Raw genomic sequence first — 57,671 nt, forward strand, 5'->3', positions numbered from 1 at the left:
GCATAGATGATCACCGGGCACTGGCGGATCAGGCGCTGGCCCTTCACCGTGATCAGTTCCGGGTCGCCGGGGCCGGCGCCGATGAAGTAGACCGTCATGGGAATTCCTTGCAGGTGGGAGGGCGGATTATCCGCCGATGGCCAGGGCCAGGGTGGCGCCAGCCAGGGTCTGTTTCGGGATGTGCAGGCGTGGCGGCGTGAATGCCTGGCCGGCCAGGGCCAGTGCCGCGCTTTCGGCTACGCCCCAGCAGCCGGTCTGGGCGTAGGCGACGGCGGAGCGCTGGGTGAGCTGCGCTTCGAAACCGAGCAGATGTGGGGCATCGAAGCAGATGAACGGCAACCCCAGGCGCTCAGCCAGCGCCAGCAAGCCGGGCTCACGCGCCTTGGGCGTGATGCTGGCGATGCCGCGCAGGCAGGAAAGGGGCAAGGCGTGAAGGGTCAGGGTCTGGCGCAGCAGCACCGAGAGTGTCTCGACCGGGCAGCCGCGACGGCAGCCAAAGCCGGCGTACAACGCCGGCTGAGCGGGATGCAGGGACATCAAGCGTGGCTGGAGCGACGGTAGAGCCAGGCGCTGAGCAGGCCCAGCGCCAGCCAGAAGGCGGCGTTGGTCAGCCAGGAGGCGATCTTGAACTGCGCTTCGAGGGCTTCCGGCGCCAGGCTCTCATGCACGGGCGGTTGCGGCGCGCCGATGACATGGGGGATGACCAGCAGGGCGACGCCGATCACCTTGAGCAGCCAGTGACGGGCGAACACCAGCAATGCCAAACCTGCTGCGGTTGCAGCGGCGGTAGCGACCCACCAGGTCTGGCGTTGGCCAAGGTCGGCGGCGGCAGTGCCAGGTAGTTCGGGTGGCAGGCCCAGGGTCGGGGCCAGGCAGAACACGGCGAAACCGGCCAGGCCCCAGAGCGCGCCGGTGCTGACACGGCCAGGCTCGCGCAGGCTGTACAGCGCGGCAAGGATCAGGGCGAAGCCTACCGCCACTACCAGGTTGCCGCCGGTGGTGGACAGCACACGCTGCCAGCCATCCTCCGGCGCCCAGGCTTCGGCGCTGTGCTCATGTTCGTGGGGCGCGGCGGCCTCGCCATGCGCGTGGTGTTCGGCGGCGGGGGCGGCGTTCTCGTAGGTTTCCGCCTGGAGAATCAGCGGAGCGACCCAGAAGCTTTGCAGCAGGGTCAACAGCAGGGCGGCCAGCAGCCCGCTGAAGCCCGCGGTACGGGCGATGCGCGTGATCATGCGGGCGTACTCAGTGGCAGGGGAAGGCGGCGCTGTGGCGGGTATCATGAGCGGCGTTGTGCACCGCCTCGATGTGCGAGAAACCGGCGAAGTAGACCAGGCACAGGCCGAGCAGGCTGGCACCGATGGCGATGATCATGCGCTGGCTGAGGCTGACGGGGGTGGCGATGCTGTGTTTCGTGCTGGTGATGGGCATGACGCGTTCCTCTGCTGTTGCTTTTGTCGGGCATTGGGGCAACGGGCAAGCGCGGCGACCCCGGGCGAAGCTCGCCCAGGTATGCGACAGCGCCCGCCCACCGCGGGGTGTTCATGTGGCGTCAGGCCGGTCTCCGGGCTGGCGAGGTGGAGCGGGGCTCCGTTGTTGGCGTCACCTTCCCATGCCGTGTCGACGGGCACAGTGGTCAAGACGCTTCACTCGCTTACCGTTGCGGGGGCAGCACCGGCATTGTCCGGCCTCTTGCAAAGAGACGCGTGACGCACCGGTTTCCCGTTTCACCCCAAGGGGGCACCTGAACGCAGTGCGCTAGCAAATCATGGGGCGAACCTTGCGTCAATGGCGGCGGCGGTTGACCGCAAGGCAGGCTCTGCGTAGCCTTGCCGCTTCGAGGTTCTCCGGCGTTGGCCGGAGCTAAGACGGGAACGCGGTCGATGCCGCGGCTGCCCCCGCAACTGTAGGCACTGGAACGGATCGGCACAGCCACTGCGCACGCGCGGGAAGGCGCCATCCAGCTGGCATTCTTGTCGGCGCAGTGCGAGCCAGGAGACCTGCCTCGTGACGTTTTCGACTTTCAACCGGGCGGGGTGATCCGGTGGCGAACCAGCCAGGCCGGCACGGCCCGTGGCTATCGTCCTGCATGCCCGCGCCACAGCCGCCAAGGGCACCGCGACATGAAAACACTGGCCAAGCTCCCCGTCACCATCGTTACCGGCTTCCTCGGCTCGGGCAAGACCACCTTGCTCCGCCATATGCTCGACAACGCCCAGGGCCGCCGCATCGCGGTGATCGTCAACGAGTTCGGCGAGCTGGGCATCGATGGCGAAATTCTCAAACAGTGCAGCATCGGTTGCAGCGAAGAAGAGGCCAATGGCCGCGTCTATGAGCTGGCCAACGGTTGCCTGTGCTGCACGGTGCAGGAAGAGTTCTTCCCGGTGATGCGCGAACTGGTGGCCCGTCGCGGCGACCTGGACCACATCCTCATCGAAACCAGCGGCCTGGCGCTGCCCAAGCCTCTGGTCCAGGCCTTCCAGTGGCCGGAAATCCGCAACGCCTGCACCGTCGACGCGGTGATCACCGTGGTCGACAGCCCGGCCGTGGCAGCGGGCACCTTCGCCGCCTACCCGGACCAGGTCGACGCCCAGCGCAAGCTCGACCCCAACCTCGACCATGAGTCGCCCCTGCACGAACTGTTCGCCGACCAACTGGCCAGCGCCGACCTGGTGGTGTTGAACAAGGCCGACCTGATTGATTCAGAAGGCTTGGCCAAGGTCCGCGCCGAAGTGGCCGAAGAGCTGCCGCCGGCGGTCAAGGTGATCGAGGCCAGCAGCGGTCGCCTGCCGCTGGAGGTGTTGCTGGGCGTGGGTGCCGAGTCCGAGGCGCATATCGATGGCCGGCGCACCCACCACGATTCGCACCACGATGGCGATGACCATGACGACCATGACCACGACGCCTTCGACTCCATTTCCCTCGACCTGCCCGAAGCCGACGAAAGCCTGTTGCTCGACGCCCTCACGCAACTGGTCACCGAGTTCGGCATCCTGCGCGCCAAGGGCTTCGCCGCCATCCCCGGCAAGCCGATGCGCCTGCTGATCCAGGGCGTGGGCACCCGCTTCGACAAGCACTTCGACCGCGCCTGGCGCAACGAAGAGCCGCGCATCACCCGCCTGGTGCTGATCGGCCAGGACCTCGATGCCGCGCAACTGGAAGCGCGCCTGCGCCAGGCCCTGGGCGCCTGACCCATGCACCTGCTGCGGACCCAGCCCGGCGGCTTCGTGCCGGACGACAGCATCGCCGATCTCGGCCAGACTCCCGCCGAGTTGGTGATCCTCTGCAGCGGTGATTCGCACCTGGCACTGCTGGCCGAAACCGCCGAGCAGTTGCCGGAGGACTTTCCCAGCCTGCGCCTGGCCAACCCCATGCAGGTGCAGAACCATGCCTCGGTCGATCTCTATGTCGACGAGGTGCTGCGCCACGCCAAGGTGATTCTGGTCTCGCTGCACGGCGGCGTCGGCTACTGGCGCTATGGTGTCGAGCAACTGGTGGAACTGGCCAACCGAGGCGTGCAACTGATCTTGGTGCCGGGCGATGATCGCCCCGATCCGCAACTGACCGACCTGGGCACGGTGCGTGGCGAGCAGGCCGAGCGGCTCTGGCACTACCTGCGCCAGGGCGGCAAGGCCAACGCCGTCAACCTGTTCAACTGCCTGGCCAACCTGTGGCTCGGGCGTGACTATCCGTGGCAGGAGCCGCAACCGTTGCCGCGCACCGCGGTCTACCACCCGAACAAGGCCAGCGCGGTGCCCGAGGACTGGTACGCAGAATGGAACCCGACGTTCCCGGTGGCGCCGTTGCTGTTCTACCGCTCGCACCTGCAAGCGGCCAACACCGCGTTCATTGACGTGTTCTGCCAGCGTCTGCAGGCCTGCGGCCTGAATCCGCTGCCGATCGCCGTGGCCAGCCTCAAGGAGCGCGCTTGCCTCGATCAGGTTGAAGACTGGCTCGACGCGGTCGAGGCCGAAGTGGTGATCAACACCACCGGCTTCGCCCTGTCCAGCCCCGAACAGCCCAACCTGCGCCCGCTGCGCCGCGACGTGCCGGTGTTGCAGGCGATCTGCGCCCAGGACAACCAGCCTGCCTGGGAACAGAGCGAGCAGGGACTGGGTGCCCGCGACCTGGCCATGCACATCGCCTTGCCGGAACTGGACGGGCGCATCATCACCCGGCCGGTCAGCTTCAAGGACCTGGCCTGGCGCAGCGAGCGCAGCCAGGCCGACGTGGTCTGCTACCGGGCCCACCCTGAACGCATGGACTTCGTCGCCGAGCTGGCGCGGCGCTGGGTGGAGCTGGCGCGCCTGGACAACCAGGAGAAGCGCATCGCCCTGGTGCTGGCCAACTACCCGACCCGCGATGGGCGCATCGGCAATGGCGTCGGCCTGGACACGCCGGGCGCCGCCCTGAACATCCTCCAGGCCCTGCAGGCGAATGACTATCCGGTGGCGGGTCTGCCGGGCAGCGGTACCGAGCTGATCCACCAGTTGCTCGGTGGGGTGACCAACGACCTCGACCACCTGGACCACCGCCCCTGCGCCCAGAGCCTGAGCCTGGCGGACTACCAGAGTGCCTTCGCCGCTTTGCCCGAGGCGAACCAGCGCGCCGTGCTCGAGCGCTGGGGGCCGCCCGAGCAGGACCCGATGTTCCGCTCCGGGCGCATGATGGTCGCCGGGCTGCGCTACGGCCTGACCTTCGTTGGCATCCAGCCGGCCAGGGGCTACCAGGTCGACCACAGTGCGGTGTACCACGACCCGGACCTGGTCCCGCCCCACGGTTACCTGGCGTTCCACTTCTGGCTGCGCAACGGCTACGCCGCCGACGCGGTGATCCATGTCGGCAAGCACGGTAACCTGGAGTGGCTGCCGGGCAAGGGCGTGGGCCTATCCAATGAATGCTGGCCGGATGCGTTGCTCGGCCCGCTGCCGAACATCTACCCGTTCATCGTCAATGACCCGGGCGAGGGCGCCCAGGCCAAGCGGCGTACCCAGGCGGTGATCATCGACCACCTGATGCCGCCGCTGACCCGCGCCGAAACCTACGGCCCGCTGCGCCACTTGGAGCAACTGGCCGATGAGTACTACGAAGCCCAACTGCTCGATCCACGCCGCGCCCGCGAGCTGCAGCGCGACATCCTCGAACTGGTCAAGGCCAACCATATCGACCGCGAGTTGCAACTCGAAGGGCAACTGGACGACGCGGCGGTGTGGCTGCCGCGCCTGGACACCTACCTGTGCGACCTGAAGGAATCGCAGATCCGCGATGGCCTGCATGTGTTCGGTCAGTCGCCCCAGGGGCGCTTGCGCAGCGACACCTTGCTGGCGCTGCTGCGGGTCGAGCGGGGAGACGGCAAGGGCGGTAATGCCAGCCTGATCCGCGCCCTGGCCAAGGCGCTGGAGTTGGGCTTCGATCCGCTCGATTGCGACTTGGGCCAGGCCTGGGCAGGGCCACGTCCGGCATTGTTGCAGGCCTGTGACCCAGGGCTTTGGCGCACTCAGGGTGATACCCGCGAGCGCCTTGAGCTGCTGGCGATCAGCTTGATCGAGCAGGCACTGGTGGGCGACGTCTGCCTGCCAGACACACCCTGCTGGCAGCCTGTGCGCGAAGTGCTGCGCGCTTTGTGTCAAGAGGTCGCGCCCAACCTGGACGCGTGCGGCGGCGCCGAGCTCGATGGCTTGCTGGCCGCCCTGGCCGGGCGTTTCGTGCCCGCAGGCCCCAGTGGCGCGCCCAGCCGTGGGCGGCTTGACGTACTGCCGACCGGGCGCAACTTCTATACCGTCGATGTGCGCAACCTGCCAACCACCACGGCCTGGCGCCTGGGCTTCGCCTCGGCCAACCTGATCCTCGAACGCCACCTGCAGGATCACGGCGACCACTTGCGCCAGCTGGGGCTGTCGGTGTGGGGCACGGCGACCATGCGCACCGGCGGCGACGACATCGCCCAGGCGATGGCGCTGATGGGCGTGCGCCCGGTGTGGGCGACTGGCAGCCAGCGGGTGGACGACTTCGAGATCCTGCCGCTGAGCTTGCTCGACCGCCCGCGGGTCGACGTGACCTTGCGGGTTTCGGGCTTCTTCCGCGATGCCTTCGGCAACCTGATCCGCCTGTTCGACGCGGCGGTGCAGGCGGTGGCTGCGCTGGACGAGCCGGACGACCTCAACCCGCTGGCCGCCCGTGTGCGAACAGAACGAGAGAAATTGTTGGGTGACGGCATGGATGCCGAGCAGGCCGGCCGTCAGGCCGGCTGGCGGGTGTTCGGCGCCAAGCCCGGTGCCTACGGCGCAGGCGTGCAGAACGCCATTGACGGGCGCCTGTGGCATAGCCGCGACGACCTGGCCGAGGTCTACCTCAACCACGGTGGCTACGCCTATGGCGCCAGCGACGAGGGCACCCCGGCCCGCGCCCAGTTCGCCCAGCGCCTCAGCCAGGTGCAGGCGGTGCTGCAGAACCAGGACAACCACGAGCACGACCTGCTCGACTCCAACGACTACTACCAGTTCCAGGGCGGCATGCTGGCTGCCGCCGAAACCCTGGCGGGCAGCGCCCGGGCCAGTTACCACGGCGACCACAGCCAGGCCGACCGCCCACGCATCCGCACCTTGAAGGAAGAGCTGAACCGGGTGATCCGCGCCCGTGCCCTGAACCCCAAGTGGATCGACGGCGCCAAGCGTCATGGCTATAAAGGTGCGTTCGAGCTGGCCGCGACGGTGGACAACCTGTTCGCCTTCGATGCCACCACCCACCTGATCGACGACCATCATTACCAAGGCCTGGCCGACGCTTATGTGCTCGACCCGGCCACCCGTGATTTCATGCGCGAGCACAACCCCGAGGCGCTGCGTGACCTCACCGAACGCTTGCTGGAAGCCCAGCAGCGGGGGCTGTGGCAGGAACCGGGCAACTACCGCGACAGCCTCGAGCAGCAGTTGCTCGACGGCGAGGAAGACAGCTGAACATGAGCGAACCCGTGCAATTTCCCCTGGCGGCCGTGGTCGGCGCCGACGATCTCAAGCTGGCCCTGTGCCTGACGGCCATCGACCCGAAGATCGGCGGCGTGCTGATCGAAGGCCCGCGTGGCATGGCCAAGAGCACCCTGGCCCGTGGCCTGGCCGACTTGCTTGGTGATGGGCCGTTCGTGACCTTGCCGCTGGGCGCGACCGAGGAGCGCCTGGTCGGCACCCTCGACCTGGATGCCGCCCTGGGCCAAGGCCAGGCGCGCTTCTCGCCGGGGGTGCTGGCCCATGCCGACGGTGGCGTGCTGTACGTCGACGAGGTCAACCTGCTGCCCGACCCGCTGGTGGACCTACTGCTGGACGTGGCCGCCAGCGGCACCAACCGTGTCGAACGCGATGGCATCTCCCATCGCCATGCCGCCCGCTTCGTGCTGATCGGCACCATGAACCCGGAAGAAGGCGAGCTGCGCCCGCAACTGCTTGACCGTTTCGGCCTCAATGTCGCCCTCGAGGGCTTGCCGGCGCCAGAGGCGCGGCAGCAGATCATCCGCCGACGTCTGGCGTTCGACAGCGACCCTGAGGCGTTCTGCGCCGAGTGGGCGCAAGCGCAGGCGCAACTGCGTGAGCGCTGTCACCAGGCGCGCGGGCAACTGGCTTCGATTGCCCTGGACGACCAGGCCCTGGCCTGGATTACCGAACGCTGTTTTGCTGCTGGCGTCGATGGCCTGCGTGCCGACCTGGTTTGGCTGCGCGCCGCCCGGGCCCATGCCGCCTGGCGTGGCGGTGCGGCTATCGAGGAGGGTGATGTGGAGGCGGTGGCCGAGTTTGCCTTGCGCCACCGACGGCGCGCCGATGCGCAACAACCGGCGCCGGCCGGCGCGGCTGAGCCGTCGCCGGGGCGTGAGCGTGAGCAAGCGCAGGGCGACTGGGGGGCATTGCCGCCGCAGCCGGTGGCCGGGGGTGCGCGGCGCGAGGTGCCGAACTGGGCAAAAAAGCCCTGAGCATCCGCCCGCGCGACACCCAGGCGGCGGATGCCAGGCCCCGCGCAGGTCAGCTGAAGGGGGTATCCCGTGGCCGTCCGCGCGTGGCCGATGGCGGGCGAATTGCCTGGTTGCCCACGTTGCTCAAGGGCCGGCCTCGTCAGCGCCAAGATCTATGCTGGCAGCAACGTCAGGCCGACGGGCCTGCGTTGTGGCTGGTGGTCGTCGACGCGTCGGCCTCGACTCGCCGCCATCAGGCCCTGGCCCAGGCCAAAGGGCTGCTGGCCGAGCTGTTCGACCAGGCCTACCGACAACGGGCGCGCCTGGCGCTGCTCACCGCCAGCGGCAACCGGCCACACTGGCAGCGCCACGGGCTCAAGGCCTCGGCGGCGTTGCAACCTTGGTTGCAGGGGCTAGGGGCCGGTGGTGGCACACCATTGTTCGCCGCGCTGGAGGAGGCGCGCCACTGGTTACTGGCGCGGCGCAAACGCCTCCCTCAGGAAGTGCAACGCTGCCTGATACTGACCGACGGTCGGTTGCGTCAGTGGGCCACGCCACAGCCATTGCCGTGCGCCACTTTATTGGTGGACATGGAACTGGCGGCTGTACGCGTGGGGCGGGCACGACAACTTGCCGAACAACTACACGCCGAATATCGGCATATAGAGACGTTCACGCTAATCCATTAAGTGGATTGCATGCGACAACATGTCGCGCTCCAAAAAAGGTAGGCCGCGGTAAAAGCGGGAGTTACACAAGTGCGCGAACTGCGCGCACCTGTGTTTTACTTCGGCATCGACCAGGGTTGCAGGTCATAACCCTTCTGGCACAGTTCCGCGCGTACTTCCTCGATCAGGCAAGCCCATTGCGCCGGGTCGGAGTAGACCCGCGAGGAGACTTGCTTGGCACCGATACGGGTGCTGGTCCGGTCGATCACCGCCAGGCTCAGCTCGCCCGTGCCGTTGGGGGCATCCCAGGCGACGCACTGGAAGGGTTCGAAGGCGTGGTCGGCAATCAGCAGTGCTTCGTTGACACGGAGCGGGGCGTTCATGGTTCGGTCTCTCTATGGTCCCAAACAGCGAAATACAGGTTCCGCGGTGTTATGCCAAGCAAGGGTACAGCGCGGGGTTATTCGTACTGATGCTCCAGATCAGGGGTGGAGTCACACCGGGTTTGAAATTTTTTATTAACGTGTATTTGTCTGTCCCTGCGCATTGCCGCATGTGACGTCATTAATTAGCGATAACTTCAAGGTGTGGCGCAGCGCTACGCATGGGCTGACCAACGGTAGTGGGGGCTGTCAAGTTCGTTGCTACTGTTAAGTCGGGCGTCGCAAAGTACTGTTTCTTCGGAAAAAACCATTATGTGGCGCCAAGGAATGGTCATGCCTGAATCTGCATCCCAGCGCCGTCTGCTGATCGTCGACCCGTGCGACGAGTGTCACCAGTTGCTTCCGGGCCTGCGCGACATCGGCTGGGAGGTGCGCAGCAGTGTCCTGGACAGCGCTCTGGAGCACCCGTGCGATGTGGGCGTACTGCGCTTGCAGGCACAACACCTGCGCCACCCCGACGCAGTCAAGGACATGATCAAGCGTAGCAACACCGAGTGGATTGCCGTGCTCAGCGCCGAGGAACTGCGCATGCAGAACGTCGGCGATTTCGTCTGTGAATGGTTTTTCGACTTCCACACGTTGCCGTTCGACGTGTCGCGGGTCCAGGTCACCCTCGGGCGGGCCTTTGGCATGGCGCGTTTGCGCGGCAAGGGCGCCATGCACATCGACGAGCCCCAGCATGAGTTGCTGGGTGAAAGCCGGCCCATCCGCGAGTTGCGCAAATTGCTCGGCAAGCTCGCGCCGACCGAGTCCCCGGTATTGATCCGTGGCGAGAGCGGTACGGGCAAGGAGCTGGTGGCGCGCACCCTGCACCGGCAGTCGCAGCGCTGCGACCAGCCCTTCATCGCGATCAATTGCGGTGCGATCCCCGAGCACTTGATCCAGTCCGAGCTGTTCGGCCATGAGAAAGGTGCGTTCACCGGGGCCCACCAGCGCAAGGTGGGGCGCATCGAGGCGGCCAATGGCGGCACGCTGTTCCTCGACGAAATCGGCGACCTGCCCTTGGAGCTCCAGGCCAATTTGCTGCGCTTTCTGCAGGAGAAGCACATCGAGCGGGTGGGCTCGAACCAGCCGATCCCGGTGGATGTGCGGGTCCTGGCGGCGACCCATGTGGACCTGGAGAAAGCCATCGAGCAGGGGCGTTTTCGTGAAGACCTGTACTACCGGCTCAACGTCCTGCAGGTGGTGACCGCGCCGCTGCGTGACCGGCACGGCGACATGCCGATGCTCGCCAGCCATTTCGCGGACTTCTACAGCCTGGAAACCGGCCGGCGCCCGCGCTCGTTCAGTGACAGCGCGCTGGCCGCCATGGGTCGGCATGAGTGGCCGGGCAACGTGCGCGAGCTGGCCAATCGGGTGCGGCGTGGCCTGGTGCTGGCCGAGGGACGGCAGATCGAGGCGAAGGACCTGGGGTTGCATGAGGTGCGGGAGTTGGAGCAACCGTTGGGGACGCTGGAGGATTACAAGCAACGCGCGGAGCGCCAGGCATTGTGTGATGTGCTCAACCGCCACAGCAACAACCTGAGCGTGGCGGCCAGGGTGCTGGGGGTTTCCCGGCCGACCTTTTACCGGTTGCTGCACAAGCACCAGATTCGCTGACGAAGACGGGCGCTCACAGATTTGACGCGACCTCTATAGGGGCGGCTTTAGCCGCGATCACCCGCGAAGCGGGTGTTGGATATCGTGTTGCCTGCATCGCGGCTAAAGCCGCTCCTGCAAAGGACGACAGTGCAGCCCAGTATGCTCCATCGGTTCAACGCCACGGATACTTCAACTCCCACCGCCAGGCATGGGCCACGATCTGTTCCAGTGAACCAAACTGCGGGGCCCAACCGAGCACCTGGCGTGCCTTGCCGGCATCGGCCACCAGCCGGGGTGGGTCGCCAGGACGGCGGGGTGCATCGCTGCTGTCAATCGGCCGGCCCGTCACGTGACGCGCGGCATCTATCACCTGCTGCACCGAGAAACCCAAGCCATTGCCCAGGTTGAACGCCGTGCTCGCGCCACCCGCGATCAGGTAGTCCACTGCAAGGGCATGGGCTGATGCCAGGTCGGCAACATGCACATAGTCGCGAATGCAGGTGCCATCCGGGGTGTCGTAGTCACGGCCGTACACCGTGATGGCCGGGCGCCTGCCTGTGGCGGCCTGCAGAATCAGTGGGATCAGGTGGGTTTCGGGGTCGTGGCATTCCCCCAGTTGCCCCTCCGGGTCCGCGCCGGCGGCGTTGAAGTAGCGCAGGCACACCGACCTCAAGCCATAGGCACGGTCGAAATCCGCGAGCAGTTGCTCGACCATCCATTTGCTGCGCCCGTAGGGGTTGATCGGTGCCTTCGGGTGTTCTTCGTCGATCGGCGTTTCCAGCGGGTCGCCATAGACGGCCGCCGTCGAGGAAAACACCAGTTTGCTGATCCCCGCCCGCACCATGGCCTGCAACAGCGTCAGGGTCGCCGCGACATTGTTCTGATAGTACTTGCCGGGGTCGACGACGGACTCACCCACCTGGATGTACGAGGCAAAGTGGAACACGGCGTCGAAACGGTACTCGGCCAGCAGCGTGTCCAGTGCATGGACATTGGCGATGTCCAGTTGCACCCAGTTGATGCCTGGGCGCGTGGGGGCAGTGTCGGCCACCACCACCTGATGCTTGGCGCACAGCAGGTGCTTGACCATGTGCGAGCCGATATAGCCTGCACCCCCGACAACCAGAAAATTCATGCAAACCTCCTGGATTCCTTTGCCTGTGCAACCTTCCCTGACGCGCGGTGGGAGCGGTGGCTTGTCGGCAGGCCTGGTCGCAGGCTGCCAGAACAGGTCTTTTGTGACTCTAGATGGCTATTTGAGGAACAGCCAATTGGCCATCCATTGGCCGTCGAATCGCAGGATGTAGCGGCCATTCTTGTAGGTAACGGGGCGTTCGCTTTGCTTGCCGGAGGCGTCGCGGCTGTAGAGTTTCAGGCCTTGGGTGGCCTTGATCACCAGCGTGCCTTCAAGGGGTTCGACATAGAACGGCGTCTTGTCGTCCGCCCTGGGCTGCGCCCGGCTACCCAGCGAAATCAGCAGGCTGCGGGACTGGTCGAGCGGCTTGGCGTCCAGGCTTTGCACCACGACGCTGGCATAGGGGGTTTTCATCTGTACCTGGATACCCCCCAGGCTGACCGACTGGCCGCCGAGCCAGCCGGTGGCCGCCTGGGTCAAGGGCGTGTCGATGGTGTAGAGCCCTTGTTGCCAGTTGCGCTTGAGCTCGCCGGTGTCGGTGGTCGCCTCGGTGGCGTTGGCGTCGAGCAGTGACTGGTCGGGGTCATGCAGCACCTTGGCATCGGCAGGTATCGCGCTGGCTTGCAGCCATGGCAACACCGGTGTGGCGGGCATGGCAATCTGCAGCCTGCCCTGGGTCATGGCGGTGCGCAGCAACGCCGAGTTGGCGGGCGTTATCGCCTGGCCGAACAACATGCTCGACGGTGGCGCGAAGACATAACGGGTGCGTGCCGCTTGCACGTCACCTCGGCGATAGAGCAATGCCGCAGCGGGGAGGGTGGCGAGCAGCGCCGGGTCGTTGTAGGCGTGCCAGTTGTCTGCCGTGCGCCAGCCTTCGGTCAGCGCCTGCTGGCTGTAGGCGTACTGCATCAGCGCATCCCAGCCCTGGTGCCGGGCGGTTGCTGCCACATACAGTGGCAACGAGTGACGATCGGGCGTGGGGAAGGGCTCGGCGTTCCATTCGGTGACCGTCAGTGGCATGCCCACCACCTGGGCGGCGGCGATCCAGTTGATCATGCCGTCGCTGGTCAGCGGGTTGCGGTCGAGCTGGCCGGCACCGCCATAGCTGTGCGCATCGATCATGTCGCCGGCGGTCAGCGCCGGCAGGGCGCTCAGGCCATTGCCGCCCCAGGTGCTGGTGGTGACGATCGGCACCTTCACCCCCAGGCCGCGCAGGTGCTTGATCATGTCGACGTTGAAACGGTGCTCCAGGTCGTTGAGGAACAGTTTCGACGGACCGTGTTCCCAGGCCTGCCAGATAGTCTCCGTGGGCAACTGGTTGCGCAGCGCGAACACCTTGGCCGCGTCCATGTAGAGCTTGCTGTGCTGGGGGACGTTCTTGTCCTCGAGCAAGGCATTGCCGAAGTGCTGGGTGATGTCGTTCTCGTTGGTGATCAGCATCGCGGCGATCGCCGGGTCATCCTTGTAGGCGAGGCCGGTGTAGGTGTTCACGTGGGTCAGGTACTGTTCGGCGAAGCGTTTCATCGCCTGCTGAATAGTCGTGTTCACATAGGCGTAGCCTTTGAGGTCGATCGCCCGGTCGCCCCTGGCCACTTCGTCGAAGCCGTAGATCCGGTCGGCGGCGGCAAGGGGGCGCTGTACATGAAGGTCGAGCCAGACGTAGACCCCTTCCTCTTTCAGGCACTTGATCCACCAGTCGATCTTGCGCAGCGACTCGGCGCTCAGCGTCTGGGTGTCGCGCAGGGTGTTGACGTCTCCGAAAATGTTCGGGCTGACCCACGGCGAGTCGTGGTGGTGGATGCGCACGAGGTTGAAGCCCAGGGCCGAGAGGCGCTTGGCTTGTTGCCTGATCTCGTCGTCGGGTGTCTTGAAGATCGCGTAGGCCGACAGGTTGGTGCCCCAGAAGCGGGCCGGGGTATTGTCCGCGAAGAGCAACTGCTCGCCCGCCGCCTTGACGAAGCCGCGCTTTCCGGCCGGCTTTTGCGCCTCGTTGAGGAACGACAGGTCGACCGGCGAGGTGCGCCAGTCGAGCTGGTCATCCGGCCAGCGCGTGGGCTCGGCCAGGCCGAAGCGTTCAGTAGGTGTTGGCCCAAGGGTGATGTCGCCGCTGACTTCGAGCACGGCCTTGACCTGTTGCTTGCCGGGCAGGATCGGGTCCTGGTAGAAAAATGCCCGCACTTCGTTGGTGTTGCCGCGTTCGAAATACACCTTGGCCAGCGGTGGTTCGAAACGCATCTCGATACGCCGCGCCCGGCCATTGCCGCCCCAGGCCCAGCCGCGGTTGTCGGGCAGCAGCACCGGGGCGCCCATTTCCCCGTCGATCAGCGCCTGGTCGAACTGGAAGGTGATACCGCCGCCCATCACGTTCGCCTGCCGGCTGCGGGCGTTCAGGATGAAATTCCAGGCCAGGGTTTGCGGGGCGGTTTTGCGGATGTCGGCCGCGAGGTCGAAATCGAGCTCCTGGTTCTTACCCTGAAGGCGATAGTCATACGGGCCGTTGACCTTGAAGGCTGTGTAGAAGCCTGTCCAGCTCCACTTTGCCCCCCAGAAGTCGAACCTGGAGATCATGGTCGGGCCACCACCCCGGGTCAGGGTCGGCAGGCCATTGCGTTCGTCGACACTGACGTTCCAGGCTGCCGCCCAGCCCGCCAATGGCAGCAACACCAGGCCAGCGCATACCGATATCCCTATGAAGCGGCGCAGAAAACCTCGTGTCATGGCTTTTACCTGGGTTGAAGGCCTGCATTGGAAAGTTGGATGTCGTGGGCGTAGCGCTGCTGACGGACCATCTGGATATAGGCCACGGCCAGCCCACCCACCGACCAGTACACGGTGGGGATGACGGTAATGCTGCTGACGGTGAAGATGATCACCATGATCCCAATCAGCGTCGCCAGCAGCGCCCGCCCGAGCTGGCGTTGCGGGTCATCCTTGTCGGGGAAGGCGAGCATCGCTTTGCGGACCCCCACCAGGATGACCACGAAGAAGGCCACGAACAGCCCCAGGCCCACCAGGCCAACCCTGAGCGCCAGGTTCACGTAGGTGTTGACGATGTCGATGATGCCATCGCCCTGGATCATCGACTGCATTTCCGGGGTGTTGCGAAAATCGAACGAACCAAACAGCGGGTTGCGCTGGATGACGATCCACGAGTTGTCCAGCAGGCGTTCCCGGTAGGTGATGTTTTCTTTTTCGATATTGCCGATGAACGGTAGCAGGTCGAGCACTTTCTGCCCGCCGGGCACCACTGTGAGCAGCGGCAGGGCCAGCACGCCGGCCATGGCCAGCAGCATCAGGCGCTTGATGGCGTTCCTGCCGGTGGCGATGAAGACGACCAGGATGATTCCCGCGCCGATCCAGGGGCCGCGCGACAGAGGCGCGACCAGGCCGGCCGCCAGCAGCAGGGCACCCAGGGCGCGCTGGAGCCCGCTGCGCACGAACCCTTGCACGAACAGGTAGAGGCCGGCGGCCACGCTGATGACATAGCCCAGGGCAATGGCCTGGCCGGTGGTGGCGCTGGCCCGCAGCGAGCCGCCACGGCTGAGGTAGCTGGACATCTCCCAACGCACGCCCATGGCGTCGAGCAAGGCGTCGTAGAGCAGCCAGTGACGCAGGAACTCGGCCACCCCGATCAGCGCCAGGACGAACGAGGCAAGCACGAAGGCCAGCAAGGCGTCCTTGAAGTCCTGGAGGGTCTTGAGCGCGCGGCTGGCCACGTAGTACGGCAGGATCACGTCGACATACAGGTAGAACGCCTGGCGCAGGGTGTCGGTGAGGGTAGTGTCGCGCAGGTACAGCAAGGCCAGGAGCACGACGCCGGCCACCAGCAGCTTGTCTGGCCACAGCCGCCCCAGGCGCACGGTGTCGCCCTGGCGGCTGAGGCTCAGCGCCGCCGGCAGCAGGATGCACAGGCTCAGCAGGCGCAGGTGGTTGAGGTCGAGCAGGTAGTTGATCACGCCGAACCCGGGGATCTGCACCGAGGCGGGCGGAATGAGAAACAACAGCATGAAGAACAGCGCCATGGTGTTGCGTTCGCGCCGACCGGCCAGGTACATGACCAGTGCGGCAGCGGCGGCGTATACCCAGAAGCTGAACGAGAAGAATGCAACCAGCGTCAGAGCGAACCACAGGTTGCGCCGCCGCTTGAAATCGCTGTAGGGGATCAGGTCTGTCGCCGGGCGGCGGGCGAGCGTGAAAACGACGCCGGCGGCAAACAGAATGACGATCAACGCACGAATATGTTCAGGCATTGGCGGTGTTCACCTATCCGGTGGTGGACGACGGCTAGCATCATGGCTGATTGAAACTATAGTGACTTCTAGCCATCCAGTCAGGGATCGAACTCATGCCGTCAGTTGAAGCGTCTGCATCGGGGAGCCTTCGTCGGCGGGCGATAGGGGCCGGGGCCTGGAACGTGTTCTCCCTCGTCGCCTCACAGGTGATGCGCCTGGGTGGCAACCTGATCATGGCCCGGCTGCTGCTGCCGGAAATGTTCGGGATCATGGTCATCGCCACCACCGTCTCGGTGTTGTTGCACCTGCTTTCGGACGTGGGCTTGCGCCAGAACATCATCCAGAGCCCGCGTGGCGACGACCCGACGTTCCTCAACACGGCCTGGACGGTGCAGATCATCCGCGGCTTCATCCTGTTCGCCCTGACCTTGCTGCTGGCGCTGGGCGCCTGGCTATCCCAACTGGCCAACCTGTGGCCGGCGGGTTCCACCTACGCGGCGCCGGAGTTGCCCATGATCCTGGCGGTCACCGGCCTGTCGGCGATCATCTACGGGCTGCAGGCGACCAATATCGACGTCGCCTTGCGCACGTTCCAGCAGAAGCGCGTGGTGCTGGTGGAACTGGGCTCGCAGCTCGTCGGCTTGATCACGATGCTGGTCCTGGGCTACTTCACCCGATCCATCTGGTCGCTGGTGATCGCCGGCCTGGCCGGCGCCCTGGCGGGCACCTTGCTCGGGCACTTGGCGATCAAGGGACCGGTCCACCGCCTGCAATGGGACCGCGAGGCGCTGGCCGAGCTGGTGGTGTTCGGGCGCTGGATCCTGTTGTCGTCGATCGTCGGTGTGCTGGCGATGTATGGCGACCGTATGTGGTTCGGCGCCAGCATGACCACCGCGGAACTGGGTGTGTACTCCATCGCGGTGTTGATCCTCGGCTCGCTGCAGACCGGCTTGCTGAAAGTGGTCGGCACGGTGGCGCTGCCGGCCTTCAGCGAGGCCACCCGGTCGGGCGACAGTGAGCGCCTGAAGGCGTTGTACCACCGCTCGCGCCTGCTGGTGGACCTGGTCATGTTGTTCACCTGCGGCGTGTTCCTGACCGCGAGCCCCATGCTGATCGGCTGGTTGTACGACGAGCGCTATGCCGCTGCCGGGCCAATGCTGGCAATTCTGTCGTGGTCGTTCTTCACCTTGCGCTACACCCTGGCACATCAGGTCTGGATTGCCCTGGGGCATACCAAGTACCAGGCCATGGACAACATCATCCGCATGGTTGCGCTGTGGGTCGGGTTACCGCTGTTGCTGGCCATCGGTGGCGTGAAGTACGCGATCTGGGGCGTTGCCTTGCACTCCTTCCCGACCCTGGCGCTGATCGTCTATGTCAATTGCAAGCTGGGCATGTTCAATCTCAAGCGCGAACTCGTGGTGCTGCCGATGATTGCGGTCGGCGCAGCCTGCGGCGCGTTGGCGACGAGCTTCTTCAACTGGCTCTGAGGCCATTTCGAGTGGTTTGGCGCAGGGTCGCCAGGGGGTAGTGCCGCGCAAACAGGGATCGAGGCGCGATTCGGGCACTGAAGTTCACGCAATCTATGACATGGGTCTTGGATCATGGGGAAGTTTCAGTTCTGTACGCTGTCTTCTGGTCGTAGGGGCTTTGTTCGTGGCTGTGTCTTGCTGGGCGCGGGGGTGGCGGTGTTCGGTACCGGGACAGTCGTCGAGCGCAGGCCCGCTGAAAAAGGTGGGTTTGTCATCATCAACGGCTGGGTGTTGCCTTCTCAGTATTTTCGGGACGGGCAGGCATGATCAGGGACTATCAGACCGAGAAGGCGCTGCGCGGCGCCTATGATTTCTGCATCGTCGGCGGCGGACCGGCCGGTATCACGCTGGCCTTGCGCCTGGCCAAGGCCGGGTGGAGCGTGGTGCTGCTGGAAGCCGGCGGGCAAACCTACGCGGACAGTTCGCAGACCTTCTACGACTGTTCATCGACGGGCCTTGAACTCTACCCCCATGACACGCGCCTGCGCTTTCTTGGCGGAACCTCCAACCACTGGGCGGGCCGCTGTCGCCCGTTCGATGCGACTGACTTCAGCACCCCACCCCAGGGGGGGCTGCCCGGCTGGCCTATCGCCTATGCCGAGGTCGAACGCTACCTGCCCGCTGCGATGGACATCGTCGACATCGGGCAAGGCGCGGACTTCCGGGCAGTGAATGCTGATCTCGGTGGCGGTGAGTTCAACGCCGACCGTTTCCTGCTCAGCCCGCCCACACGGTTTGCCCAGAAATACGACACCGAGCTCAAGGAGACTGCCGGGCTGGATGTCTTCATCAACTGCAACTGTGTCGACCTGCAGTTCGACAAGGCCTCCGGTGGCCTGGCTTCGGTGGTGGTGTCCGACTACGACCGGCACCGCGAACGGGTGTCGGCCAAGCATTATGTACTGGCGATGGGTGCCATCGAGAACGCCCGGCAACTGCTCAACAGCGGTTCGCTGTCGGCGGCCGGCGTCGTCAACAAGGATGGGATGGTCGGGCGCTGCCTGATGGACCATCTGAACATCGAGATCGGCACCTTCATCCTCAAGGAAGGGCAGGATACCGGCCTGCGTTCGTACTACACCACCGATGTCTTCGCCGACAAATACCGCTCAGGCAAGGGCAATGTGACCGCCGCGGTGATGTCCGAGGTCAGGACTTATGGCAGAACCGCCGAGGTCAAGGACTTCCTGGAAAACCTGGCCTGCGAATGGGGCGTGGCCGGCAAGATCGACTTCATCGCCAAGTTCAGCTGCCCGGGCGATGGCATCTTCGGCACCATGATCGAACAGTTCCCCAACCCGCAGAGCCGTATCACCCTGCGCGACGAGAAAGACGCCCTGGGGGTGGCCAAGGTCAATGTCAACTGGGCGTTGGCGCCCGAGGACCGGCACACCATCAAGTGCATCGGCACCGAGCTGGCCAAGCAGTTCGCCGATAGCGGCATGGGCTTCGTCAAGCTCAACGATTTCGTCTACGACACCAGCGTCCCGCTCAAGCTCGAGCCCCATGCCCACCACATGGGCACCACGCGCATGGCCGCCAGTGCCGAGCATGGTGTGGTCGACAGCAACTGCAAGGTGTTCGGGGTCAACAACCTGTACGTCGCCGGCAGCAGCATTTTCGCCCGCGGCGCCGCAGCCAACCCGACCATGCCCCTGCTGCAGTTCGCCGTGCGCCTGGCGGATCACCTGAATGAACGGATGAGGTCGATGAGCGGCGTGGTCGTCGCCAAGTGAGGGCAAGGGCGGGGCAGTAACCGTAACACCGTGGTTGAAACGGTTCGTGGGCGGGAAGGTCGACATCGGTAGTAACAGGCCCCATTCGCCTCAGGAACACTCCAGGATCGAAAGACGCGTGAGGTGCGCATTATGTTCGGATGGATACGCAGGGCGGTGGCCTACTACGCCAACAAGACCGGCCGGGCGGGCGGAACCTACAAGAAACTGTGCAACCCCAATGCCCAGGACTGGGGGGCGTACCAGACCCGCTGGGGCAAGTTCTATTCGGTGGGGCACAACGTCCATATCAACCCCGGTTGCAACGTCACCGACCCGACGCTGGTGCGCCTGGGCAGCAATGTCGGTTTGTCGGATTGCACGCTGATCGGCCACGACAGCGTCGTCGCGCTGATCGAGTACGCCCGCGGCAAGCACCTGGACTCGGTGGGCTACATCGACATCAAGGATAACTGCTACATCGGCCATGGCGCGATCATCATGCCCCGGGTCACCATCGGCCCCGACGCCATCGTGGCCGCAGGGTCCGTGGTCACCAAGGATGTGCCGCCCAATAGCGTGGTCGGTGGCAACCCGGCCAAGTTCATCTGCACCATGGACCAGTTGATCGAGCGGGTGGAGGCGCGTTGCGCCGCCTACCCCTGGATCCACCTGGTCAGCGAGCGCAAGGGCGGCTATGACCCGGAGCTGGAACCTCTGCTGGCGGCGGCCAGGCGCGAGTACTTCTTCGGGGAGGGCAGCAATGGATAGCAAGCCCGTCGATGTGATGGTGGTCAATTTCAACACCGCATCGCTGCTGCAACCGATGTTCGATGCGTTGCGCCAGGCCGGTGGCGAGACGCTGGCCAAGTACCTGGTAGTGGACAACGCCTCGGTGGACGACTCGGTGGAACGCATGAAGCGGGTCTGCCCCGAGGCGGTGTTGCTGAGCAATACGCAGAACGTCGGTTTCGGCCGGGCCAACAATCAATTGCTCGATCATCTGCAAGGTCGTTATGCGTTGTTGCTCAATACCGATGCTTTCGTGGCAGCCGACTCACTCGCGAAAACCCTCGAGTACATGGATGAGCATCCGGACTGCGGCGTACTGGGCGTGCGCCTGGTCGGGCGCGAGGGCGAGCTGCAACCGTGCTGCCGCTACTTTCCGACACCCTTGAATGTGTTCGTCGCGCGCACCGGGCTCGGGCGTTTTTTCCCCGGCCTGAAGATGGTCGACGAGATGGCCTGGGACCATGACGCGGTGCGCGAGTGCGACTGGTTGCCTGGCTGCTTCTACCTGGTGCGGCGGGAAGTGCTCGACCAAGTGGGGTTGTTCGACCCGCGCTATTTCCTCTACTACGAAGAAGTCGACCACTGCAAACGGGTCAAGGAAGCGGGCTGGAAGGTGGTGTTCTACCCATACACCACCGTCGTGCACATCGGCGGGGAAAGCTCCAAGTCGGTGGCCGAGCTGGAAGCGGCCAGTCGGCAGATCAGTGCCTACCAGATCGAGAGCGAGCTGCTGTACTTTCGCAAGCACCACGGTGTGTCGGGGCTGATCCTGCACATGGCGCTGGTGTGCCTGGGGGACCTGGTGCTGGCCCTCAAGGCCTTGCTCAAGGGGCGCGGCTGGGCCGCGATGCAGGCCTGCTGGCGGCACAACCAGGCCACCTGGTCGTTGTTGCGCAAGACCCGTTACGCCACTCAACCCACCCGCTAGGTGAAGCCATGTTCGAGAACATTCGCGCGGACTTGCGAGCATATGGGGGCGACTGGGGCGCCCAAGGGTTCTGGGTGATGCTGGTCTACCGCTTCGGGCGCTGGCGCTACGGCGTGCGCCCGGCGTTGCTGCGCAAGCTACTGTCGTTCGTCTACAAGGTGCTGTTCAAACTGGTGCAGATCCTCACCGGCATCGAGCTGCCGTGTGAAGTGGAGATTGGCCGCAACTTCGTCATCGACCATTTTGGTGGCATCGTCATCAGCGGCTACGCCCGTTTCGGCGACGACTGCCGGATTCGCAACGGCGTGGTGGTGGGCCTGAAGAATGTCGAGCGCCCCATCGCGCCGGTGTTCGGCAACAACGTCGACATCGGCACCGGGGCCAAGGTGCTGGGTGAAATCCGCATTGGTAACAACGTGGTGATCGGCGCCAACGCCGTGGTGCTGACCGATGTGCCGGACAACTCGATCGCCGTCGGTGTGCCAGCGACCATCAAGACGCGGGCGCGCCACGAAGCCGTGCAATGCCCGTGAGTGTGCCGACGGGGCGTGGTGATAAAGGGAATTTTCCATTCAAGGCAATTGAGTGAGGCCCAGGGTGACAGGCATTGGAGTGGTGGTGATCGGCCGCAACGAAGGCCCGCGTCTTGAACGCTGCCTGGCGTCGTTGCGCGAGGCGGCGGACCAGATCGTCTACGTCGATTCCGGCTCCACGGATGGCTCGGTGGCGATGGCTCGTCGGCAAGGGGTCGAAGTGCTGGCGCTGGACATGGCCACCCCCTTCACCGCGGCGCGTGCGCGCAACGAAGGCTTCACCCTGTTGCAACGCCTGTTGCCGGGCATGCGCCATGTGCAGTTTGTCGATGGCGACTGCGAGGTGGTGGCCGGCTGGCTGCCTGAAGCGCAACGTTTTCTCGATGCACACCCCCAGGTTGCGGTGGTGTGTGGCCGGCGTCGCGAGCGCTACCCGCAGCATTCGGTTTACAACCTGTTGTGCGACTTGGAGTGGGACACACCGCTGGGGGAGACCAAGGCTTGTGGTGGCGACGCACTGATGCGGGTGGACGCCTTCAGCGCGGTTCACGGCTATCGTCCGGCGCTGATCGCCGGCGAAGAGCCCGAATTGTGCATTCGCCTGCGTGCCCATGGCTGGAAGATCTGGCGGCTCGACCAGGAAATGACCCTGCACGATGCCGCCATGACCCGCTTTGGCCAGTGGTGGCGGCGCAGCTTGCGTGCAGGGTATGCATTCGCCGAGGGGGCCTCGCTGCATGGCGGGCCACCCGAGCGGCACTGGCGGCGCGAAGCGCGGCGTGCCTGGCTCTGGGGCCTGGGGCTGCCATTGGCGATCGGGGTGGCGAGCCTGGCGCTGGGGGGCTGGGGCCTGGTGTTGCTGCTGGCCTACCCGCTGCAAGCTGCGCGCCTGGCGCGCCGTGGTGGCAGGTCCGCGCGCGAGAACTGGTTGCAGGCCGTGTTCCTGGTGCTGGGGAAGTTTCCGGAGATGCTCGGGCAGGTCAAGTTCATGATGAACAGGTTCACTACCGGCAAGCCGGTACTGATCGAGTACAAGTGAGAGGCCTATGTACGTCAGAGCGATCGTGAAGAGTGTGCTCACCGTGCAACCTGGGTTTGCGCTGCGGGCGCTGAAGAACAAACTCAAGTTGCTGGTGCTGATGGTCAGGGAGTGGCCGGCCTTGCGCGCGTTCCTGCAGCGCATGTCCGGCGCCCTGGGGGCCGAGCGTTTCGCCAGGCTCGGCCTTGACTGCGTCGGTGTCGTGCAATGGCCCTACATCAGCAAGGACTGGAACGCCCAGGAGCGCTTCGACGCCCTGGCCTCGCACTATGAAGTGGTCACTCGGCACTTCCCCGCGCTGGTGCTGCTGGGGCGCGATGAGCGGCTGGCGCTGTGCGACCTGTCCCGCTATTCCCCGGCCTGCTCGTTGCTGCTGGACCGGGCGATCTGGTTCAAGCGCGAAGGGGAGCTGGTGCTGAACCTGTTCCAGGGCGACCTGCGCGTGGCCTCGCTGGCGTTCACCCTGCGCCGCACGGACAGCGTGTTGAACCTGTTCATCGGCGCGGTGCAGGGCATCCACAAGGGCATCGACAGCGAAACCTCGCTGAACATCTACCGCGACCTGACCAAGGACTTCGAGGGGCTGCGGCCGCGAAGCCTGCTGATCGAGGTCGTCAAGTGCATCGCCAGAGCCCTGGGCGCCACGCACATCTACGCCGTCGGCGACGCCCACCGGCATCATCGTCATGCTTATTTCGGTGCCGAGAAGGCCCAGGACCTGGCGGCCAACTACGACGTCATCTGGGAAGAGCATGGCGCGACACCCTCGGCGCGCGTGGACTTCTTCAGCATCCCGCTGGCCGCGGCGCAACGTTCGCCCGACGATATCCCGCCGAAGAAACGGGCGATGTATCGCCGGCGCCAGGCCTTGCTGGACGACATCTTCGTGCATGTGGAGGCAGCGCTTTCGGTGAACCGGATGGACCCGCACCGGCAGCGCCTGGGGCAGGCCCTGGCCGCGCAGGAGGAGGCGGCCGCGCCGCAGCCGGGGCCGCTCAGGGTGAGGTTGGCGGCACTGGCCCGGCAGTTTCGCACCGTGCCACGGCCTGACCAGCGATTGATCGCCTACCTGCGCAAGGCAGGGCTGATTCCCACCCTGAGAAAAGCCTGGCGCGAGCTGCTCAAGCAAGGCCCGGCCGTGTTGTGGAAACCGCCGGACGTCAAGCGCAACAACCTGGCGCTGGGCACGCCGCGGGTAGCGGCGCGTGAACTGTTTCCCCGAGAGGTGCTGCTGCTGGTCGAAGTCGAACCGGTGGCGCTCGCAAAGTCGCGGCCCGGGCAGATCCGGCAACTGCTCGAAGGGCTTGGTTACCGGTGCCGGGTGCTCGACTGGCGCAACCACGTGCATTGCCTGAATGCCCTGCAGACCTGTGGTGCGGTGATCCTCCATCGAGTGCCCGCCAGCCCGCAGGTGCTGCTGCTGCTCGATGAAGCACGGCGGCTCGAGGTGATGTCCTGCTGGGACAGTGACGAACTGATTTTCGACGCGCAGGCCTATCGACGGGCGCATGACATGGCCGGCCTGAGCGCGGAGGCCGTCGATCGGCTCATGGCGGCCGTGGCGCTGCACCGGCAAGCGCTGCTGTCCTGTGACCACGCGCTGGCCTCGACAGCGGCGCTTGCGTTGGCCATGAAAGAGGCGGGTGCCCGCCAGGTCACAGTGGTCGAGGCAGGTACCCGCGACCGGGAAACGGAGCAAGTCAGGCGCCTGTTCCCGATACCTGCGGCCGTGCCTGGCAGGCGCGTGCTGGCCGCCAATATCTTCTTCGCCCCCCGCAGTTTCGGCGGCGCCACCGTCGTCGCCGAACAGATGGTGCGGCTGATGGGCGAAATGTCCGCCTGGCAGTCGTTCATTTTCACCTCGTTGCCGGTGTCCGAGGTCGCGCCTTACGGGCTGCTCAGGTATGAGGCGCACGGGGCCCCGGTCATCGGTGTGGGGTTGCCCGAGATGCGCTCGGCCCACGAGGACTTCGAGAACCCCGGGACCGTCGCGGTGTTCGAGCAGGTGCTTGCCACCGTGGCGCCGGATATCGTCCACCTGCATTCCATCCAGGGGCTGGGCGCACTGCTGGCCGCCAGTTGCCGCAAGGCCGGCGTGCCGTTCGTGGTGACCCTGCATGACGCCTGGTGGATCTGCGGCCGCCAGTTCATGATCGACAATCACGGACAGTACTGCGGGCAGACCACCATCCAGGGCGAGGTATGTGCGCGCTGCGTCGACGACCCGCCCCTGAACGTCTACCGCCAACGCATGCTCGCCGATACGCTGAAAACGGCCACCCTGCTGTTGGCGCCGAGCACGTTCGCCAGGAACCTGTACATTGCCAATGGTTTCGATGCCGGGAAGATCCGCATCAACCGCAATGGCATCCTCGCGCCAGCGGCCGACTACCTGAAACATCCGGGGCAGACGTTGCGCTTCGGTTTTGTCGGCGGCAATTCCTCGATCAAGGGGATCAACCTGATCACCCGGGCATTTGCCTCGCTGGCACGGTCCGACTATGAATTGAAGGTGGTCGACAACCTGCTGCACCTGGGTTTTCGCTCGTTCAACCGGCACAGCGTGAAGATTCCGGGCACTGTCAGCATCATTCCCGGCTACACCCAGGCGGATATCGATGCGTTCTTTTCCGGCATCGATGTGCTGCTGTTCCCGACCCAGTGGAAAGAGACCTTCGGCCTGGCGGTACGCGAGGCGCTGGTGCGGGATGTCTGGGTGGTCAGCACCGACGCGGGGGGCACGGTGGAGGATATCGTCGATGGCGTGAACGGCACCATCATTCCCTTGAGTTCGGATGAACGCTACCTGCGCGAGGTGCTCGACGACATCCTCGACCACCCGCAGCGCTATGTGCAGCATCGCAACCGTTTCAAGGACGGCATCACCTTGTGCAGCGACCAGGCCCTGGAGCTCCAGGGTATCTACCAGGATGTCGTCCATGTGAGTGAACCGGCCGGCCAGCCATCGTCGGCCATCGACAGCCTGAAGTAGAAAAGGCCTGTCATTCCAGGACGCAGGGATCGTTTCGGGGGCTTATGCGCATCGCTTACTTCATCAACCAGTACCCCAAGGTCAGCCACAGTTTCATTCGCCGGGAAATCCTGGCGCTGGAGCGCCAGGGCTTCGAGATCCAGCGCATCGCGTTGCGCGGCTGGGACGCTGAACTGCAGGACGAAGAAGACCTGCTGGAGCGGGACAGGACCCGTTACATCCTGCAAGACGGCCTGCGCGGGTTGCTGGCACCGACATGGCAATTGCTGCGGGCGCAACCCCGGCGCTTTCTTGCAGCGCTGCGCCTGGCCTTGCGCACGGGGCGCCGGGCCGACCGGCCCTGGCCCTACCATCTGGTGTACCTGGCCGAGGCGTGCCGCCTGGTGCAGTGGCTGCAGGCCGCTGGCGCCGAGCATGTGCACGCGCATTTCGGCACCAATTCGGCCGAGGTGGTGATGCTGGCCAACGCCCTTGGTGGCCCGGGCTACAGCTTTACCGTGCATGGCCCGGAAGAGTTCGACAAGCCGCAGTTCCTGCACATGGGGGAAAAGGTCAGGCGCGCGGCCTTCGTCGCGGCGGTCAGCTCCTACGGGCGCAGCCAGCTGTATCGTTGGGTGGCCCATGAGCACTGGGCCAAGGTGAAAGTGGTGCACTGTGGCCTGGAGCGCAGTTTCCACGAGGTCGACGCCGTTGCCGTGCCTGTGGCCCCACGCCTGGTTTGCGTGGGGCGGTTGTGTGAGCAGAAAGGCCAGTTGCTATTGCTCGAAGCCGCCCGGATCCTGGCGGGCCAGGCGGTAGCGTTCGAGCTGGTACTGGCGGGCGACGGTGAGATGCGCGCCGAGATCGAAGCGCTGATTCTTCGCTACGGGCTGCAGGGCAAGGTGCGTATCACCGGCTGGATCAGCAGCGCCCAGGTTCGCGAAGAGATCCTCGCGGCCCGTGCCCTGGTGCTGCCGAGTTTCGCCGAGGGCCTGCCGGTGGTGATCATGGAGGCCATGGCCTTGCGCCGCCCGGTGCTGACCACCTATGTGGCGGGCATCCCCGAGCTGGTATGCCAAGGTGACAACGGCTGGTTGTTTCCCGCCGGCGCCGTGCAGGAGCTGGCCGTGGCCATGGCGGACTGCCTGGCGCAACCCGAGGCGGTGCTGCGGCGCATGGGCGAGGCAGCCTACCAGCGCGTGCTGCAACGCCACGATATCGACACCGAGGCGGCCAGGTTGGCCGGCCATTTCAGGGCGCCGGCATGATGACCTTGTTGGCGTGGTTGCTGGTGGTGGTCACGCTGGCACTGCTCGTGCCCGTGCTGGTGCTGCTCGCCCAGGTGCTGCTGGCCTGTTTGCCTGCACGCACGCTGCCGACGACGACCGGGGCACGCGGGCCGGTGGCCGTGTTGGTACCGGCCCACGACGAGTCGACGATCATCCGCTCGACCCTGGCGAGTATCCAGCCGCAATTGCAGGCGGGCGATCGGCTGTTGGTGGTGGCCGACAACTGCACCGACGATACCGCGCAACTGGCGCGCGCCGCCGGCGCGCAGGTGGTGGAGCGCCAGGACGCGCAGCGGCGTGGCAAGGGCTACGCGCTGGACTTCGGTGTCCGTCACCTGGCGCAGGATCCGCCTGGGGTGGTGATCGTCATCGACGCCGATTGCCAGGTGGGCCACGGCGCCATCGACCGGTTGGCTCGCTGCTGCCTGGCCAGCGCACGACCGGTGCAGGCCCTCTACCGGATGCGTGCGCCGGCCGGCGCGGGGCTCAAGGTGCAGATCGCCGCGTTCGCCTGGCGGGTGAAGAACCTGGTGCGCCCGCGTGGCTGGGCGCGGTTGGGGCTGCCCTGCCAGCTGATGGGCTCGGGCATGGCCTTCACCTGGCGGGATCTGGCCGCGATCGATCTCGCCAGCGGGCACCTCGTCGAGGACCTGAAGCTGGGCCTGGACCTGTGTCGCGCTGGCAAGCCGCCGCTGTTCTGCCAGGCGGCCGAGGTCGACAGCCAGTTCCCCGGCAGTGACGAAGGCCTGGCCAACCAGCGCAAGCGCTGGGAGCACGGTCACCTGGGCGTGCTGTTCGGCGAAGCTCCTGGATTGCTGGCCGGCGCGCTGGGGCAGCGCAATGTTGGTTTGCTGGCATTGGCCCTGGACCTGCTGGTGCCGCCGCTGGCGCTGCTGGTGCTGGTATTGATCGCCTGTTGCTGCCTCACCTGGCTGGTCTTCGCGTTGTCTGGCCTGTTGCTGCCCGCGCTGATCTGCAGTGGTGCCCTGGTATTGCTGGGCGTGGCGGTGCTGCTGGCCTGGGGGCGATTCGCCCGTGAGCTGATCGCGTTTTCGACGCTGATGTACGCGCCGTTCTATGCGTTGAGGAAAATTCCCCTGTACCTGGGTTTCCTGGTCAGGCGCCAGGTCGATTGGGTGCGTTCGAAACGGGATGACGGCTGATGGATGGACATGCGTGGCGCTGCCGCTGGAAGCGGCTCGTGGAAAAGTTGCATGTGGTCGGCGACCCGGCGGCCGAACAACAGCTGATCGAGCGGCTGTCCAGGCCCGACAAGACAACCGTGCTGGCGTTCGTCAATGCCCATGCCATGAACCTGGCGGCGCGCAACGCCGAGTTCGGCCAGGCGCTGACGATGGCCGACGTGGTGCTGCGCGACGGCTCCGGCATGGCGATCCTGCTTCGCCAGCTGGGCCTGGCACCCGGTCTGAACATGAATGGCACCGACTTCATCCCCAAGCTCCTGGCAGCTTATAAGGGGCGGCGGGTGGCCTTCTGGGGCACGCGTGAGCCCTACCTCGGGCAGGCGGTGAGCCGCAGTGTGGAATGCTTCGGCGTTCTGCCGGTATCGGTCCAGGATGGTTTTACTGATCTTGACGACTACCAGCGGCTCGCCCGTGAACACCAGCCAGAGCTGATCGTGCTGGGGATGGGCATGCCCAAGCAGGAGGCGCTGGCCGCCGCGTTGGCCGCCAATGGGCCACGGTGCGTGGTGGTGTGCGGCGGGGCGATTCTGGATTTTCTCGGTGGCAAGGTAGAGCGGGCGCCGCAATGGCTGCGAAAGCTGGGCGGGGAGTGGGTGTTCCGCCTGGCGAGGGAGCCCAGGCGCCTGTTCATGCGCTATGTGGTGGGCAACCCGTTGTTTTTGCTGCGTACCGTGTTGCTGCGCAAAGCCGTTGCAAAGGGCGCATGAAGGACCTCTGTAGGAGCGGCTTCAGCCGCGATCACCCGCGATGCGGATACCAGGCGTTGTCTGCATCGCGGCTAAAGCCGCTCTTACCGGGTTGTGGATGATGTCGGATGTGCTGCACCACACTGATGGCTTGGCGCTGCTACAGTGATATCAGTCCTGCACCCGTGAACCGTCAACATGCAATCGCGCACGCCGTCGTATCAGTCCTGTGGGGGGATGGGTACCTGAAGGCGCGTCGAAGGGGTTATGAACATCATGGGAACATCCCGCCGCCGCATGCTTGCGGCACATGTCATCGCACACCCTCGCTGCGCATTGCACAGGTCGCTGGCTGATCGCTCAGCGTGAAAGACAGGCATTTGCTCACTCACATTTCGATGAGGCCTGACCATGGTGTTCGAACCCCGCAGCAGTCGCTCCTTGCTCCAGCGCAGAAGCAGTGTGAGCAACGCCATCCAGGCCGGCCTGGATGGCATCGCCGTGACCGGCGTGGCCTGGTACCTGATCTACGATCAGTTCGGTTTCATCACGTCCGACTACGTGATCATGCTGCTGTTGCTGATTGGTGCATTGGCGGTCATCTACGATCACTACGGCATCTACCGCAGCAACGTCGGGCTGACGCGCAAGGCATTCAGGCTGTTCAAGGCGTGGTCGGCGACGTTCTGCTTTCTCGCGGTGATGGCGTTCCTCACCAAGCAGAGCGAGCAGTACTCGCGGATGCTGGTGGGGCAGCTGTTCGTCATCGGCTATGCGGTGCAGTTGTTCCTGCACATCGCCGTGCGCGAGGTGCAGAAGCGCTACATGGCGCATGCCTCCCGGCCGGAGAACGTGCTGATCATCGGTGTCGGCGACCTGGCCGATTTCCTCTATCTCAAGATCAGCAACAACCCTTGGCTGGGTGAACGGGTCGTCGGCTGCGTGCTGGTCGACGAGGTCAACCACGACGAGGCTTCGCAGGGCAAGTCGTGCCTGCCGGTGCTGGGGCATATCAGCGAACTCGACGGGATCGTCGCCCAGCACGCGATCAGGACGGTGTACCTGGTCACGCCGCTGGGCGGCTCCGATGTGATCAACGACGTGTACATGAAGCTGCTCGACAAGTGCATTGCCGTGAACTGGGTGCCGGATATCTTTTCCCTGCGCCTGATCAACCACAGCGTGCGCGAGATCGCTGGCATTCCCGTGCTGACCCTGTCGGAAACCCCGCTGACCGGGATGAGCCTGTTCCTGAAGAACCTCGAGGACCGGGTGCTGGCGGCGATGATCCTGCTCTGTGCCTCGCCGGTGCTGCTGACGCTGGCCGCGATCATCAAGTTCGACAGCCCGGGGCCGGTATTCTTCAGGCAGGAACGCACGGGCTGGACCGGGGAGTCGTTCCGCATCTGGAAGTTCAGGAGCATGCACGTGCACCAGCCGCAGGACGGCGTGGTCAAGCAGGCGCAGAAGAACGACCCGAGGCTGACTCGGATCGGGGCGTTCATCCGCCGCACCAGCCTGGACGAACTACCGCAGCTGTTCAACGTGCTGACCGGCGAGATGTCCCTGGTGGGGCCGCGTCCCCATGCACTGCAGCACGACACCCTGTATTCCCAGGACATCGTCGATTACTTCGCCCGCCACAACATCAAGCCCGGCATGACCGGCCTGGCCCAGGTGCGCGGTTATCGAGGTGAAACCAAGGATATCGCGCAGATGATCCAGCGCGTGGATTCGGACATCGAGTACATCAACAACTGGTCGCTGTGGCTCGATTTCGTGATCCTGGTGCGCACACTCAATGCCTTTACCGGCAAGCAGGCTTATTGAACGGTGGGCTTTTGATCGCGCGTCGGTGCTGGGCGATAGGCGTGCAGGGGCGGATTCATCCGCGATGCGCCGCCCGCACGGCGCTCGATCCCATGGGCATCACAACTATCCAATCGAACACCGTGAAGCTGGCGCCAATCAACACGGCGCCATGACCTCGGACAGCGGGTGCAGGGCCCGGAACCCCTGCGCTTCCTCGACCAGCCAATCATGCACTGCCCGCGCCCCCGGCTGGTTCAACCCACCCGGCTGGTACAGCAGCACATAGCGCTTGTGGTTGGCGATTGGCACCCCGAACGGCACGATCAGCGCGCCGCGCTCCAGTTCGTCGTTGAGCAGCGTGCGCCGTGCGATGGCCACGCCAACCCCGGCGATCGCGGCCTCGATGGTCAGGTGGTTGCGGTTGAAGGTATGCCCCCGGCGCACATCCAGCCCCTGTGCGCCAATCCCCTCCAGGTAGAACTCCCACTCGGCGTATTCCGAACTGCCGCGCCAGGCAGTGATGTCGTGCAACAGCGGATAGTGCACCAGGTCCGCTGGCCCATGCAGGGGCGGGCGGCCGCGCAGCAGGGCCGGTGAGCACACCGGGAATATCTGCTCGTCCAGCAAGGGGGTGGAGAGCATGCCCGGGTAGCTGCCGTCGTTGAGGTCGATGGCCAGGTCGAAATCTTCCGGGTGCAGGGCCTGGTTGCTGTCCTCGGCCACCAGGCGCAGCGCGATATCCGGGTAGCGTTGCTGGAAGCGTGGCAGGCGCGGGGTCAGCCACTTGGCCAGGAACGAGGGGATCGAACGCAGGCGCAACGTGCCGCGGATTTCGCCGGCATCCAGGCGCAGCAACTCTGCCTCGATGCCGCCGTAGGCCTCGGCCACGGTTTGCGCCAGGCGCTGGCCCTCGGCGGTCAGCTCGACACCACGGGCGCGGCGCAGGAACAGGCGAAAGCCCAGGCGCTCCTCGAGCAAGCGCATCTGCTGGCTGACCGCGCCGGGGGTGATGTGCAGCTCTTCGGCGCAGCGGGTGAACGACAGGTGTCGCGCCGCGCAGGAGAACACGTGCAGCCAGACGAATACCTGGCCATTGAGGGGTCCTTTCATCGTTTAGTACTGCTAAAGGCTTGTGTAGGAAGTTTCGTTGGTCATGGCGACCGGAGCACGGCAGTATCGCGCAAATTCGCAATACCGCTCAATTTTTCTAGACAGCCGTGATGCATCGTTCATTGTGATCACGGCCAGGCATTAGCATGGCTATCAGTGTTTTCGACCTCTTCAAGATTGGCATCGGCCCCTCCAGCTCTCACACCGTCGGCCCCATGCGCGCGGCGGCGACCTTCGCCCAGGCCCTGCGCGAGCGTGGCTGGCTGACCCGCGTGACGCGGGTCGAGGTGCGCCTGTACGGCTCGCTCTCAGCCACCGGTGTCGGCCACGCGACCGACCGGGCTTGCCTGCTGGGGCTGATGGGCCAGTGGCCGGACCGCATCGACCCGCACAGCATCACGTCGCGCATCGACCAGGTCATGAAGGAGCAGAACCTGATGCTCGACGGCAGCCACCCGGTCGAGTTCCAGTATGCCCGTGACATGCGCCTGCTCGACGAAGACCTGGCTTATCACCCCAACGCCATGACCCTCGAGTGCTTCGCGGGGCAGGCCAGCCTGTTCAGCCAGACCTACTTCTCCGTCGGCGGTGGCTTCATTGTCGAGCAAAGCGAGATCGACGCCCCTGAGGTGAACGTTGGCCAGGTGGAGTTGCCTTATGAGTTTTCCAGCGGCGCCGAGTTGCTGGCCCTGTGCAAGGCCCACAACCTGAGCGTCAGCCAGCTGATGATGGCCAACGAATGTGCCTGGCGCCCCGAGCATGAAGTGCGCCAGGGGCTGTTGAAGATCTGGGCCGCGATGCGCGAGTGCGTCGACAACGGCCTGCGCAACGAAGGCATCCTGCCCGGTGGGCTCAATGTCAAACGCCGCGCTGCGCGCCTGCATCGCAGCTTGCAGGAGCTGGGCAAGCCGAATGTGATCGGCTCGACCCTGAGCGCCATGGAGTGGGTCAACCTGTTCGCCCTGGCGGTCAACGAAGAAAACGCCGCCGGCGGGCGCATGGTCACCGCGCCCACCAATGGCGCGGCGGGGATCATCCCGGCAGTGCTGCACTACTACATGAAGTTCAACCCCGGCGCCTGCGACGACGATGTGGTGGCGTTCCTCCTGGCGGCGGCCTCGGTGGGCATCCTGTGCAAGAAGAACGCGTCGATTTCCGGGGCCGAGGTCGGTTGCCAGGGCGAGGTCGGTTCAGCTTGCTCCATGGCGGCGGCGGGCCTGGCCGAAGTGCTGGGGGCCACTGCGCCACAATTGGAGAACGCCGCCGAGATCGCCCTGGAGCATAACCTGGGGTTGACCTGCGACCCGGTGGGCGGGTTGGTCCAGATCCCTTGCATCGAGCGCAACGCCATTGCCGCGGTGAAGGCGATCAACGCCGTGCAGATGGCCCTGCGCGGCGATGGCGAGCACTTCATTTCCCTCGACCGGGTGATCCGCACCATGCGCGACACCGGTGCCGACATGCATGCCAACTACAAGGAAACCTCGCGCGGCGGCCTGGCGGTCGCCTTCGTCGAGTGCTGACCGCAATCCTGTAGGAGCGGCTTTAGCCGCGATCACCCAGGCACTGCGTTGCCTGCATCGCGGCTGAAGCCGCTCCTACATCCTCCAGCGCTGTCTTCAGCACCGCGGCCAGGTGCCGGCGCTGGCTCTTCTCATGCTCCAGCAACACCATCCGCCGGGTCAGTTGCGGCTCGCCGAAGGGCAGTACGGTGGCGGCGGGCAGGCGCTCCAGGTCCTCGTCGGCCATCGGGATGATCGCCACCCCGAGACCCATTGCCGCCATGCGTGCCAACGCTTCCTGGCTGTCCAGCTCCATCTGTTCGCTGACCTGCAAATGCTGGCGGCGCAGTTCTTGCTCGATCTGCCGGCCGGCCCAGGCGCGTTTGTCGAAGCGCAGGAAGGGTTGCCCGGCCAGCAGCTGCGTGACGCTCTGTCCCGCTAATTCCGGGCTGGCGATTGCCCAGAAGCGATCCTCGAACAGTGGGGTGTAACTCAGGCACTGGGGGTAGGGGCTGACCGGCTCGGTGGTGATCGCGGCATCCAGCTCGCCGTCCTCCACACGCCGCGCCAGTTCCGCCGACATGCCCGACACCACGCTGATGTGCAGGTGCGGGTGGTGGGCCTTGATCCACACCAGCGCCTTGGGCAGGCGCCGGGCCAGCACCGTGTGAATCGCACCGATGCGCAGGCGCCCGCGCAGGCCCGGGCCGCTGGCCAGGGTGTCGGCGAGTTCCTCATAGGCGGCCAGGATGGTTTCGGCGCGGGCCACGGCCAGTTGCCCGGCTTCGGTCAGCACGACTTGCCGGCGGCTGCGGTCGAACAGGGCGACCTGCAGTTCATCCTCGAGGGCCTTGATGTGCAGGCTCACCGCCGAGGGTGTCAGGCTCAGCAGGTCGGCGGCGCGGGCGAAGGTGCCATGGCGGGCGATGGTCACCAGGGTACGCAGGGCTTTGAGGGACACGCGGGGGAGGCTCCGGGCTGCGCTGGTCGTGGGCGATTGTCCGGTTCGCCCCCGTCGCTGGCAAGCCCGTTCGTGGCCTCAGCGCTTCGGGCGGCCATAGGCCTGGCTGATCCGGTCGATCACCATGGCCAGCGCGACGATGGCCAGCCCGGCCTCCATGCCCTGGCCGACATTGAGCGTCTGAATACCGGCCAGCACATTCTCGCCCAACCCCCGGGCGCCGATCATCGAGGCCACCACCACCATCGACAGGGCCATCATCACCGACTGGTTGAGCCCGGCCATGATGCTCGGCAGGGCCAGGGGCAGGGCGATGCGCCATAGTCGTTGCCAGCGACTGGCACCCAGGCCATGGGCGGCCTTCAGCAACGAGGGGTCGATCTGCGCCAGGCCCAGCTCGGTCAGGCGCACCAATGGCGGCAGGGCGTAGATCAGGGTGGCGAACACCGCCGGCACCTTGCCCAGGCCAAACAGCATCAGCACCGGGATCAGGTAGACGAAGGCCGGCAGGGTCTGCATCACGTCCAGCACCGGCAGCAGCAGGCGCCGGGCCAGCGGCCGGGTAGCCAGCAGGATGCCCAGGGGCACGCCGACCAGCACGCACAGGCTGGTGCTGACCAGCACCAGGGCGAGGGTCTGCAACAGCTTGTCCCACAGCCCCAGCACGCCGATCAGGGCCAGCAGCAGCGTCAGCGCCACGGCCCGCGCCAGGCTGCGGCTGGCGTGCCAGGCCAGCAGCCCCACCAGCAACAGCAACAGCCACCAGGGCAGCAGGCGCAGGAGGTTTTCCAGGCCGACCAGCAGTTGCAGCAGTTGCTCGGAGACACCACGCAGGTAATCGCCGTAGTGCAGCACCAGCCAGTCGACCAGGCGGTTGACCCAGGGGGCGAAGGAGAATTGCAGGGCTTCGGGAAAGCCACCGCTCACAGGGCGGCCTCGACCTTGGCGGCACTGTCGGCCGGCAGCCAGGCCTTCCACACTTCAGGGTGATCGTGCAGGAAGTTGACCGCCGCCTCGCGGGGCGGCTGGCGTGACTCGCTCATCCTTGCCAGTGCCTTGTTCAGCAGGTCGATGGGCAAATCGACCTGCTCGAACAAGGCGACCAGTTCAGGATGGGTGTCGTGGAACGCCTTCGACACGCCAATCGAGAGCTTGGCCGGCAACGAGCGGCTGCCCTTCGGGTTGGGATTGGCGGCATCGGTGAGGGTGGCCCAGGCGGCGGCGTCGAATGGCGGCTCTTCCAGGCGCACCAGATCAAATCGGCCCATCAGTGGGGTCGGGCTCCAGTAGTAGAACAGCACCGGCTTGCCAAGGCGGATCTGCGCTGCGATTTCGGCATCAAGGGCGGCGCCGGAGCCGCTGCGGAAATTGTTGTACAGGCCGTCAAGACCATAGGCCTTGAGTTTCTGGCTGTTGACGGTCTCGGAAGTCCAGCCGCTGGGGCTGTTGAGGAAGCGGCCCTTGTCGGGTACTTCGGGGTCCTTGAATACCTCCGGGTAACGCTTCAGATCCGCGACGCTGCGCAGGTCGGGCGCCAGTGCCTTGAGGTTGCGCGCGGCGTCGCCCTTGATCACATAGGCCGGCACCCACCAGCCTTCCTCGGCGTTCTTCACCGTGTCGCCCAGGGCGAACACCTGGCCGGCCTGTTCGGCCTTGACCCAGGCCGGGCTGCGGCCGGCCCATTCCTCGGCGATCACCTGCAGGTCGTTGCGGGCCAGGGCCACCTCCATGCTGACGGTGCTGCCAGGGAAGGTGTCGGTGGGGTAGCCGTAACCCTTTTCGACGATAAAACGCAGGATCTCGGTGGTCAGTGCGCCGCTTTCCCAAGTGATGTCACCGAAGTGGATCGGTGCAGGCTGTTCGGCGGTGGCAGCGGAGTCGGTGGTGGCCAGGCCCAGGGCGAGCAGCAGGCCGGCCAGCAGGGTGGGGATCTTCTTCATCGGGGCCTCGTAGATTGCCGTTCCATGGGTAGGGGCAAAGTGTAGACGACGAGGTTCGAACCCCGGGGGGGGCGTCTGTTCGCCGGCAAGGCCGGCACCTCCAGGCCGGTCGCCGGCCGTTATCCAGCGTACTGCAAGGCCCGGCTGCGCCCTTGCTGCTTGGCTTGGTACAGGGCGTGGTCGGCCATCGACAGCAGCCGAGAGAGCTCGCATTGCTGCGCGGGCTGGCTGGCAATGCCGATGCTCACGCCCAGCGCACCGGGCTCCAGCAGTGGCAAGGCGGCGAATGCCGCGCAGATTCGCCGTGCAACGTGCTCGGCCGCCGCTTCGTTGCCGCCAGGCAGCAGGCAGGCGAACTCTTCGCCGCCAATCCGGGCGAACAGGTCGCCCTCGCGCAGGTGACGACGGGTTTCCTCGGCGAACGCCAGCAACACCTGGTCGCCCTTGGGGTGACCGTACTGGTCGTTGATGCGCTTGAAGTGATCCAGGTCGCACAGCAGCAAGGCCACCGGTGCTCGCCGCGCCGCGCTTTCCTGCAACAAGCGGGTGCCGTGCTCCATGAACGCCCTGCGGTTGGCGATGCCTGTCAGCGGGTCACTGTAGGCGGCGTTGCGTAGCTGCACTTCGGCGCGCTCGCGGACCATGGCCAGGGTGACATAGGAGATGCCAATGGCGAACAGCATCGACTCGAACAGGATCAAGACGAAGAAGCCCGGGTGCCTGCCCTGGTCGACGATGGCCTGGTCCAGGGCGGCGCCGTCGTCGATCAGCAGGCGCGCGAAATACACCGCGCCATGCAGCCCGGTCAGGATCAGCGCCGGGGTATACGACACCGGCAGACGGACCCGTGGGCGGTACAGTTCGCGGATGCACAGCCCGGTGTAGAGCAGGGTCAGCAGCGAGTAGGCCTGCACCCGCAGGTCCAGCGCGGCGTAAAAGCCCGGCCACAGGCTGAACAGCCACCAGAGCAGCGCGCCGGCGAACACCAGCGGCCAATGCACGGTGCGCCCGCCGAACACGCGCATGGCGGTCCACCCCAACCCCGCGCCGACCAGCAGGACGATGTTGCCCAGCACCAGCGCCAGGTAATCCAGCCCTATGCCGCGCAACGCGTTGAGGCTGACCCCCAGTGTGCAGGCCAGCAGCATCGCCCCCAGGTAGCCCAGGCTCGGGTCGCCGGCGCAGCGGCGCCAGGCGTGCAGGGTCAGGCTGCCCATCAGGGCGAAGATGAACACGGCGACCAGCATCAGGGTCGGCAGGCTAAGCGGCACGGTGCAAGGCTCTCGGGGTAAACGGCGCATGCTAAGTCAGGCCTGTGGCTATTTGCCAGCGCGTTCAATGGATACTTGAAGCCAGTTCGAAGATCGGCATGTACATCAGGATCACGATCAGCCCGATCAGCAGGCCGATGAACGTCATCAGCAGCGGCTCGAACAGTTTGACGAACCACTCCACCCAGCGACCGATCTCCTGGTCGTGGAAGTCCGCGCAGCGTTCGAGCATCTCGCCCAGGTTGCCCGACTGCTCGCCCGCACGAAGCAGGCGCAAGGCAACCGGCGTCACCAGTTGCCCGGTTTCCAGTGCGTCGGACAGTGGCAGGCCTTCGCCAACGCGGCGGCTGGCGTGCTCCAGGCCGTCCGCCGCGGCGCTGCCCAGCAGCCCGCGGGCCATGCCCAGGGCGGTAAGAATCGGGATGCCGCCCTGCAGCAGGATCCCCAGCGACCGATAGAAACGCGCCAGCTCGTACATCACCAGGCGCCGGTGCAGGGCCGGGATCCGACGTGACTGGCGGCTGGCCCAGCGGCGCACGGCGGGATGGCGACGCAGGGCGACCAGCATCGCGATACCACCGAGGGCGCCGAGGCCCAGGGGCAGTTGCTGGGCGTGCAGGAACAAGCCGATCTGCATCAGCACCCGCGACAACCAGGGCAGTTCGGTGCCCATGCCCTCGAACACCAGGCTGAAACGCGGCACCACGTAGCCCAGCAGGAACAGCACCACGCCGCCGCCCACCAGCAACAGCAGCAGTGGGTACACCGAGGCGCCGACCAGTTTCTGCCGTACCAGGTCGAGGCGTTGGCGATAACCGATGTAGCGGGCCAGGGCATCCCCCAGCGCGCCGGTGCGCTCACTGGACTGCACCAGGGCCACGTAGAGGCTGGGGAACACTTGCGGTTGCCCGGCCAGGGCCTGGGACAGCGAACGGCCTTCGTAGAGTTGGCGCACCAGCAGCTCCAGTGTCTTGCGCGCGGTACCGGCGCTGGCCTTTTCAGCCAGGCTTTCCAGGGCGTCGATCAGGGGCAGGCCAGCGTTGAGCAGGGTCGCCAGTTCCTGGCTGAACAGCACCAGGTCGAAGGCCGCCGCGCGGCGCCAGGGCAGGGCGCGCAGGCCCAGCCCCTGGCCACGCACGCTGAGCACGCGCAAGCCCTGGTCCTGGGCCTGGCGTCGGGCCTGCTCGATGTCCTCGGCTTCCACGTGCAACTGCACCACGCCCTGGCTGCCCAGGGCCTTGAGTCGAAAGCGCATGGCTTGGGCCCTCACTGCCAACTGGTGATCTCGGCGTTTTCCCCGTCGCCGCCGGGCTGGCCGTCCTTGCCCATCGACAGCAGGTCGTATTCGCCGCCGTTCTCCCCCGGTTGCCGGTAGAGGTAGGCGCGGCCCCACGGGTCCTGGGGCACGGCTTTCTGCAGGTAGGGGCCCGACCAGCGCGCCTCGCCGCTGGGCGCGACCACCAGGGCCTGCAGGCCCTGTTCGCTGCTGGGGTAGTGGCCGACTTCCAGGCGATACAGGTCCAGGGCCTTGCCCAGGCCTTCGATCTGCGCTCGCGCCACCTTGGCTTCGGAGCGGCCGAGCTGGCTGAAGTACTTGGGCGCGACGATGCCGGCCAACAGGCCGAGCACCACCAGCACCACCAGCAGTTCGAGCAGGGTGAAACCACGTTGGGCGAAATGTCTGCGCTGCATGGGGGAACCCTCCGTTGCGTGTGCAGGGGGCTCATGCAACTGCCGTGCACGTCTGCGCCGGGCCCTTGCGCCATGCGGGGTGGCAAGCGGCACGGGGCTTGCGTCGTCATTGCAGGCCTCGGGTTTTCCGGGGCATTTCCCCCACATCGGGGGCCACGGTGGGAGGCGACCGACATGCGTGGACTGATTCTCGGGTTGACCGGGCTGCTGGCGTTGGGCGCCCAGGCCGATGTGTATGTCTCCAGCGATGGCAAGGGCGGTTACGTGCTGTCCAACGTGCATCGGCCGGGGCGGCACTATGAGCGGGTGATCAGCGAAGCGGGCAGCGGGCCGGTCGATGCACAGCTGGTCACCGGGCGCCCGTATGCCGACCTGGTGGCCGCCGCCGCGCTGGCCAACGATGTGCCGCAGGCCTTGTTGCATGCGCTGATCAAGGCCGAGTCCGGCTACAACCCCAAAGCGCGCTCGGCCAAGGGCGCGGGTGGGTTGATGCAGTTGATGCCGGACACCGCCAGGGAACTGGGGGTGAAGGATGTGCTGGACCCGCAAGCCAACCTGCAGGGGGGCGCTCGCTACTTGAAGCGCATGCTGACCCTGTTCGACAACGACATCACGTTGGCGGTGGCCGCTTACAACGCCGGGCCGGAAGCGGTGCTCAGCCGTGGCAAGGTGGTACCCCCGTTTGCCGAGACGCGCCGCTATGTGCCGACGGTGCTGCGTGATTACCGATTATTGCGAGGGTTGGCGGAAGACGCGCCCTTGTAGGCGCTGGCTTTGCCGGCGATCACCGGTGTAGCCGGTGCCAACCACCGCGTCGTCTGGTTCGCCGGCAAAGCCGGTATCTACAGGGGTTCATCAGAGCATCGCCAGGTGCTGCTTGCGCGTCGGTGGCGCGAACGCTTGGTCGATCGCCAGCAGGTCCGCGTCGTCCAATACCAGCGACCCGGCTGCGGCGTTCAAGCGCACATGCTCGGGCTTCACCGCCTTGGGGATGGCGATCACCCCATCCTCACGCGTCACCCACGCCAGGCTCACCTGTGCCGGTGTCGCCCCATGGCGCTCGGCGATCTCCCCCAACACTGGGTGACGCAGCAAGCGCCCGGCCTGGGCCAGTGGGCAATAAGCCATGGTCGGCAGCTGTCGTTGCCGGCTCCACGGCAGCAGGTCGAATTCGATACCGCGCTCGGCCGGGTTGTACAGCACCTGGTTGGTGGCACAGGCCGGGCTATCCAGTTCGCGCAGGTCATCGAGGTCGAAGTTGGAGACGCCCCAGCGGCGGATCTTGCCCTGCTCGACCAGGCGTTCGAAGGCCTCCACCGTCTCTTCCAGCGGGCACTGCCCACGCCAGTGCAGCAGGTACAGGTCGATGCAGTCGGTGCCCAGGCGTTTGAGGCTGCGTGCACAGGCCTCGGGCACGCCGCGCCGGCTGGCGTTGTGCGGATACACCTTGCTGACCAGGAACACCTGGTCGCGACGCCCGGCGATGGCCTGGCCGACCACCTGCTCGGCGCCGCCCTCGGCGTACATCTCGGCGGTGTCGATCAGGGTCAGGCCCAGCTCGATCCCCTGTTGCAGCGCCGCTACCTCGGCGGCTTTGTGGCCTGGATCCTCGCCCATGTACCAGGTGCCCTGGCCTATGGCCGGCACGCGGGAGCCCGCCAGATTCACGTAACGCATGTCACCTCCTGTGGAAGGGTATGGGTCAGCAGTACATCGAGCAGGGCCTCGGCCGCTTTTGACAGCTTGTGGTCGCTCAGGGCGATCACGCCGATGCGCCGCTCAATGGTGGGTTCGACCAGCGCCACGCAGCGCGCGCCGAGCTCCTGCATCTGCTCGATGCACAGCGCCGGCACGGCGCTTACGCCCAGGCCGCTGGCGACCATGCGGCCGACGGTCGACAGCTGGTGGCTTTCGAAGGCCACCGCCAGCTTGCCATGGTTGGCGGCCAGGTGCTGCTCCAGCAACAGGCGCACGGCGGAGGGCCGCTGCAGGGCGATGAAATCCTGGGCCAGCAGTTCCTGCCAGCGCACCTGTGGCTGGCGGGCGAGGGGCGAGTCGGCGGGCACCACGGCCACGAAGCGGTCCATGTACAACGGGTGGAAACGCAACGCCTCGCTGCGCTCGGGCTCGAAGCCGATGCCCAGCTCGACCCGGCGATGGCGCACCAGTTCCAGCACCTGCTCGTTGATCACGTCGTGCACGGTGACGTTGACCTTGGGGTAGCGCTGGCGGAACACCTTCAGCGACTGCGGCAGCAGGTTGCCAGCGAAGGCCGGCATGGCCGCCACCGACACCCGGCCCAGTTGCAGGGTGAAGCGCTGGCGCAGCAGCTCTTCGGTGTCGTCCCAGTCGGCCAGCAGGCGCCGGGCCAGGGGCAGCAGTACCTCACCCTCGGGGGTCAGGCTGACGCTGCGGGTGGTACGGGTGAGCAGGGCGCCGCCGAGGTTGTCCTCCAGCGCCTTGATGGTCAGGCTCAGGGCCGGTTGCGAGACGTGCAGGTGTTCGCCGGCCTGGGCGAAGCTCTGGTACTTGGCCACGGTGACGAAAGCACGCAGTTGCTTGACGTTCATGACAGGCTTGCCCTTTGTTTTGCAAAAGTTATCAATCGATGACGAAAACAAAATTAACAAATCAGTCGTCTACAGTGAAGATGACCGCACGGTTCCAACAACGACAAAAGGCGACTGAGCATGGCCGGACTGGACAAGCGTGTAGCAACTTATGAAGAGGCCCTGGCAGGCCTGACCGACGACATGACGGTACTGGCCGGCGGCTTTGGCCTGTGCGGCATCCCCGAGAACCTCATCGCCGAGATCAAGCGCCGTGGCGTCAAGGGCTTGACCGTGGTCTCGAACAACTGCGGCGTCGACGGTTTCGGTCTGGGCGTACTGCTCGAAGAGCGGCAGATCCGCAAGATGGTCGCCTCGTACGTGGGCGAGAACGCCGAGTTCGAGCGCCAACTGCTCAGCGGCGAGCTGGAAGTGGAGCTGACCCCCCAAGGCACCCTGGCCGAGAAAATGCGCGCCGGTGGTGCCGGCATCCCGGCCTTCTACACCGCCACCGGCTACGGCACCCCGGTCGCCGAAGGCAAGGAAGTGCGCGAGTTCAAGGGCCGCAAGTACATCCTCGAAGAGTCGATCACCGGCGACTTCGCCATCGTCAAGGGCTGGAAGGCCGACCACTACGGCAACGTGGTGTACCGCAACACCGCGCAGAACTTCAACCCGCTGGCCGCCACCGCCGGCAAGATCACCGTGGTAGAGGTCGAGGAAATCGTCGAGCCCGGCGTGCTGCTGCCCAGCGAGATCCACACCCCGGGCATCTACGTCGACCGGATCATCGTCGGCACCTTCGAGAAGCGCATCGAGAAGCGCACCGTCAAGGCCTGAGCGCCGTCCTCAAGAACAACAAAGAGATCCTGACCATGGCATTGACTCGCGAACAAATGGCGCAACGCGTCGCCCGTGAACTGAAGGACGGCTACTACGTCAACCTCGGTATCGGCATCCCCACCCTGGTGGCCAACTACGTCCCCGCCGACATGGATGTGATGCTGCAATCGGAAAACGGCCTGCTGGGCATGGGCGAGTTCCCCACCGAAAGCACGATCGACGCCGACATGATCAACGCTGGCAAGCAGACCGTCACCGCCCGCCGTGGCGCGTCGATCTTCGACTCGGCGCAGTCCTTCGCGATGATCCGTGGCGGCCACGTCGACCTCACCGTGCTGGGGGCCTTCGAGGTGGACGTGGAGGGCAACATCGCCTCGTGGATGATCCCCGGCAAGCTGGTCAAGGGCATGGGCGGCGCCATGGACCTGGTGGCCGGCGCCGACAACATCATCGTCACCATGACCCACGCCTCGAAGGATGGCGAGTCCAAGCTGCTGCCGCGCTGCAGCCTACCGCTGACCGGTGCCGGTTGCATTCGCAAGGTGCTTACCGACCTGGCCTACCTGGAGATCGAGAACGGTGCGTTCATCCTGCGCGAGACCGCGCCGGGGGTGAGTGTCGAGGAGATCATCGAGAAGACCGCCGGCAAGTTGATCGTGCCGGACGATGTGAAGGAAATGACGTTCTGATCCTTAAGGTGTCGTGAGAACCCCGTGGCCACGTCACGGGGTTTTTTATTGCGAGACGCAAGCCGGCAGCTTTGCAGCGTTCTCAAGACCGAGCGCCGCCCGCGCGGCGCTCGATCTCATGCGCGTTGCAAAGCCATCGCCGCCCCCCCTCAACGCCGGGCATTGATCAGCGCATCCGCACGCTGGTAGTCGTAGGGCAACCCAATGTCGATAAACCGCCCCGACGCCTCGAACCCCAGCACATTCAAGCCACTGTCCAGCCACTGCGGCAGCAGCTGCTCTTCCAACGACGCTGCCTGCCCGGCCCGATGGGCGAGGTACTCCAGGCACGCCCGGCGCATCCAGTAGACCCCGCCATTGACCCATGCCGCCGCATCGGCGCGGGTATGGGCGAAGGCCAGGACATGACCGCTGTCATCGAGGGTGATGCCTGTGTAACGCCGGGGTTCCCCGTTGCGAAACAGCGCCAGGCAGCAGTCGGCGTGGTGCTGCTCGGCGTACTGCTGGAGCGTGGCCAGGTCCAGGGTGAACCAGGTGTCGCCATTGAGCAGCAGGAAGTTCTCGTCGGCCTCCGTCAGGTGTTCGAGCGCCATCAGTAGCCCGCCGCCTGTGCCCAGGGGCCGCGGCTCCCGCGCATAGTGCAGCGTGGCGCCCCGGTAGCCGTCACCGAAGTGCTCGACGATCGCTTCATGGCGATACCCGACCGAGAGCACGAAGCGCTCGATGCCCTGGTCGATCCAGTAGTCGAACAGATACTCCAGGAACGGTCGCCCGGCGATGGGCGCCATCGGCTTGGGTAGGTCGCTGACCACGCTGCGCAAGCGTGTGCCCAGGCCTCCGGCCAGAACCACAGCGGTACGTATGGACATGTCTTGGGCTCCTGTATCAGAAGGCGCTGGGCTGGTAGCGCATCAACTGGCTGCCGGACTGCTCGAACCGGAAAGGCACATGCACCAGGTCGCGCAGGCTTTCGCGGACCTGGGCCTGCAACTCAGGCTTGACGAACAGCAGCATGAAACCGCCACCGCCAGCCCCCAGCAGCTTGCCGCCAATGGCGCCAGAAGAGCGGGCGATGGTGTAGAGGTGGTCGATGTCGTGGTTGCTGACCTGGTTCGACAGGTTTTTCTTGAGCAGCCAGCTGCAATGCAGCAACTCACCGAAGGCCTCCAGCGGCCCTGGGCCCTGGAGGATGGCGAGTGCCTCGTCGACCATGGCATGGAGGCGGGTCAGCTCAGCGAGACGGTTGCCCAGGTTGTCGATCTTCGATTGGGCAACCTTGGCCGCGATCCTGGAAAAACCGGTGAAAAACAGCATCAGGTGGGCTTGCAGTGCCTCGAGACGAGGCCTTGGCACAGCGGCCGGGGTGACGGTGAAACCGCCTTCGCCGCGCAGGAAGTCGATACGGTTGAAGCCGCCGACCGCGGCAGCGATCTGGTCCTGGGAGCCGACGCTTTCGCCGATAACCTGCTGCTCCACATGCTGGGCCAGCCTGGCCAGCGCTTCACGGGCGATGACGTGGCCGTGCAGGGCCTTCAATGCGTGCAGCAGGCCGACGGTGAAGGAGGAACTGGAGCCCATGCCCGAGCGGGCAGGCAGGTCGCCGTCGACATGGATCTCGAGGCCGTCCTCGCAGCCCAGGTACTGCAACACGGCGCGCACCGCAGGGTGTTCGATCTCGCGGGGGTGCATCACGTTCTCGATCCGTGAATAGGCTATCCGGAACCGGTGTTCGAAGAACGGCGGCAGGTGGCGGCAACTGATATAGCAATACTTGTCGATGGCGGTAGACAGTACCGCACCGCCATGGGCTTTGTACCAGGCGGGATAATCCGTGCCGCCGCCAAAGAACGAAATACGATAAGGCGTGCGGGTAATGATCACAGGCGAGCGACTCCCAATATACAACGGTGTATGTGGGGCGTGATTCATTGTGCGGGCGACTCACAATGCAAGCGCCATCCATTGCTGTTTTTGCTAGGCGAGTTCCTTGCCTAAGTTATGGCTTTGTCGGCGGGTGTTATATAAAAAGCAATAGTCATATTGTGGGTCTGAGAAGAAGTTTATTTGCAAGTTGGTGGCGCACTGAATGCCCAGCTTAGCAGTGCTGCAAGCCCTTTCTGGCGCCGTTTGTCGGCGGTTTTTTTGCTGCTTTTGCATGGGTTTGGCAAATATTGCGCTGCTGAAAACCAGTGCTATCGTAGAACTTCACCACGCGCCTGGCAGGCAGAACGTTATCGGGTTCGGGGTTAGGGAAGAGTCAAATTATTGGTCCCACGGATATGCAGGGAAGTAGGGGCGTACGGCCATGACTGATAGTATTCAGTTTATTCAGCTTAAAAGTGCCTGTCGTGATCCGGTGACCCATGCCGAATTACCGCGTGCTATTTACGTCGAGTTGACGGACCGCTGTAACCTGGTGTGCCCGATGTGTCGGTGCAGCCCGGTCAAAGGCAATATCCTGCCGCTGCCGATGTTCAAGGAAATAGCGGCCGCGCTGTTTCCCACCGCCGAATTCGTCGACCTGCGTGGTTGGGGCGAGAGCACCATCGTGCCAGGCTTTCTCGACTACCTGGACGTGGCGCTGGGTTATCCGGTCAAGCTCAAGCTGATCACCAACGCGGTGGTGCGCAAACCGCAGCTGTGGCAGCGCCTGGGGCATGAGGGCATCACCGTGGGCGTCTCGTTCGATGCCGCCACGGCGCCGCTGTTTCGCGAACTGCGTGGTGGCGCCGAACTTCGGCAGGTGCTGGGCAACCTGTGCCTGCTCACCGAGGCCCAGCGCGAGGCCGGGTATGACCCGGCGGAAAAACTCTACCTGTGCGTGACCGTCAGCGGGCGCAACCTCGACGAACTGGAAACCATCATCACCCTGGGTATGGAACTGGGCGTACGCCGGTTCAAGTTCGAACCGCTGTGGGCGCCCGACGAAGACCCCAATCGCCTGGAGTTCCACGCCGAAAAGGTCGCCACGGTAATGGCCCGACTTGGTCAGTTGCAACGTCGGCACCACCTGCAACTCGAGCTGTCGGCGGCACTTTCCGCGGCCAGCATCCAGCACCACGCCGTGAACAAGGTCTGCATCCACCCCTGGCAATACCTCTACATCAACAGCCGTGGGCGCCTGGGCTTCTGCGACCACCTCAACGGCCGCGACGAGTTCACCTTTGGTGACTGGCAGCAGGGCGGTTTCGCGGCCTTCTGGAATGGCCCCGAAATGCGCCAGTTGCGCGCCGAGCATCACCAGCGCCTGGGCGGGCCGGCCATCAAGCAGTGCGCCGATTGCAACTGGTGCTACGAGCGCCGCTACATGGACCTGGAAGACTGGCTGGAGCCTGAGTGGGCCAACTATAGGGTGACCCTGTGAACCTTCGTGACATGACCCTCGACCCACCCTGGCTGGCGAACTTCTACGACCCGGCCTTGTTCGATGCCAGCGCCGGGGACGCCGACTCCGCGAACACCATCGCCTGGTACCGCGAGCAGTTGCGCGGGCCGGCGCGCCAGGTGCTGGACATCGGTTGCGGTACCGGGCGCCTGGCTCTGCCGCTGCTGGAGGATGGCCACAGGGTGCATGGGCTGGACATCAGCGAGGCGATGCTGGGCTACCTGGCCACCAAGGCCGGTGCCCTCGCGCCACAGGTTCGGGCCCGTTTGAGCTGGGCCCACGGCAGTGTGCTCGACGAATCACCGCGCGAGACCTTCGATGCCTTGGTCGCCGCCGATGACTTCGTGACCCATTTCGACCTCGACCAGTTGCGGCGCTTCATGGCCATCGCCCATGCCGCGCTGCGCCCCGGTGGCCAGTTGCTGACCGATATGCGTGAACGCTCGGCAGCCCGCCTGGCTGCCGCCGCGGCGCCATTCCCCAAGCCCCTGCAGAGTCATGGCCTGGCGGGTGGCATCGCCAGTGAACAGGGGCCACTGCATGTGGCGATGATGGGGTGGGAGGAGTACGACCCCGAGAGCCGTTGGCTGGTCAGCCACCAGTTGTACAGTTTCATCGATAACCAAGGGCGCGAAGCGCGGCGCGACTGGAAGACCATCCGCCAGCGTAACCACAGCAATGCCGAACTGGTCGAAGCCGCGCAACGAGCGGGCTTCGTGGTCGAGCGTATCAGCGGGCGCGACCTTGCTGGCGCGCCCGGTGAACAGGGTGGGTTCTTTCAGCTGGTGCGCCCATGAAGCCTGCGCTGGAACTGATCTGGGTGGTGCCCTCGCTGGCAGGCCTGGGTGGCAGTGAGTACGCCGCCGTGACCTTTGCCCGGCTGGTGGCTGGCGACGGTCATCGGGTGCGCTTGCTCACCGGGCCTGAAGTGCACCCGGCGTGGCAGGCACTGTTACAGGTCGATGGCCTGAGTGTGGTTCAGGACCCGGATGGCAGCGCGATGGTCATGGCCGACACGCTGGCGTGCCTGCTGGCGGCACGGCCCGCCGACCTGATCCAGTTCATGCCCATCGAAGCCCATTGCCTGGCGTGGCTGGACCGGTGCTCGGCGGTGCCTGTCATCGGTTGGGAGCCCACCGACCTGAGCCCCCGATGCTGGTGGTTGCCGAGCGCGTTGAAACAACGCCTGCGCGAGCTCGACGGGCTGTTGGTGCTCAACCCCGACGCAGCCCTTCACGCTTGGGAGCATTACACCTTTCGAGGGGATGTCACCATCCTGGCCAACACCTTGGTCAGTGTGCCGGCCACGGTAACGGCGCGTCAGCATGATGGGCTGGTGGTGGGGTGTATTTCGCGCTTGTCGGCGGAAAAGGGCCTGGAGTTCCTGCTGGCGGCCTTCGCCTTGTTGCTTGAGCGCTGCCCACGCGCCACCTTGCGCCTCTGGGGCGAAGGCGAGGATCAGCAGCGCCTGGATAATCTGGCGCGGATGCTGGGCATCGAGGCATCGGTGGATTTTGCCGGCGGCTTCGAACCTTTCGGTGGCATCGATGAAGTGGCCGCGAGCGCCGATGTGTTCGTGCTGAGCTCACTGTTCGAAGGCGCGCCGGTCGCACTCCTGGAACTGGCGGCCAGGGGCCGGCCGCTGGTGGCCTCGGCGACCAGCGGTGCGCGTTGGGTGTGTGGGCAGGCGTACCCATGGCTGACGGCGGTCGGCGACACCCGCGCCATGGCTGATGCCTTGGCGGAAGCACTGAATGGCCAGGGCCGCAAGCTACTGGGCGAGCAGTTGCGCGAACGTTTCGAGCAGCAGTTCGCCCCGGCCCGGGCGCTGGCCACCCTGAACGCGGCCTATGCCCGTGTGCTGGCGGCAGGTCCGCGGCCGTGAGCAGTCGAGGCGAGGCCTGGTTGCTGTCGCCCCACTGCGACGACATCGCCTATTCGTTGGCGGGGCGCTTGCTCAGCGGGGCGGAGCACGGGCAGGGCGTGCGCCTGTTGACGGTCTTTTCCCAGAGCCGTTTCGCCCCTTACGCGCCGGCGCTGAACACCCAGGCGCAGATTTCCAGCTGGCGCCAGGCTGAAGAAGCACGTTTCTGCGCCGCGCTGCACTTGGCCCACGAGTGCCTGCACCTGGCCGAAGCCCCGCTGCGTGGCTATCCCGATGTCGATTCGCTGTTCATCGCCGACGGCGCCACGCCTGACGATCCGGTGCTCGAACGCCTGGAGCGCTGGTTGCGCCAGCGCTTGCAGCAGGGCCGGCCGGCCAGGGTCTATGCGCCGCTGGGGATAGGTGGGCACGTCGACCACCTGCTCACGCGTCGGGCGGCGCAACGGGTGTTCGCCGATGTCTGCCCGCTGCTGTTCTATGAAGACTTGCCCTATGCCGGCGAGTTGTCGGCAGGCGCCCTGGCGCAGCAGTTGGCGCGCACCGCCCAGGGCTTGCGGCCATTGCTCACGCCGTTGGCCGACTGGCTGCCGGAAAAGCTCAGGCACCTGGCCGGCTATGCCTCTCAGGTGGCGGCAAAAGACCTGGCCTCGGTGGCAACCCATGCTCATTTGATTGGAGGTGAACGTGTCTGGACCCTTGGCTGACATCTGTATCCTGACCTTCGCCGTAGATCGCCCACAGGCGTTGGCGCGTTGTATCGCCAGCGTCGCCGCGCAGCAGGGCGGCCTGCGTGTCGAGCATCGCATCCTGTCCGAACGGGCCATGGCCCTGCGGACGCATCCGGCGTTGGTGGGGTGGCGGGAGTGGGTGGTGTGGCAGCCGCTCGAAGGGCAGCCGTTCCAAGGCGCTTCCTCACAGCGTATGGCTCGCCTGCGGGCCGCGGCGCTGGCGCAGGTGGAGCAGCCGCTGGTGGCGTTCCTCGATGATGACAACGCACTCGAACCTGAGCACCTGCAGACCCTCTGCCAGTGCCTGGAGGATCCACAGCTGCAGGCGGCCCATGCCTGGCGCCAGGTGCTCAACCCGGACGGCACGCCGTTCCCGTTCACCCATTACCCCTGGCATGACGACCCGGTGGTGGCCGACAGGATGTACCGCTGGGGCCTGGCCCACGGTGTTTTCAGCCCCGGCAGCCCAGTGATGCGTGACGGTGTGCGCGGCCCCGAGGAGCCCGACAGCTGCGCCACCGTGGACATGAACGAATGGCTGTTCCGCACCGAGTGCCTGCGCAACCTGGGCTTCGACGAGCGCTTCAGCCAGCGTGAGGTGGACCTGCGGGTCGGGGAAGACGACAAGCTGTTCCAGCGGGTGCGCGAGCAAGGGGTGAAGTTCGCCTGCTCGCAGCGCGCCACCGTGCGCTACTACCTGGGCGGCGTGTCCAACCTGCGCCAGACCAGCGGGCCGACCCAGGCCAGCGCCGGAGCCCACCCATGAGCGGCCTGGCATTGTTCGGTGGCACTCCGGTGCACAGCCAGGCCTGGCCACAATGGCCGCAGTCCACGGTGAAAAGCGAACGCGCCCTGCTCACGGTGATGCGCAGCGGGCGTTGGTCGGTCAGTGGCCTGGAGACCGACGGCAACCCGACCTGGGACCAGCGTTTTGCCGAGGCCTTCGCCCATTACAACGGCGTGCGCCACTGCGTGCCCACGGCCAACGGCACCAGCGCCTTGATGGCGGCCATGCAGGCGCTGGGCATCGGCGCCGGGGACGAGGTGATCGTTCCCGGGCTGACGTGGGTGGCCTGCGCCAGCGCGGTGCTGGCGATCAACGCGGTGCCGGTCATCGTCGATATCGATCCCCACTCGCTGTGCCTGGCCCCCCATGCGGTGGAGGCGGCGATCGGCCCACGCACCCGGGCGATCATGGTGGTGCACCTGTACAACGCCATCGCCGACCTGGACGCGCTGCTGCCGATGGCTCGCCGCCATGGCCTGCACCTGATCGAGGATTGCGCCCAGGCCCATGGCGCCCAGTGGCGGGGGCGGCATGTGGGGACGCTTGGCGCGGTCGGCACCTTCAGCATGCAGAACGGCAAGGTACTGACCAGCGGCGAGGGCGGTGCTTGCATCTGTGACGACCCCGACCTGGCCGCGCGCATCTTCCGCCTGCGCGCGGACGGTCGGCAACGGGTCACCGAGGCGGTGCCGGCGGGCTACATGACGCTGGAGGAGGGCGGCCAGGGCTTTGCCCAGAACGCCTGCCTCAGTGAACTCCAGGCGGCGATCCTGCTCAGCCGCCTGGAAGACCTGGACCACGAGAATGCCCAGCGCGCCCGCCAGGCCCAGCGCTTGCGCCTGTTCCTGCAGGAGATTGGCGGGTTCGCCTTCCAGCAGAGCGCCGCAGGCACCGAGCGGACCACCTTGTACCACTTTCCGGTGCGCCTGGAAGCCCCGGAGTTCGACGGCGTGCCAATAGAGCAAGTGTGCCGGGCACTGTCCGCCGAACTGGGCTGCTGGGTGCACCCGCCTTATCCGCCGATGGACGCGTTCGCGGTACTCGCGCCCGGCCATTCCCAGCGCCTGTTGACGGCCCCGCGCGTGCCGCAACCGCTGCGATGCGCCCAAGCCGCGCATCGCCGGCATGTGATGCTGGCCCATTGGTTGTTCCTCGCCGACGACCAGGCCATGGTCCATGTCGGGCAGGCGTTCGCCAAGGTCAAGGAGCACGCGCACGAACTGCGTGCGGGTCAAGGAGAGGGGCTATGAACTCGCTTTTGCAGAACCCACCGGCACGGCGGTCGACCCAGGAGCAGCCGGTACGGACCCTGGATTTCCGCTTTGCTGAGCAGCGCATGGAGATGCTGTTGGGTTACCGCTTCACCGCACAGATTGCCCAGCGGGTCAGCGAGCAGGCCGCGCATATCCTGCTGGTGGCCGATCGACAGGTCTACGAACTGTGGGGCGCGCCGCTGCTCGATGCCCTGCAACGCCACTTGCCGGTAACCTGCCTGCTGGTGGACGCGATTGAGGCGGCCAAGACCCTCGGCGTGCTGCAGGGCTTGCTCGACCAGGCCGTGGCCGGTGGCGCGACCCGGCGCTCCGTGGTGGTGGCGTTCGGCGGCGGCCTGACCGGCAACCTGGCCGGCATGTTGGCTGGCCTGCTGTATCGCGGCATTCGCCTGGTGCACATTCCGACCACGCTGCTGGCGATGTCCGACTCGGTGCTGTCGCAGAAGCAGGCGGTAAACGGCGCCGCTGCGAAGAACATGTACGGCCTGTATCACCCGGCGAGCCTGTGCTGCGTTGATGTGCAGTACCTGCAAAGCCTGCCGGCACCGGCGTTCTCCGCCGGCGTGGTGGAACTGTGCAAGAACGGCCTGGCCTTCGATGCCGCGACCGTGCCGGCGCTCGAACGCCTGGTGGCGGATACGTCGCCGGCCGGCTGGATCGAGCTGGTCGAGCTGGGGATCCAGGCCAAGCAGCAACTGCTGCTGGACGACCCGCTGGAGCATGAGCTGGGCGTGGTGCTGGAGTACGGGCACACCGTCGGTCACGCCCTGGAGCTGGAGACCGGCACCCTGACCCACGGCCATGCCGTCGGCCTGGGGATGCTGGTGGCCGCCGCCATCGCCCGGGAACGTGGCTGGCTCAGCGCACAGGAAGAACACCTGCATGCTCAATTGTTGCTGCGCTGCGGCGCGCCGCTGGGCCTGGAACGCTCGCCGTCGTTCGACCAGGTCATGGCGCGTGTCCGCCAGGACAACAAGCGCGGGCGCATTCGCCTGAACGCTGGGCACTACCCCTTCGTGCTGCTGCGCGGCATCGGCCAGCCCGCCATGAGCCAGGGGCAGCCGCTGGTCGGGGTGGATGAAGGTGAGATCCGTCGGGCCTATGCCAAGTTGCAAGCGGGCTACTACACCGCGCTGCACCTTGCCGAGTGACCCATCCTGACCACCGCTCGCGATAAGGACCATCGTGATGCCCGAACCGAATTTCAACCTGGCCTGGGTGGATGAAGCCCGCTTGGCCAATGCCATCGACCAGGCCAACCGCGAGCAGCGGCCGCTATACCTGATCGTGCTCGCCACCAAGCCGTGCTACATCAAACTGGCCAGTCTCGTGTTGGCCTGCGACGCGTTGCAGTTGCCGTTCCTGTTGGTCGACACCGGCCAGCACTATGACCCGGTGCTGACCCAGGCCAGGGACGAGCTGGGTTACCAGCACCTGCTGGCGGTGAGCTTCGGCATCCGTGGGACCTTGCTGGGCCGCACGGCGCAGTTGGCGCTGGCCATCGAGTGCCTCGACACCCGGCTCAAGGCCGGCGGCCTGCGCCAGAGCGCGGTGCCGCTGGTGTCCGGGGACACCGCCACGGCGGCGATGTTCGCCCAGTTCTGGTACCTGGCCCATGGCGCGCGCAGCGTGCACATCGAGGCGGGGCTGCGCAGCTACGGGCCGGATCGTGGCGTCTGGGCGAACCTGCAGGACCTGGCCGAGCAACGCCAGCTGCGTTGGCAGCGGTTTTGCGAGGAGCCGTTCCCCGAGGGGGTCTGCACCACCCTGGCCAGCGTGGTTGGCGACCTGCTGCTGGCCCCGGTGGAGCGCAATGTCGAACACCTGCTGCGCGAGGGCTACCGGCTGCCACAACTGCGCCAGGTCGGCTCCCTGAGCAGTGACGCGGTGCGCCTGGCCCTGCCGCGGGCGGCCCGCAGCCCGTTGTTCAGCCTGTACCCGGCGCTGGCTCAGGGGCGCTGGCTACGGGTGGACCTGCACCGGCGCGAGAACATGACCACCCAGGCCTTGCAGGCGGTGTTGCAGGGGCTGGGGCGACTGGCCATCGACGGTGTCCAGGTGGTGCTGGTGCGCACCAACGCGCTGGACGGTGCGCTGGCCCAGCACTCACTGGCTGGGCTGCTCGACGAAGTTCAGCGCCAGGGCGTGGTGGTGCAACCGATGTGGCCGCACTACACCGATGTCATCCACTTCCTCACTTCCGGCCATTGCCTTGCGCTGTACACCGACAGTGGCGGCCTGCAAGAGGAAGCCACGGTGCTGGGTGTGCCCTGCCTGACCTGCCGCCTGAGCAGCGACCGCCCGGAAACCGTGCTCGACGCGCAGAGCAACCTGCTGTTGCCGCCACTGTCGGCGGCGTTCGTCCATCGGCACCTGCGCGACATTCTGGCTCGCCCGCTGGCCGAGGCCTGGCCGGGCTTGCAGCGCGGCCGCACGCTCTATGGCCAGGCCGTGGGGCAGGGCATCGCCGAGCTGCTCAAGGTGTACGAGGCACCTGCCGTGCTGGCGGGCGCCCAGGCGCGGTACCTGCCTCGGGAGCCAGCATGAACCGCCCGGCGCAGGTCACCACCGCCCAGTTGGCATCTTCGCGTCTGTGCGGTGGGCTCGACGGTGGTGCGGGCGACCTGCGGCCCTGGCTGGCGCCGATGTGCCAGGCCCTGGGGCTCGACAGCGAGCACCTGCCGTCGCTCCAGCACAGCCATACCCTGTGCTGCGGCGAGCTGCTCAACCGCGCCCAGATGCAGGGTTGGCTGGGCCTGGCGGGGCAGCCCCATACCGATGGCGAGCTGCTGACCCGGGCGTTCCTGGCCTGGGGCGAGGTGACGACCCTGAACCGGATCAGCGGCAAGTTCGCCCTGGCGCACTGGAACGCCGAGCGGCAGCGGCTGGTCCTGGCGTGCGACCGTACCACGCAGTTCACGGTGTTCTACGGTCGCCTCGCCGGGCATTGGTTGTTCAGCAGCGACTTCGGTGCGTTCCGGCCGTTGCACCGGCAGCTGGAAGTCGACCGGCAGACGTTGGCGCTGTTCGTGCGCTATGGCTTCGTCCCAGCGCCCCATAGCTTCTACCGGCAGGTGCGCAAGCTGCGGCCCGGTCACTGGGTGGCGCTATCGGTACATGATTGCGGCGAAGTGGAGCAACAACCCTACGCACCTTCGTCCTGGGCATACCTGCCCACCACCCAGCGCAAACCCATCGAGACAGGGCTCGCCACGGCAACCTTCGAGCACCATCTGCTGGCGGCCATCGAGGCCCGCCTGGATGGCTCCACGGCAGGCGCTTTCATGTCTAGCGGGTTCGACTCGACCCTGGGCGCGGCACTGCTGCAGAAAGCCCTGGGCAAGCCCATCCACACTTTCACGGCGGGCTTCCAAGGCATGCATTGCAACGAGGCCCCGGACGCCGCTGCCATCGCTCGGCACCTGGGAACCTTGCACCACGAGATCCGTCTCGATGACGCGGCGCTTGCAGGCGTGGTGCCTGACATCCCCAACGCCTATGGCGAACCCCTGGCCGACTCGTCGCAACTGCCCTCGATGCTGCTGGCCCGCGCCGCAAGCGAGTACGTCGACACGGTGTTCGCCGGCGATGGCGCTGATTGTGTGCTGGGCGAGTACGCCCAACGCCTGGAGATGTACCGCAGCGTGCTGCGGACGCGCAGCCTTCCAGCCTGGACTCGAACGGCGCTGGGCCGTGGCCTGGTGCTGGCCGGGCGCTGTTCGACGCCGTTGGGCACAGGCCTGGCGCGTTGGATCGGGCGGCGCCTGGCGCTGGACGACCCTGGGCGTGATGCCGTCGAGGATGTTCGCGGGGTGCTGGCGGCCGGCGGACTGGGGCAGGTGGAGCGCGTGCTGGGCGCAAGGGTGCTGGACCCCGCGCGGCTGGTACCAGGCGGGCCCTGGCAGGATGTTCCCTGGCCAGGGAGCGGCGCCGAGCCGCCGCGCTTGTCGGTGCTGCTCGACCAACTGGTACAGGTGCAGGGGGAAATCCTCATCGCACCGGTGACGCACAAGACCCTCGGTGCCTGCGACCACGCCGGCCTGCGGGTGGCCATGCCGTTTCTCGACGGGGCGCTGCTGGATTTCGCCCGAGGTCTGCCGCATCGCCTCAAGCACCGCCGGGACACCTCCAAATGGCTGCTGCGCCAGGTGGCCTACCAATACATCCCCAGGGCTCTGCTGGAGCGCAAGAAGCTGGGCTTCAGCATCTGGGTGAGCCCATTGTTGCGCGACTACATGCGCGACTGGGCCGAGCACCTGCTGGCGCCCGGGCGCCTGCGTGACGAAGGCTTCTTCGACGTGGCCCAGGTGCGTTGGGAGTGGACGCGGTTGCTGTACCACGGTGAGCACTTCAGGGAAGAGCGGCTGTGGTCGGTGCTGATGTTTCAACAATGGCTCGACACCAGCCGGGCCTACAGTGTGCGGGGGAACACATGAGCGCGATAAGAACGGCCTTGATCGGCTGCGGCACGGTGTGCGACTGGCACCTGGAAGAGCTGGACAAGCTCAGGGACCTGTTCGACGTGCGCTGCCTGTGCGACAACGTGCCGGGCAAGGCCCAGGCGCTGGCGCAGAAGTGGCGGGTAGCGGGTTGGAGCGAGGACTTCCAGCAGGTGCTGGATGACCCGCTGATCGAGTGCGTGTGGATCCTGACCCCGCCGTTCAACCACGCCGAACTTGCCATCGCCGCGCTGCGGGCCAACAAACACGTGTTCTGCGAAAAGCCCCTGGCCAAGACCGCGGCGCAATGCCAGGAGCTGGTGCGGGTGGCCGAGGACAGCCAGCGGGTGTTCCTGCTGGGCTACCCGATGCGCTTTTCCGCCGATGCGGGCAACCTGCGCAAGGTCGTGCAAAGCGGCGTGCTGGGGCGCCCGGTGGTGCTGCGCGATGTCTGGGCGGTGTGCAAGGGCGCCGACAGCCCGGCCATCCACGATGCCGAGCAGGGCGGCGGGGTGGTGTTCGAGCACACCCACTGGCTGGACTTCGTGACCTGGATGTTCGGCCCGGCGCGCAAGGTCTACGCCTCCACCCGCAAGCTCAAGCTCGGGCCGACCAGCGCCCACGACACCGTGGTCGCGGTGATCGATTTCGTCTCCGGCGACCAGGCGCTGTGGTCCGAGTCCTGGGCCGCCAGCGGCCTGGGCTGGGAGCCCTTGTGCGTGGGGCGCGCCGGGATCCGCCCGACCTTCGATGTGGTCGGCGAGCAGGGCGTGCTGCAGTTTCCCAACGCCCAGGGCGAGAAGGTTCTGAGCTTCTACCGCTATGACCGGCCCGAGCAACCGGTCAGCACCTGGACCTGGCAGCACGACTGGGGCACCAACGACGACGCCTTCCCCAACGAACACCGCCACCTGTACGCCTGCATTCGCCATGGCACGCCGCCGGTGTGCCAGGCCCGCGACGGCCTGCGCGCTGTGCAGTTGGCCGAAGCCATTCTCGAATCCAGCCGCAGCGGCCAGCCGGTGTATCTGCAGCCATAGCCGATCAACAGGGAGGGGATAGCGTGCAGCAGTTCAATCAGATCGTATCGGTCAATTTCCAGGGCGTGGTGGTGGTGTTCGCCCGCGAAGTGGCGGGCAAGCAGGCCATCTACTTCGATGTGCTCGGCCAGGACGTCGACAGCGACGACGATGACCTCGACTGGTCGGGCTTCACCGCGGTGACCTTCACCGAGCAGGTGCGCCAGGTGGGCATGAGCATCATCGCCGTGGACTGTGACACCTCGACCCTGGTGCCGTCGCTGGCGCCGTTTCGGGTGGTGACCGACCAGAAGTACATCTCGGTCATCCAGCAGTCCATGAACGGCACCCTGTACGTGAACCGTTTTCGCCTGCTGAAGACCAAGTCGGGCACTGACCAGAAGACCACCGACTATGACCTGTCACCGGCGTGGGAAGTCCGCTACGCCCGCAGCCACAAGGAAGACGTGCCCGCCGACAAGTCCGACAAGCAGGACTTCCTCGACCCCGACGGCCAACCCTTCCTGGAGCCTTCCCTCGAGCTGTCGATGATCACCGGTGTCACCGATGGTCATTTCGACGCGCTGCTGCTGCCGATCGCCGGCAGTGAACGTTTCGCCTGGCAGTTCCTCGCGCTGGATGCCGGCGCCACGTCGGTGAAGCTGTTCAACTTTCCGGCCACCGACAATGGCCTGTTCGACGTGGCAGGCAAGCCCGTGGGCAGCGACCTGCGCATCCAGCCGGACAGTGTCTTCAGCGTGGCCAAGGCCGGTACCGACACCGCGCTGGCGATCACCTCGGCGCCCCGCGCGGTGACCTACGTCAAGCATGAGAAGGTGGTGCAGCCCGACGGTTCGAGCATCGGCGTGCGCCGCGCCACCCGGGTGATGATCACCCTGACTGTCGCCGACGGCACCGTCACCCTGGACTCGGCCATTGGCGTGAACGGTACGATGGCCAATCTATCGGGGGTGATCGTCACCTCCAACATCGTCCCGGCCGAATTCGACCTGCGCTTCGACGGCGTGTCCAGCCTCAACCTGCTGCCGCCCGCCAGTGGCGCCAACCCGCTGGCCATCAAGGGGCCGTTCGAGATCGGCCTG

At 65.8% G+C, this 57,671-nt stretch carries 50 protein-coding genes, 1 pseudogene and 2 riboswitches (2 of these 53 running past the window's edge); of the genes and pseudogenes, 32 read left to right on the forward strand and 19 right to left on the reverse strand.

Going from position 1 to position 57,671, the window contains the following annotated elements; all coding sequences use genetic code 11:
* The 4 genes in view from cobM to IM733_RS05190 are tightly spaced (at most 28 nt apart) and all read right to left on the reverse strand, a layout consistent with a single transcriptional unit that may run on beyond the window.
* Positions 1-98: the 5' portion of a precorrin-4 C(11)-methyltransferase gene (gene cobM / locus IM733_RS05175; protein ID WP_248919847.1), read on the reverse strand. It extends 655 nt beyond the left edge of the window; only the first 98 of its 753 coding nucleotides appear in the window; its start codon is at positions 96-98; its stop codon lies off the left edge, out of view.
* Positions 99-126: 28 nt separating this feature from the next.
* Complete coding sequence (locus IM733_RS05180; RefSeq protein ID WP_248919848.1) at positions 127-537, reverse strand: cobalamin biosynthesis protein; 411 nt, start codon at positions 535-537, stop codon at positions 127-129.
* Complete coding sequence (locus tag IM733_RS05185; protein WP_248919849.1) at positions 537-1,232, reverse strand: CbtA family protein; 696 nt, start codon at positions 1,230-1,232, stop codon at positions 537-539. The genes IM733_RS05180 and IM733_RS05185 overlap by 1 nt, the downstream gene beginning before the upstream one ends.
* Positions 1,233-1,242: 10 nt before the next feature.
* On the reverse strand, positions 1,243-1,428 hold the full coding sequence (locus tag IM733_RS05190) for a CbtB domain-containing protein (protein ID WP_248919850.1): 186 nt from the start codon (positions 1,426-1,428) through the stop codon (positions 1,243-1,245).
* A 107-nt stretch (positions 1,429-1,535) separates the two neighbouring features.
* Positions 1,536-1,760: riboswitch (cobalamin riboswitch) on the reverse strand.
* 60 nt (positions 1,761-1,820) lie between these two features.
* Positions 1,821-2,019: riboswitch (cobalamin riboswitch) on the forward strand.
* Positions 2,020-2,120: 101 nt separating this feature from the next.
* On the opposite strand from IM733_RS05190, the gene cobW reads away from it, so the two are divergent.
* From cobW to IM733_RS05210, 4 genes are all read left to right on the forward strand, one after another.
* A complete protein-coding gene (cobW, locus tag IM733_RS05195) occupies positions 2,121-3,188 on the forward strand; it encodes a cobalamin biosynthesis protein CobW (RefSeq protein WP_248919851.1) in 1,068 nt (355 codons plus the stop codon).
* 3 nt (positions 3,189-3,191) lie between these two features.
* Positions 3,192-6,953: a cobaltochelatase subunit CobN gene (cobN, locus tag IM733_RS05200; protein ID WP_248919852.1), complete on the forward strand. Its 3,762-nt coding sequence runs from the start codon at positions 3,192-3,194 to the stop codon at positions 6,951-6,953.
* 2 nt (positions 6,954-6,955) lie between these two features.
* On the forward strand, positions 6,956-7,954 hold the full coding sequence (locus IM733_RS05205) for an ATP-binding protein (RefSeq protein WP_248919853.1): 999 nt from the start codon (positions 6,956-6,958) through the stop codon (positions 7,952-7,954).
* 101 nt (positions 7,955-8,055) lie between these two features.
* Positions 8,056-8,622: a vWA domain-containing protein gene (locus IM733_RS05210; RefSeq protein WP_349292555.1), complete on the forward strand. Its 567-nt coding sequence runs from the start codon at positions 8,056-8,058 to the stop codon at positions 8,620-8,622.
* A gap of 95 nt (positions 8,623-8,717) precedes the next feature.
* Here IM733_RS05210 and IM733_RS05215 read toward each other — a convergent pair whose 3' ends face one another.
* On the reverse strand, positions 8,718-8,984 hold the full coding sequence (locus IM733_RS05215) for a hypothetical protein (RefSeq protein ID WP_213660839.1): 267 nt from the start codon (positions 8,982-8,984) through the stop codon (positions 8,718-8,720).
* 333 nt (positions 8,985-9,317) lie between these two features.
* On the opposite strand from IM733_RS05215, the gene IM733_RS05220 reads away from it, so the two are divergent.
* Complete coding sequence (locus IM733_RS05220; RefSeq protein ID WP_248919855.1) at positions 9,318-10,643, forward strand: sigma-54 dependent transcriptional regulator; 1,326 nt, start codon at positions 9,318-9,320, stop codon at positions 10,641-10,643.
* 154 nt (positions 10,644-10,797) lie between these two features.
* On the opposite strand, the gene galE is transcribed toward IM733_RS05220, so the two are convergent.
* The 3 genes from galE to IM733_RS05235 form a co-directional block, all read right to left on the reverse strand.
* Entirely contained in the window at positions 10,798-11,760 is a 963-nt protein-coding gene (gene galE / locus IM733_RS05225; protein ID WP_248919856.1) for a UDP-glucose 4-epimerase GalE, read from the reverse strand.
* A gap of 117 nt (positions 11,761-11,877) precedes the next feature.
* Positions 11,878-14,478: a glycosyl hydrolase family 5 gene (locus IM733_RS05230; RefSeq protein WP_248919857.1), complete on the reverse strand. Its 2,601-nt coding sequence runs from the start codon at positions 14,476-14,478 to the stop codon at positions 11,878-11,880.
* Positions 14,479-14,483: 5 nt separating this feature from the next.
* Complete coding sequence (locus tag IM733_RS05235) at positions 14,484-16,010, reverse strand: O-antigen ligase family protein (RefSeq protein WP_248919858.1); 1,527 nt, start codon at positions 16,008-16,010, stop codon at positions 14,484-14,486.
* 95 nt (positions 16,011-16,105) lie between these two features.
* On the opposite strand from IM733_RS05235, the gene IM733_RS05240 reads away from it, so the two are divergent.
* The 12 genes and pseudogenes from IM733_RS05240 to IM733_RS05295 all read left to right on the forward strand — a co-directional run bounded on the left by IM733_RS05240 (position 16,106) and on the right by IM733_RS05295 (position 30,512).
* Positions 16,106-17,482 (forward strand): oligosaccharide flippase family protein, encoded by a 1,377-nt coding sequence (locus IM733_RS05240; RefSeq protein ID WP_248919859.1) that lies wholly within the window; start codon positions 16,106-16,108, stop codon positions 17,480-17,482.
* A gap of 305 nt (positions 17,483-17,787) precedes the next feature.
* Positions 17,788-19,260: an FAD-dependent oxidoreductase gene (locus IM733_RS05245; protein ID WP_248919860.1), complete on the forward strand. Its 1,473-nt coding sequence runs from the start codon at positions 17,788-17,790 to the stop codon at positions 19,258-19,260.
* A 132-nt stretch (positions 19,261-19,392) separates the two neighbouring features.
* Complete coding sequence (locus tag IM733_RS05250) at positions 19,393-20,010, forward strand: acyltransferase (protein ID WP_044488742.1); 618 nt, start codon at positions 19,393-19,395, stop codon at positions 20,008-20,010.
* On the forward strand, positions 20,003-20,959 hold the full coding sequence (locus IM733_RS05255) for a glycosyltransferase family 2 protein (protein ID WP_248919861.1): 957 nt from the start codon (positions 20,003-20,005) through the stop codon (positions 20,957-20,959). The genes IM733_RS05250 and IM733_RS05255 overlap by 8 nt, the downstream gene beginning before the upstream one ends.
* 8 nt (positions 20,960-20,967) lie before the next feature.
* On the forward strand, positions 20,968-21,492 hold the full coding sequence (locus IM733_RS05260) for a serine O-acetyltransferase (RefSeq protein ID WP_248919862.1): 525 nt from the start codon (positions 20,968-20,970) through the stop codon (positions 21,490-21,492).
* Positions 21,493-21,556: 64 nt separating this feature from the next.
* The gene (locus IM733_RS05265) at positions 21,557-22,531 is read left to right on the forward strand and encodes a glycosyltransferase family 2 protein (RefSeq protein ID WP_248919863.1); all 975 of its coding nucleotides are present in this window, start codon (positions 21,557-21,559) and stop codon (positions 22,529-22,531) included.
* 7 nt (positions 22,532-22,538) lie between these two features.
* Positions 22,539-23,519, forward strand: a pseudogene (locus IM733_RS05270) (DUF535 family protein); the annotation flags it as partial.
* 642 nt (positions 23,520-24,161) lie between these two features.
* Positions 24,162-25,523, forward strand: a complete 1,362-nt coding sequence (locus tag IM733_RS05275) for a glycosyltransferase family 4 protein (RefSeq protein WP_283107533.1) — start codon at positions 24,162-24,164, stop codon at positions 25,521-25,523.
* A gap of 44 nt (positions 25,524-25,567) precedes the next feature.
* Positions 25,568-26,770 carry a glycosyltransferase gene (locus tag IM733_RS05280; RefSeq protein ID WP_248919864.1) on the forward strand — a complete coding sequence of 401 codons (1,203 nt, stop codon included), beginning with the start codon at positions 25,568-25,570 and terminating at the stop codon, positions 26,768-26,770.
* Positions 26,767-27,954 carry a glycosyltransferase family 2 protein gene (locus tag IM733_RS05285; protein ID WP_248919865.1) on the forward strand — a complete coding sequence of 396 codons (1,188 nt, stop codon included), beginning with the start codon at positions 26,767-26,769 and terminating at the stop codon, positions 27,952-27,954. Before IM733_RS05280 ends, IM733_RS05285 begins: the two co-directional genes overlap by 4 nt.
* Positions 27,954-28,703: a WecB/TagA/CpsF family glycosyltransferase gene (locus IM733_RS05290; protein WP_248919866.1), complete on the forward strand. Its 750-nt coding sequence runs from the start codon at positions 27,954-27,956 to the stop codon at positions 28,701-28,703. Before IM733_RS05285 ends, IM733_RS05290 begins: the two co-directional genes overlap by 1 nt.
* A 390-nt stretch (positions 28,704-29,093) precedes the next feature.
* Entirely contained in the window at positions 29,094-30,512 is a 1,419-nt protein-coding gene (locus IM733_RS05295; RefSeq protein ID WP_248919867.1) for an undecaprenyl-phosphate glucose phosphotransferase, read from the forward strand.
* 138 nt (positions 30,513-30,650) lie between these two features.
* On the opposite strand, the gene IM733_RS05300 is transcribed toward IM733_RS05295, so the two are convergent.
* The gene (locus IM733_RS05300; protein WP_248919868.1) at positions 30,651-31,604 is read right to left on the reverse strand and encodes a LysR substrate-binding domain-containing protein; all 954 of its coding nucleotides are present in this window, start codon (positions 31,602-31,604) and stop codon (positions 30,651-30,653) included.
* Positions 31,605-31,750: 146 nt separating this feature from the next.
* Between IM733_RS05300 and IM733_RS05305 the strand changes: the two genes are divergently transcribed.
* Entirely contained in the window at positions 31,751-33,127 is a 1,377-nt protein-coding gene (locus IM733_RS05305) for an L-serine ammonia-lyase (protein WP_248919869.1), read from the forward strand.
* 22 nt (positions 33,128-33,149) lie between these two features.
* On the opposite strand, the gene IM733_RS05310 is transcribed toward IM733_RS05305, so the two are convergent.
* The 6 genes from IM733_RS05310 to gspG all read right to left on the reverse strand — a co-directional run bounded on the left by IM733_RS05310 (position 33,150) and on the right by gspG (position 38,970).
* Entirely contained in the window at positions 33,150-34,067 is a 918-nt protein-coding gene (locus IM733_RS05310; RefSeq protein WP_248919870.1) for a LysR family transcriptional regulator, read from the reverse strand.
* A gap of 78 nt (positions 34,068-34,145) precedes the next feature.
* Positions 34,146-34,994 (reverse strand): ABC transporter permease, encoded by an 849-nt coding sequence (locus tag IM733_RS05315; RefSeq protein ID WP_248919871.1) that lies wholly within the window; start codon positions 34,992-34,994, stop codon positions 34,146-34,148.
* Complete coding sequence (locus IM733_RS05320; protein ID WP_248919872.1) at positions 34,991-36,007, reverse strand: ABC transporter substrate-binding protein; 1,017 nt, start codon at positions 36,005-36,007, stop codon at positions 34,991-34,993. Before IM733_RS05320 ends, IM733_RS05315 begins: the two co-directional genes overlap by 4 nt.
* A 119-nt stretch (positions 36,008-36,126) precedes the next feature.
* On the reverse strand, positions 36,127-37,308 hold the full coding sequence (locus tag IM733_RS05325) for a GGDEF domain-containing protein (RefSeq protein WP_248919873.1): 1,182 nt from the start codon (positions 37,306-37,308) through the stop codon (positions 36,127-36,129).
* 34 nt (positions 37,309-37,342) lie between these two features.
* Positions 37,343-38,533: a type II secretion system F family protein gene (locus IM733_RS05330; protein ID WP_248919874.1), complete on the reverse strand. Its 1,191-nt coding sequence runs from the start codon at positions 38,531-38,533 to the stop codon at positions 37,343-37,345.
* An 11-nt stretch (positions 38,534-38,544) separates the two neighbouring features.
* Positions 38,545-38,970 (reverse strand): type II secretion system major pseudopilin GspG, encoded by a 426-nt coding sequence (gspG, locus tag IM733_RS05335; protein ID WP_240066012.1) that lies wholly within the window; start codon positions 38,968-38,970, stop codon positions 38,545-38,547.
* 174 nt (positions 38,971-39,144) lie between these two features.
* Between gspG and IM733_RS05340 the strand changes: the two genes are divergently transcribed.
* Positions 39,145-39,735, forward strand: a complete 591-nt coding sequence (locus IM733_RS05340; protein ID WP_248919875.1) for a lytic transglycosylase domain-containing protein — start codon at positions 39,145-39,147, stop codon at positions 39,733-39,735.
* 90 nt (positions 39,736-39,825) lie between these two features.
* Here IM733_RS05340 and IM733_RS05345 read toward each other — a convergent pair whose 3' ends face one another.
* Positions 39,826-40,647 (reverse strand): aldo/keto reductase, encoded by an 822-nt coding sequence (locus IM733_RS05345; RefSeq protein WP_248919876.1) that lies wholly within the window; start codon positions 40,645-40,647, stop codon positions 39,826-39,828.
* Positions 40,635-41,540 carry a LysR family transcriptional regulator gene (locus IM733_RS05350; RefSeq protein ID WP_213660863.1) on the reverse strand — a complete coding sequence of 302 codons (906 nt, stop codon included), beginning with the start codon at positions 41,538-41,540 and terminating at the stop codon, positions 40,635-40,637. Before IM733_RS05350 ends, IM733_RS05345 begins: the two co-directional genes overlap by 13 nt.
* Before the next feature lie 120 nt (positions 41,541-41,660).
* Between IM733_RS05350 and IM733_RS05355 the strand changes: the two genes are divergently transcribed.
* Together IM733_RS05355 and IM733_RS05360 are read left to right on the forward strand one after the other, a co-directional pair.
* Entirely contained in the window at positions 41,661-42,359 is a 699-nt protein-coding gene (locus tag IM733_RS05355; protein ID WP_011533669.1) for a CoA transferase subunit A, read from the forward strand.
* 35 nt (positions 42,360-42,394) lie between these two features.
* Positions 42,395-43,051 (forward strand): CoA transferase subunit B, encoded by a 657-nt coding sequence (locus tag IM733_RS05360; RefSeq protein ID WP_011533670.1) that lies wholly within the window; start codon positions 42,395-42,397, stop codon positions 43,049-43,051.
* A gap of 149 nt (positions 43,052-43,200) precedes the next feature.
* Here IM733_RS05360 and IM733_RS05365 read toward each other — a convergent pair whose 3' ends face one another.
* On the reverse strand, positions 43,201-43,920 hold the full coding sequence (locus IM733_RS05365) for a nucleotidyltransferase family protein (protein ID WP_248919877.1): 720 nt from the start codon (positions 43,918-43,920) through the stop codon (positions 43,201-43,203).
* A 16-nt stretch (positions 43,921-43,936) separates the two neighbouring features.
* Positions 43,937-44,932: a kinase gene (locus IM733_RS05370; RefSeq protein ID WP_248919878.1), complete on the reverse strand. Its 996-nt coding sequence runs from the start codon at positions 44,930-44,932 to the stop codon at positions 43,937-43,939.
* Positions 44,933-45,476: 544 nt separating this feature from the next.
* Here IM733_RS05370 and IM733_RS05375 point away from each other — a divergent pair.
* The 11 genes in view from IM733_RS05375 to IM733_RS05425 are tightly spaced (at most 37 nt apart) and all read left to right on the forward strand, a layout consistent with a single transcriptional unit that may run on beyond the window.
* A complete protein-coding gene (locus IM733_RS05375) occupies positions 45,477-46,415 on the forward strand; it encodes an SPASM domain-containing protein (RefSeq protein WP_248919879.1) in 939 nt (312 codons plus the stop codon).
* Positions 46,412-47,233, forward strand: a complete 822-nt coding sequence (locus tag IM733_RS05380; RefSeq protein ID WP_248919880.1) for a class I SAM-dependent methyltransferase — start codon at positions 46,412-46,414, stop codon at positions 47,231-47,233. Before IM733_RS05375 ends, IM733_RS05380 begins: the two co-directional genes overlap by 4 nt.
* Positions 47,230-48,321: a glycosyltransferase family 4 protein gene (locus IM733_RS05385; RefSeq protein WP_248919881.1), complete on the forward strand. Its 1,092-nt coding sequence runs from the start codon at positions 47,230-47,232 to the stop codon at positions 48,319-48,321. Before IM733_RS05380 ends, IM733_RS05385 begins: the two co-directional genes overlap by 4 nt.
* Positions 48,318-49,025, forward strand: coding sequence for a PIG-L deacetylase family protein (locus IM733_RS05390; protein ID WP_248919882.1), 708 nt, complete (start codon positions 48,318-48,320; stop codon positions 49,023-49,025). The genes IM733_RS05385 and IM733_RS05390 overlap by 4 nt, the downstream gene beginning before the upstream one ends.
* Complete coding sequence (locus tag IM733_RS05395) at positions 49,006-49,815, forward strand: glycosyltransferase (RefSeq protein ID WP_248919883.1); 810 nt, start codon at positions 49,006-49,008, stop codon at positions 49,813-49,815. The genes IM733_RS05390 and IM733_RS05395 overlap by 20 nt, the downstream gene beginning before the upstream one ends.
* Entirely contained in the window at positions 49,812-51,086 is a 1,275-nt protein-coding gene (locus tag IM733_RS05400; protein ID WP_248919884.1) for a DegT/DnrJ/EryC1/StrS family aminotransferase, read from the forward strand. Before IM733_RS05395 ends, IM733_RS05400 begins: the two co-directional genes overlap by 4 nt.
* Positions 51,083-52,261, forward strand: coding sequence for a 3-dehydroquinate synthase family protein (locus tag IM733_RS05405; protein WP_248919885.1), 1,179 nt, complete (start codon positions 51,083-51,085; stop codon positions 52,259-52,261). Before IM733_RS05400 ends, IM733_RS05405 begins: the two co-directional genes overlap by 4 nt.
* Positions 52,262-52,298: 37 nt before the next feature.
* Positions 52,299-53,657: a UDP-N-acetylglucosamine 2-epimerase gene (locus IM733_RS05410; protein WP_248919886.1), complete on the forward strand. Its 1,359-nt coding sequence runs from the start codon at positions 52,299-52,301 to the stop codon at positions 53,655-53,657.
* Positions 53,654-55,546, forward strand: coding sequence for an asparagine synthetase B family protein (locus IM733_RS05415; RefSeq protein ID WP_248919887.1), 1,893 nt, complete (start codon positions 53,654-53,656; stop codon positions 55,544-55,546). The genes IM733_RS05410 and IM733_RS05415 overlap by 4 nt, the downstream gene beginning before the upstream one ends.
* Positions 55,543-56,589: a Gfo/Idh/MocA family protein gene (locus tag IM733_RS05420; RefSeq protein WP_248919888.1), complete on the forward strand. Its 1,047-nt coding sequence runs from the start codon at positions 55,543-55,545 to the stop codon at positions 56,587-56,589. The genes IM733_RS05415 and IM733_RS05420 overlap by 4 nt, the downstream gene beginning before the upstream one ends.
* Before the next feature lie 23 nt (positions 56,590-56,612).
* On the forward strand, positions 56,613-57,671 hold the start of the coding sequence (locus IM733_RS05425) for a LamG-like jellyroll fold domain-containing protein (protein WP_248919889.1). It continues 6,054 nt past the right edge of the window; the window shows 1,059 of its 7,113 coding nt (coding positions 1-1,059); its start codon is at positions 56,613-56,615; the stop codon falls past the right edge of the window.

It is taken from the genome of Pseudomonas entomophila, from assembly GCF_023277925.1.
Classification (GTDB): domain Bacteria; phylum Pseudomonadota; class Gammaproteobacteria; order Pseudomonadales; family Pseudomonadaceae; genus Aquipseudomonas; species Aquipseudomonas entomophila_D.

Coding starts and splice junctions, on each gene's coding strand:
- IM733_RS05180 (WP_248919848.1), bottom strand. CDS start 537: ATGTCCCTGCATCCCGCTCAGCCGGCGTTGTACGCCGGCTTTGGCTGC.
- IM733_RS05185 (WP_248919849.1), bottom strand. CDS start 1,232: ATGATCACGCGCATCGCCCGTACCGCGGGCTTCAGCGGGCTGCTGGCC.
- IM733_RS05190 (WP_248919850.1), bottom strand. CDS start 1,428: ATGCCCATCACCAGCACGAAACACAGCATCGCCACCCCCGTCAGCCTC.
- cobW (WP_248919851.1), top strand. CDS start 2,121: ATGAAAACACTGGCCAAGCTCCCCGTCACCATCGTTACCGGCTTCCTC.
- cobN (WP_248919852.1), top strand. CDS start 3,192: ATGCACCTGCTGCGGACCCAGCCCGGCGGCTTCGTGCCGGACGACAGC.
- IM733_RS05205 (WP_248919853.1), top strand. CDS start 6,956: ATGAGCGAACCCGTGCAATTTCCCCTGGCGGCCGTGGTCGGCGCCGAC.
- IM733_RS05215 (WP_213660839.1), bottom strand. CDS start 8,984: ATGAACGCCCCGCTCCGTGTCAACGAAGCACTGCTGATTGCCGACCAC.
- IM733_RS05220 (WP_248919855.1), top strand. CDS start 9,318: ATGCCTGAATCTGCATCCCAGCGCCGTCTGCTGATCGTCGACCCGTGC.
- galE (WP_248919856.1), bottom strand. CDS start 11,760: ATGAATTTTCTGGTTGTCGGGGGTGCAGGCTATATCGGCTCGCACATG.
- IM733_RS05230 (WP_248919857.1), bottom strand. CDS start 14,478: ATGACACGAGGTTTTCTGCGCCGCTTCATAGGGATATCGGTATGCGCT.
- IM733_RS05235 (WP_248919858.1), bottom strand. CDS start 16,010: ATGCCTGAACATATTCGTGCGTTGATCGTCATTCTGTTTGCCGCCGGC.
- IM733_RS05240 (WP_248919859.1), top strand. CDS start 16,106: ATGCCGTCAGTTGAAGCGTCTGCATCGGGGAGCCTTCGTCGGCGGGCG.
- IM733_RS05245 (WP_248919860.1), top strand. CDS start 17,788: ATGATCAGGGACTATCAGACCGAGAAGGCGCTGCGCGGCGCCTATGAT.
- IM733_RS05250 (WP_044488742.1), top strand. CDS start 19,393: ATGTTCGGATGGATACGCAGGGCGGTGGCCTACTACGCCAACAAGACC.
- IM733_RS05255 (WP_248919861.1), top strand. CDS start 20,003: ATGGATAGCAAGCCCGTCGATGTGATGGTGGTCAATTTCAACACCGCA.
- IM733_RS05260 (WP_248919862.1), top strand. CDS start 20,968: ATGTTCGAGAACATTCGCGCGGACTTGCGAGCATATGGGGGCGACTGG.
- IM733_RS05275 (WP_283107533.1), top strand. CDS start 24,162: ATGAAAGAGGCGGGTGCCCGCCAGGTCACAGTGGTCGAGGCAGGTACC.
- IM733_RS05280 (WP_248919864.1), top strand. CDS start 25,568: ATGCGCATCGCTTACTTCATCAACCAGTACCCCAAGGTCAGCCACAGT.
- IM733_RS05285 (WP_248919865.1), top strand. CDS start 26,767: ATGATGACCTTGTTGGCGTGGTTGCTGGTGGTGGTCACGCTGGCACTG.
- IM733_RS05290 (WP_248919866.1), top strand. CDS start 27,954: ATGGATGGACATGCGTGGCGCTGCCGCTGGAAGCGGCTCGTGGAAAAG.
- IM733_RS05295 (WP_248919867.1), top strand. CDS start 29,094: ATGGTGTTCGAACCCCGCAGCAGTCGCTCCTTGCTCCAGCGCAGAAGC.
- IM733_RS05300 (WP_248919868.1), bottom strand. CDS start 31,604: ATGAAAGGACCCCTCAATGGCCAGGTATTCGTCTGGCTGCACGTGTTC.
- IM733_RS05305 (WP_248919869.1), top strand. CDS start 31,751: ATGGCTATCAGTGTTTTCGACCTCTTCAAGATTGGCATCGGCCCCTCC.
- IM733_RS05320 (WP_248919872.1), bottom strand. CDS start 36,007: ATGAAGAAGATCCCCACCCTGCTGGCCGGCCTGCTGCTCGCCCTGGGC.
- IM733_RS05325 (WP_248919873.1), bottom strand. CDS start 37,308: ATGCGCCGTTTACCCCGAGAGCCTTGCACCGTGCCGCTTAGCCTGCCG.
- IM733_RS05330 (WP_248919874.1), bottom strand. CDS start 38,533: ATGCGCTTTCGACTCAAGGCCCTGGGCAGCCAGGGCGTGGTGCAGTTG.
- gspG (WP_240066012.1), bottom strand. CDS start 38,970: ATGCAGCGCAGACATTTCGCCCAACGTGGTTTCACCCTGCTCGAACTG.
- IM733_RS05340 (WP_248919875.1), top strand. CDS start 39,145: ATGCGTGGACTGATTCTCGGGTTGACCGGGCTGCTGGCGTTGGGCGCC.
- IM733_RS05345 (WP_248919876.1), bottom strand. CDS start 40,647: ATGCGTTACGTGAATCTGGCGGGCTCCCGCGTGCCGGCCATAGGCCAG.
- IM733_RS05350 (WP_213660863.1), bottom strand. CDS start 41,540: ATGAACGTCAAGCAACTGCGTGCTTTCGTCACCGTGGCCAAGTACCAG.
- IM733_RS05355 (WP_011533669.1), top strand. CDS start 41,661: ATGGCCGGACTGGACAAGCGTGTAGCAACTTATGAAGAGGCCCTGGCA.
- IM733_RS05360 (WP_011533670.1), top strand. CDS start 42,395: ATGGCATTGACTCGCGAACAAATGGCGCAACGCGTCGCCCGTGAACTG.
- IM733_RS05365 (WP_248919877.1), bottom strand. CDS start 43,920: ATGTCCATACGTACCGCTGTGGTTCTGGCCGGAGGCCTGGGCACACGC.
- IM733_RS05375 (WP_248919879.1), top strand. CDS start 45,477: ATGTGTCGGTGCAGCCCGGTCAAAGGCAATATCCTGCCGCTGCCGATG.
- IM733_RS05385 (WP_248919881.1), top strand. CDS start 47,230: ATGAAGCCTGCGCTGGAACTGATCTGGGTGGTGCCCTCGCTGGCAGGC.
- IM733_RS05400 (WP_248919884.1), top strand. CDS start 49,812: ATGAGCGGCCTGGCATTGTTCGGTGGCACTCCGGTGCACAGCCAGGCC.
- IM733_RS05405 (WP_248919885.1), top strand. CDS start 51,083: ATGAACTCGCTTTTGCAGAACCCACCGGCACGGCGGTCGACCCAGGAG.
- IM733_RS05410 (WP_248919886.1), top strand. CDS start 52,299: ATGCCCGAACCGAATTTCAACCTGGCCTGGGTGGATGAAGCCCGCTTG.
- IM733_RS05415 (WP_248919887.1), top strand. CDS start 53,654: ATGAACCGCCCGGCGCAGGTCACCACCGCCCAGTTGGCATCTTCGCGT.
- IM733_RS05420 (WP_248919888.1), top strand. CDS start 55,543: ATGAGCGCGATAAGAACGGCCTTGATCGGCTGCGGCACGGTGTGCGAC.